At 71.5% G+C, this 56,560-nt stretch carries 49 protein-coding genes and 2 pseudogenes (1 of these 51 cut by a window edge); 20 read left to right on the top strand and 31 right to left on the bottom strand.

The annotated features are described in order from the left end of the window. The 7 genes in view from IEY61_RS25000 to IEY61_RS24970 are tightly spaced (at most 13 nt apart) and all read right to left on the bottom strand, a layout consistent with a single transcriptional unit that may run on beyond the window. Positions 1 to 1,348, bottom strand: partial view of a complex I subunit 5 family protein gene (locus IEY61_RS25000; protein WP_229706425.1) — the 5' portion only. The gene continues 473 nt to the left of window position 1, outside the view; the window shows 1,348 of its 1,821 coding nt (coding positions 1–1,348); it begins with the start codon at positions 1,346 to 1,348; its stop codon lies beyond the left edge, outside the window. Positions 1,349 to 1,361: 13 nt separating this feature from the next. Next, positions 1,362 to 1,709: a sodium:proton antiporter gene (locus tag IEY61_RS24995; RefSeq protein ID WP_189048511.1), complete on the bottom strand. Its 348-nt coding sequence runs from the start codon at positions 1,707 to 1,709 to the stop codon at positions 1,362 to 1,364. Between the two features lie 11 nt (positions 1,710 to 1,720). Continuing rightward, positions 1,721 to 2,473 (bottom strand): MnhB domain-containing protein, encoded by a 753-nt coding sequence (locus IEY61_RS24990; protein ID WP_189048508.1) that lies wholly within the window; start codon positions 2,471 to 2,473, stop codon positions 1,721 to 1,723. Continuing rightward, entirely contained in the window at positions 2,470 to 2,712 is a 243-nt protein-coding gene (locus IEY61_RS24985) for a Na(+)/H(+) antiporter subunit B (protein ID WP_189048506.1), read from the bottom strand. Before IEY61_RS24985 ends, IEY61_RS24990 begins: the two co-directional genes overlap by 4 nt. Continuing rightward, positions 2,709 to 3,017 carry a monovalent cation/H(+) antiporter subunit G gene (locus IEY61_RS24980; protein WP_189048503.1) on the bottom strand — a complete coding sequence of 103 codons (309 nt, stop codon included), beginning with the start codon at positions 3,015 to 3,017 and terminating at the stop codon, positions 2,709 to 2,711. Before IEY61_RS24980 ends, IEY61_RS24985 begins: the two co-directional genes overlap by 4 nt. After that, positions 3,014 to 3,268, bottom strand: a complete 255-nt coding sequence (locus tag IEY61_RS24975) for a monovalent cation/H+ antiporter complex subunit F (RefSeq protein WP_229706424.1) — start codon at positions 3,266 to 3,268, stop codon at positions 3,014 to 3,016. Before IEY61_RS24975 ends, IEY61_RS24980 begins: the two co-directional genes overlap by 4 nt. Beyond that, positions 3,265 to 3,741 (bottom strand): hypothetical protein, encoded by a 477-nt coding sequence (locus tag IEY61_RS24970; RefSeq protein WP_189048501.1) that lies wholly within the window; start codon positions 3,739 to 3,741, stop codon positions 3,265 to 3,267. The genes IEY61_RS24975 and IEY61_RS24970 overlap by 4 nt, the downstream gene beginning before the upstream one ends. A gap of 234 nt (positions 3,742 to 3,975) precedes the next feature. On the opposite strand from IEY61_RS24970, the gene IEY61_RS24965 reads away from it, so the two are divergent. Then, positions 3,976 to 4,200 (top strand): hypothetical protein, encoded by a 225-nt coding sequence (locus IEY61_RS24965; protein WP_189048499.1) that lies wholly within the window; start codon positions 3,976 to 3,978, stop codon positions 4,198 to 4,200. An 83-nt stretch (positions 4,201 to 4,283) separates the two neighbouring features. Here IEY61_RS24965 and IEY61_RS24960 read toward each other — a convergent pair whose 3' ends face one another. The 5 genes from IEY61_RS24960 to IEY61_RS24940 all read right to left on the bottom strand — a co-directional run bounded on the left by IEY61_RS24960 (position 4,284) and on the right by IEY61_RS24940 (position 10,288). Next, positions 4,284 to 6,470, bottom strand: a complete 2,187-nt coding sequence (locus IEY61_RS24960; protein WP_229706428.1) for a transglycosylase domain-containing protein — start codon at positions 6,468 to 6,470, stop codon at positions 4,284 to 4,286. 288 nt (positions 6,471 to 6,758) lie between these two features. Next, entirely contained in the window at positions 6,759 to 7,574 is an 816-nt protein-coding gene (locus IEY61_RS24955) for a hypothetical protein (RefSeq protein ID WP_189048497.1), read from the bottom strand. Between the two features lie 122 nt (positions 7,575 to 7,696). Continuing rightward, the gene (locus IEY61_RS24950) at positions 7,697 to 8,809 is read right to left on the bottom strand and encodes an SPFH domain-containing protein (RefSeq protein ID WP_189048495.1); all 1,113 of its coding nucleotides are present in this window, start codon (positions 8,807 to 8,809) and stop codon (positions 7,697 to 7,699) included. A gap of 4 nt (positions 8,810 to 8,813) precedes the next feature. Further along, positions 8,814 to 9,284 (bottom strand): NfeD family protein, encoded by a 471-nt coding sequence (locus IEY61_RS24945; RefSeq protein WP_189048493.1) that lies wholly within the window; start codon positions 9,282 to 9,284, stop codon positions 8,814 to 8,816. 191 nt (positions 9,285 to 9,475) lie between these two features. After that, positions 9,476 to 10,288 carry a DUF3097 domain-containing protein gene (locus IEY61_RS24940; RefSeq protein ID WP_189048491.1) on the bottom strand — a complete coding sequence of 271 codons (813 nt, stop codon included), beginning with the start codon at positions 10,286 to 10,288 and terminating at the stop codon, positions 9,476 to 9,478. Between the two features lie 183 nt (positions 10,289 to 10,471). Between IEY61_RS24940 and IEY61_RS24935 the strand changes: the two genes are divergently transcribed. Beyond that, positions 10,472 to 11,266 (top strand): Rv1486c family protein, encoded by a 795-nt coding sequence (locus tag IEY61_RS24935; protein WP_189048489.1) that lies wholly within the window; start codon positions 10,472 to 10,474, stop codon positions 11,264 to 11,266. Positions 11,267 to 11,475: 209 nt separating this feature from the next. On the opposite strand, the gene IEY61_RS24930 is transcribed toward IEY61_RS24935, so the two are convergent. The 4 genes from IEY61_RS24930 to IEY61_RS24915 all read right to left on the bottom strand — a co-directional run bounded on the left by IEY61_RS24930 (position 11,476) and on the right by IEY61_RS24915 (position 15,013). Then, positions 11,476 to 12,255, bottom strand: coding sequence for an HAD-IIA family hydrolase (locus IEY61_RS24930; protein WP_189048487.1), 780 nt, complete (start codon positions 12,253 to 12,255; stop codon positions 11,476 to 11,478). A 39-nt stretch (positions 12,256 to 12,294) separates the two neighbouring features. Further along, positions 12,295 to 13,326 carry a ferrochelatase gene (locus tag IEY61_RS24925; protein WP_189048485.1) on the bottom strand — a complete coding sequence of 344 codons (1,032 nt, stop codon included), beginning with the start codon at positions 13,324 to 13,326 and terminating at the stop codon, positions 12,295 to 12,297. A 188-nt stretch (positions 13,327 to 13,514) separates the two neighbouring features. Then, complete coding sequence (gene fabI, locus IEY61_RS24920; RefSeq protein WP_189048483.1) at positions 13,515 to 14,282, bottom strand: enoyl-ACP reductase FabI; 768 nt, start codon at positions 14,280 to 14,282, stop codon at positions 13,515 to 13,517. 26 nt (positions 14,283 to 14,308) lie between these two features. Then, positions 14,309 to 15,013 (bottom strand): beta-ketoacyl-ACP reductase, encoded by a 705-nt coding sequence (locus IEY61_RS24915; protein WP_189048481.1) that lies wholly within the window; start codon positions 15,011 to 15,013, stop codon positions 14,309 to 14,311. Positions 15,014 to 15,164: 151 nt separating this feature from the next. On the opposite strand from IEY61_RS24915, the gene IEY61_RS24910 reads away from it, so the two are divergent. The 5 genes from IEY61_RS24910 to IEY61_RS24890 all read left to right on the top strand — a co-directional run bounded on the left by IEY61_RS24910 (position 15,165) and on the right by IEY61_RS24890 (position 19,663). Beyond that, complete coding sequence (locus IEY61_RS24910; RefSeq protein WP_189048479.1) at positions 15,165 to 16,403, top strand: sensor histidine kinase; 1,239 nt, start codon at positions 15,165 to 15,167, stop codon at positions 16,401 to 16,403. Then, complete coding sequence (locus IEY61_RS24905) at positions 16,400 to 17,062, top strand: response regulator (protein ID WP_189048477.1); 663 nt, start codon at positions 16,400 to 16,402, stop codon at positions 17,060 to 17,062. Before IEY61_RS24910 ends, IEY61_RS24905 begins: the two co-directional genes overlap by 4 nt. A 129-nt stretch (positions 17,063 to 17,191) precedes the next feature. Continuing rightward, positions 17,192 to 18,070, top strand: coding sequence for an alpha/beta hydrolase (locus IEY61_RS24900; RefSeq protein WP_189048475.1), 879 nt, complete (start codon positions 17,192 to 17,194; stop codon positions 18,068 to 18,070). Then, complete coding sequence (locus tag IEY61_RS24895; protein ID WP_189048473.1) at positions 18,067 to 19,272, top strand: acyltransferase family protein; 1,206 nt, start codon at positions 18,067 to 18,069, stop codon at positions 19,270 to 19,272. Before IEY61_RS24900 ends, IEY61_RS24895 begins: the two co-directional genes overlap by 4 nt. Positions 19,273 to 19,507: 235 nt before the next feature. After that, the gene (locus tag IEY61_RS24890) at positions 19,508 to 19,663 is read left to right on the top strand and encodes a hypothetical protein (RefSeq protein ID WP_189048471.1); all 156 of its coding nucleotides are present in this window, start codon (positions 19,508 to 19,510) and stop codon (positions 19,661 to 19,663) included. An 86-nt stretch (positions 19,664 to 19,749) separates the two neighbouring features. Here IEY61_RS24890 and IEY61_RS24885 read toward each other — a convergent pair whose 3' ends face one another. Genes IEY61_RS24885 through IEY61_RS24875 form a run of 3 tightly spaced genes read right to left on the bottom strand, consistent with a single transcriptional unit; the run spans position 19,750 to position 22,801 of the window. After that, the gene (locus IEY61_RS24885; RefSeq protein ID WP_189048469.1) at positions 19,750 to 20,700 is read right to left on the bottom strand and encodes a VWA domain-containing protein; all 951 of its coding nucleotides are present in this window, start codon (positions 20,698 to 20,700) and stop codon (positions 19,750 to 19,752) included. Then, a complete protein-coding gene (locus IEY61_RS24880; protein ID WP_189048467.1) occupies positions 20,697 to 21,719 on the bottom strand; it encodes a DUF58 domain-containing protein in 1,023 nt (340 codons plus the stop codon). The genes IEY61_RS24885 and IEY61_RS24880 overlap by 4 nt, the downstream gene beginning before the upstream one ends. After that, positions 21,698 to 22,801, bottom strand: a complete 1,104-nt coding sequence (locus tag IEY61_RS24875) for an AAA family ATPase (protein WP_189048465.1) — start codon at positions 22,799 to 22,801, stop codon at positions 21,698 to 21,700. The genes IEY61_RS24880 and IEY61_RS24875 overlap by 22 nt, the downstream gene beginning before the upstream one ends. Before the next feature lie 240 nt (positions 22,802 to 23,041). Here IEY61_RS24875 and IEY61_RS24870 point away from each other — a divergent pair, with 240 nt between their 5' ends. The 3 genes from IEY61_RS24870 (at position 23,042) to IEY61_RS24860 (ending at position 25,418) form a co-directional block, all read left to right on the top strand. Further along, a complete protein-coding gene (locus tag IEY61_RS24870) occupies positions 23,042 to 23,314 on the top strand; it encodes a hypothetical protein (RefSeq protein WP_189048462.1) in 273 nt (90 codons plus the stop codon). A 5-nt stretch (positions 23,315 to 23,319) separates the two neighbouring features. Next, positions 23,320 to 23,859, top strand: coding sequence for a PH domain-containing protein (locus IEY61_RS24865; RefSeq protein ID WP_189048460.1), 540 nt, complete (start codon positions 23,320 to 23,322; stop codon positions 23,857 to 23,859). Positions 23,860 to 23,975: 116 nt separating this feature from the next. After that, a complete protein-coding gene (locus IEY61_RS24860; protein ID WP_189048458.1) occupies positions 23,976 to 25,418 on the top strand; it encodes a PH domain-containing protein in 1,443 nt (480 codons plus the stop codon). 214 nt (positions 25,419 to 25,632) lie between these two features. Here the strand turns inward: IEY61_RS24860 and IEY61_RS24855 are convergent, their stop codons facing one another. Continuing rightward, positions 25,633 to 26,670: a phosphatase PAP2 family protein gene (locus tag IEY61_RS24855; protein WP_189048456.1), complete on the bottom strand. Its 1,038-nt coding sequence runs from the start codon at positions 26,668 to 26,670 to the stop codon at positions 25,633 to 25,635. A 143-nt stretch (positions 26,671 to 26,813) separates the two neighbouring features. Between IEY61_RS24855 and IEY61_RS24850 the strand changes: the two genes are divergently transcribed. Both IEY61_RS24850 and IEY61_RS24845 read left to right on the top strand, forming a co-directional pair. After that, a complete protein-coding gene (locus IEY61_RS24850; protein ID WP_189048454.1) occupies positions 26,814 to 27,218 on the top strand; it encodes a thioesterase family protein in 405 nt (134 codons plus the stop codon). After that, positions 27,215 to 28,048 (top strand): MBL fold metallo-hydrolase, encoded by an 834-nt coding sequence (locus IEY61_RS24845; protein ID WP_189048452.1) that lies wholly within the window; start codon positions 27,215 to 27,217, stop codon positions 28,046 to 28,048. The genes IEY61_RS24850 and IEY61_RS24845 overlap by 4 nt, the downstream gene beginning before the upstream one ends. Before the next feature lie 97 nt (positions 28,049 to 28,145). Here the strand turns inward: IEY61_RS24845 and IEY61_RS24840 are convergent, their stop codons facing one another. Beyond that, complete coding sequence (locus IEY61_RS24840) at positions 28,146 to 29,084, bottom strand: PfkB family carbohydrate kinase (RefSeq protein WP_189048450.1); 939 nt, start codon at positions 29,082 to 29,084, stop codon at positions 28,146 to 28,148. 383 nt (positions 29,085 to 29,467) lie between these two features. Between IEY61_RS24840 and IEY61_RS24835 the strand changes: the two genes are divergently transcribed. Then, positions 29,468 to 30,577: a lytic polysaccharide monooxygenase auxiliary activity family 9 protein gene (locus IEY61_RS24835; RefSeq protein WP_373293213.1), complete on the top strand. Its 1,110-nt coding sequence runs from the start codon at positions 29,468 to 29,470 to the stop codon at positions 30,575 to 30,577. A 70-nt stretch (positions 30,578 to 30,647) separates the two neighbouring features. Here the strand turns inward: IEY61_RS24835 and asnB are convergent, their stop codons facing one another. Next, complete coding sequence (asnB, locus tag IEY61_RS24830) at positions 30,648 to 32,609, bottom strand: asparagine synthase (glutamine-hydrolyzing) (protein ID WP_189048446.1); 1,962 nt, start codon at positions 32,607 to 32,609, stop codon at positions 30,648 to 30,650. A gap of 188 nt (positions 32,610 to 32,797) precedes the next feature. Between asnB and IEY61_RS24825 the strand changes: the two genes are divergently transcribed. From IEY61_RS24825 to IEY61_RS24810, 4 genes are all read left to right on the top strand, one after another. Beyond that, positions 32,798 to 34,279, top strand: a complete 1,482-nt coding sequence (locus IEY61_RS24825) for an aminopeptidase P family protein (protein ID WP_189048444.1) — start codon at positions 32,798 to 32,800, stop codon at positions 34,277 to 34,279. A 287-nt stretch (positions 34,280 to 34,566) separates the two neighbouring features. Beyond that, complete coding sequence (locus IEY61_RS24820; RefSeq protein ID WP_189048442.1) at positions 34,567 to 36,135, top strand: right-handed parallel beta-helix repeat-containing protein; 1,569 nt, start codon at positions 34,567 to 34,569, stop codon at positions 36,133 to 36,135. 323 nt (positions 36,136 to 36,458) lie between these two features. Further along, a complete protein-coding gene (locus IEY61_RS24815; protein WP_189048440.1) occupies positions 36,459 to 38,141 on the top strand; it encodes a hypothetical protein in 1,683 nt (560 codons plus the stop codon). 436 nt (positions 38,142 to 38,577) lie between these two features. Then, the gene (locus tag IEY61_RS24810; RefSeq protein WP_189048437.1) at positions 38,578 to 41,880 is read left to right on the top strand and encodes a glycosyl hydrolase family 95 catalytic domain-containing protein; all 3,303 of its coding nucleotides are present in this window, start codon (positions 38,578 to 38,580) and stop codon (positions 41,878 to 41,880) included. A 52-nt stretch (positions 41,881 to 41,932) separates the two neighbouring features. Here the strand turns inward: IEY61_RS24810 and pulA are convergent, their stop codons facing one another. The 3 genes from pulA to IEY61_RS24795 all read right to left on the bottom strand — a co-directional run bounded on the left by pulA (position 41,933) and on the right by IEY61_RS24795 (position 49,124). After that, positions 41,933 to 47,419, bottom strand: coding sequence for a pullulanase-type alpha-1,6-glucosidase (gene pulA, locus IEY61_RS24805; RefSeq protein WP_189048434.1), 5,487 nt, complete (start codon positions 47,417 to 47,419; stop codon positions 41,933 to 41,935). Positions 47,420 to 47,789: 370 nt separating this feature from the next. Further along, positions 47,790 to 47,945, bottom strand: a complete 156-nt coding sequence (locus IEY61_RS24800; RefSeq protein WP_189048432.1) for a hypothetical protein — start codon at positions 47,943 to 47,945, stop codon at positions 47,790 to 47,792. 216 nt (positions 47,946 to 48,161) lie between these two features. Next, on the bottom strand, positions 48,162 to 49,124 hold the full coding sequence (locus IEY61_RS24795; protein WP_189048430.1) for a DUF4261 domain-containing protein: 963 nt from the start codon (positions 49,122 to 49,124) through the stop codon (positions 48,162 to 48,164). 193 nt (positions 49,125 to 49,317) lie between these two features. Here IEY61_RS24795 and IEY61_RS24790 point away from each other — a divergent pair, with 193 nt between their 5' ends. Further along, on the top strand, positions 49,318 to 50,052 hold the full coding sequence (locus IEY61_RS24790) for a Stf0 family sulfotransferase (protein WP_189048428.1): 735 nt from the start codon (positions 49,318 to 49,320) through the stop codon (positions 50,050 to 50,052). A 44-nt stretch (positions 50,053 to 50,096) separates the two neighbouring features. Here IEY61_RS24790 and IEY61_RS24785 read toward each other — a convergent pair. The 5 genes and pseudogenes from IEY61_RS24785 to IEY61_RS24765 form a co-directional block, all read right to left on the bottom strand. Continuing rightward, positions 50,097 to 50,393 (bottom strand): annotated as a pseudogene (locus IEY61_RS24785) (nucleoside/nucleotide kinase family protein); the annotation flags it as partial. 104 nt (positions 50,394 to 50,497) lie between these two features. Then, the gene (locus tag IEY61_RS24780) at positions 50,498 to 51,448 is read right to left on the bottom strand and encodes a DUF4184 family protein (protein ID WP_189048426.1); all 951 of its coding nucleotides are present in this window, start codon (positions 51,446 to 51,448) and stop codon (positions 50,498 to 50,500) included. A gap of 253 nt (positions 51,449 to 51,701) precedes the next feature. Then, positions 51,702 to 52,409 carry a cellulose binding domain-containing protein gene (locus IEY61_RS24775; protein WP_229706423.1) on the bottom strand — a complete coding sequence of 236 codons (708 nt, stop codon included), beginning with the start codon at positions 52,407 to 52,409 and terminating at the stop codon, positions 51,702 to 51,704. A 92-nt stretch (positions 52,410 to 52,501) separates the two neighbouring features. Continuing rightward, on the bottom strand, positions 52,502 to 53,248 hold the full coding sequence (locus tag IEY61_RS24770; RefSeq protein ID WP_189048424.1) for a hypothetical protein: 747 nt from the start codon (positions 53,246 to 53,248) through the stop codon (positions 52,502 to 52,504). 118 nt (positions 53,249 to 53,366) lie between these two features. Next, entirely contained in the window at positions 53,367 to 54,026 is a 660-nt protein-coding gene (locus tag IEY61_RS24765) for a hypothetical protein (protein WP_189048422.1), read from the bottom strand. Positions 54,027 to 54,045: 19 nt separating this feature from the next. Between IEY61_RS24765 and IEY61_RS24760 the strand changes: the two genes are divergently transcribed. Further along, on the top strand, positions 54,046 to 54,225 hold the full coding sequence (locus IEY61_RS24760) for a hypothetical protein (protein WP_189048566.1): 180 nt from the start codon (positions 54,046 to 54,048) through the stop codon (positions 54,223 to 54,225). 10 nt (positions 54,226 to 54,235) lie between these two features. On the opposite strand, the gene IEY61_RS24755 is transcribed toward IEY61_RS24760, so the two are convergent. Continuing rightward, positions 54,236 to 55,909 carry a right-handed parallel beta-helix repeat-containing protein gene (locus IEY61_RS24755; RefSeq protein WP_189048420.1) on the bottom strand — a complete coding sequence of 558 codons (1,674 nt, stop codon included), beginning with the start codon at positions 55,907 to 55,909 and terminating at the stop codon, positions 54,236 to 54,238. Between the two features lie 408 nt (positions 55,910 to 56,317). On the opposite strand from IEY61_RS24755, the pseudogene IEY61_RS24750 reads away from it, so the two are divergent. Further along, a pseudogene (locus tag IEY61_RS24750) lies at positions 56,318 to 56,560 on the top strand (C39 family peptidase); the annotation flags it as partial.

The following is a 56,560-nucleotide window of genomic DNA, read 5'->3' as shown; positions in this document are numbered from 1 at the left end:
CCGGTTCGATCGGTCCGGGCCGGTGTCCTCGACCGAGGAAGACACGGAGCCCGGCGCGGAGCACCGCCGCGCCGGTGACGGCCGAGACGAGGACGAACACCACGCTGAGCCACGGATAACCGGCGGCCGAGGCGGCCTCCTCCGTGATCGCCTTGCCCAGCCCGGGGCCGGACGGCGGCAGGCCGGCCAGGGCCAGCGCGGCAAGCAGGAACATCCAGCAGGCGGGATGACGCCCACCGACCCGCCCGAACAGTTTCCCTTCGTCCAGGCTCTGGAAGCGATCCAGGAGCAGGCCCACGAGGAGGAACAGCGCCCCTTTGACGCCCGCGTGGCCCACCACGTACAGGGCGACGCCCGCCAGCCCGTCCGGGCTCAGCAGGGCGAACCCGATCAGGAACAGTCCGACGTGCGCGATCGTCGAGTAGGCCAGCAGGCGTTTGAGGTGACGTTGGGCGAAGCACATCAGGCTGCCGACCGCGGCGGTCAGCAGGCCCATGGTGAGAAAGGCGCGCTGCACCACCGGGGCCGGGATGCTGGTGGCGAAGACGGTCAGGTACACCCGGGCCAGCGCGTAGACGCCCATCTCGACCATGACGCCGGACATCAGTACGCACACCGGTGTGGGCGCGACCGCGTGCGCGTCGGCCAGCCAGAAGTGCATGGGCGCCATGGCCGCCTTGACCAGGAAGCCGATGGTGACGAGCACGAACGCGCCGACGATCAGCCCGTCGGCCGGGTGGCCGGCGAGCTTCGCGCCGAGCTGGGCGAAGCCGAGCTGCCCGGTACGCGCGTACAGCAGCCCGATCCCCATCAGCGACAGGTACGCCCCGAGGGAGTTGATCAGAGCGAAGTTGAGGCTGCCCTGCACGGAGTCCGGCTCCTCGATGTGCAGTCCGGTCAGCGCGAAGGCCGAGACGCCCATCAGTTCGAAGAACACGAACATGTTGAACAGGTCGCCGGTGAGGACGAATCCGATCATCCCGGCCAGGAACAGCAGCATCAGGGCGTGGTAGTGGCCGTGGGCGGCTTCCAGGTACCGCCAGCTGTACAGCAACGCGCAGCAGGTCAGGCCGGCGGCGAGGCAGGCGAAACCGGCGCTCAACTGGTCGACCACCAGCACGATGCCCACGGACCGGCCGTCCCGGGGCTCCCACCCACCCGACCAGGTGACCACCCGCCCGTCCTTCGTGGCGGCCACCAGCGCCGCCGAGAGGCCGAGCGCGGCGACCGCCGCCACCATGGCGAGCAGATCCGCCAACCGGCGTGACGCCCACCTCTGGACGACCAGGACCGCGCAGGCCATCACGATGGGCAGCGCGACCGCGAGTGGCGCGAGATCGCTGGCCAACCCCCGGTACACCTCAGCCCTTCAGTTGCTGCAACTTGTCCGGATCGACCGTGTGGTGGGTCTTCTCGATCTGGATGGTGAGCGCAAGCAACAGCGCCGTGACCGTCGCCGACACCACGATGTCGGTGAGCGCCATGGCCTGCACGACCGGATCCACCACATCACTGGTCGGCGTCGAGCCCGGGCTGAACACGGGGGCGGCCCCTTCCCACTGGTATCCGACGGCCAGCAGGAGCACGTACGTGCCCGACTGCGCGACCGACAGGGACACCGTCGCCTGGATGAGGTTCCGACTGCGAAGGATGCCCATCGCGCCGACCAGGACCAACCACCCGGCCACGGCGTACGCGAAGATCCGCACTGCCGCCGACCTCAGCTCGTGGACCTGCGTGTCGGCGGCCGGGTCGTTCCGATGGCCTGCCCGAAGAACTGCGCCAGCAGCACCACCCCGCCGCCGGCCACCGCAGCGCCGGTCACCACGTTGAGAATCGGCACGGTCCCGGCGGACAGCAGGCTCTGGAACGAGCCGAGTGGCGCGACGTTGGCCAGGAAGCCGCTCCCCTGCGCGAGACCGACGAGCCCGATCACAGCGAAGGACGCGGCGCTGAGACCTTCCGTCCACACGTACCAGGTGAGCGGGCGGAGACGCTCCAGGCTCTCGTACCGCCCGGCCAAATACAGCAGATGCACGGCGGTTGCCAGCACGACACCGCCCTGGAAGCCGCCGCCGGGTGTCAGGTGGCCGTGTGCCACGACGTCCAACCCGATCAACACGGTCACCGGGAGGAGCAGGTAGGACACCAGGGTGGTGCTGTCCGACACGTGGCCACCCCGCGTCGTGGGGCGACGGACCTCGCCTCTGGTCGGGCGCAGGAGCGCCGCGGTACCGATGACCGAACTCAGCAGGATCACCTCTTCACCGAGGGTGTCCAGGGCCCGCTGGTCGAAGTTGACCGACGACACCACGTTCGCGGTGCGGTGCTGCAGCGCGGCCGGTACCGCCAGATCCCGGTAGAGGTGTTCGGATGTGCCGAAGGGTGGCATGCCGGCGACCGCGAACGCGAACATCACCGCCAGGCCCGCGGCGCCGAGGCCGAACACGAGCAGCCGCGCCCGGCGGCTCATCGATGCCTCCGGTTGATTTTGTGTACGGTGAGCATGACCATGAGCGGCACCAACGCGGTGCCGACGACGAGTTGCGACAGCGCCACGTCTGGCGCCTGCAGCACGAAGAACAGCAACGTGAGCAGGATGCCGAAGACCGACAGGGTGACCGCCTGACGGGCCGGCTCGGGGGTGAAGACGACGGCGGCCGCGCCGATGGCCACCAGCGTCAGGGCCACCACGATCAGGACGGCGCTCATTCCGGGGACTCCGCAGGGACCAGCTTCTGCCGTTGGGCGGCGACGCGGGCGGTCGCCGCGGCCAGCACCGGCCCCGTCACGACCAGAACGACCGTGGTGAACAGGATCAACGCGGTGGACAGGTGCAGTCCGCTGTCGACGGCCAGGCCGACGCCGACGAGCGGCGCGCCGAGGGAGGTCACCGGGGTCAGGAAGTGGATCCGGCGGAGCACGCTGTGCGGCAGCAGGACCCCCAGCGCCGATGCCACGCAGACCAGCACCCCCGCCGTGACGAGGATGGCGGCGAGCGGTCCGGCGCTCGTCATGGCTGGGGTTCCAGGAGCCGGGTGAAGACCAGGATGCCGGCGAACGACAACACGGCCAACACCAGGGGCGCGATCAGGTAGGACGACTGATCGAAGCCGCGCGCCAGCAGGAGAAGGATCAGCACGGTGAGGGTGCTGGACAGTTCGAGGCCGATGAGTCGCTGCAGCGCGTCGCCGCGTGCGCCCAGGTACAACGCCGGGCCCAAACCCGCGACCATCAGCGCCAGGCCGGCCGCCAGCCAGAGATTCACCTGACGACCGTCTTTCCCATCGACGTCCGACCCGGCCCGAGCAGATGCAGCACGACCGGTGCCCCGTCCGGGGGCCAGTCGAGCACGACACTGCTGGGCGTGGCGGAGAGCACGAAGGTGCCCCACGCCCGGCGGAACGCCGCCCGGGCCGGAGCCTCGTCCGCTGGTGGGCGGAGCCGGGACAACCGACCGGGTACGTCCCTGCCGGGCAGCATCCGCGGCGTGACCTGCACCAGCAGGCGAACCGTGTCGACGGGTACCGCCACGGCCAACCGCCCCGACCAGGCCAGCCACCGCACGTCCGGCCGCCAGCAGTGCCCGAGCGCCCGCCGGCTGCCCACCGCGACGACCGCGCCGACGAGTGCGCAGGCGGCGCCGACCAGCAGCTCGGCGAGGGTCAGCTGGGAGACGGTCGCGGCCCATGCGGCGGTCAACGCGACCCACCAGATGACGAACTCCACCGACAGTGACAACGGGCTTCCTCTCCGCGAACCAACCGGGCCCCGGCGGATCCGCGGACCAACCGGGCCGCGGCGGACTTCCCGTTACTTTCCCCGCCAAACACCCAGCCCGCGTCGTCATCACCGGTCGGGGCCGGTGGGGCCTGCGGACCCCACCCACCGTGTGTAGTTCGCAGTTCGTGGGGTAACCCCGGCAAACCCCATGGTGGTTGTCATCTCTCAAACGCCAGATGAGGAGTCAGGCCGATGTTGAAGAAGTTGCACGATTCGGGACTGCGGGCGGAACACTGCTACATGGCCGGCATGGCGAGTGTCGCGCTGGCGTTCACGAGCTGGCTGCTTTCCAAGCGATTCGAGCGCGCCGGCATCGAACGCGCGGACCGGTGGGGAATTTTCATCGGCGAATGGGCGCCGACCTTCTTCGCCATCGGCAATGGGCTCCAGATGTACGAGAAGTCACCACGCGGTTGATCATGAGGTTAGCGGCGAACTTGATCTCAAAAACTGCCGCTAACCTCATGATCAACGCGGAGGGGTGGGGTGTGGGTGGGGGGTTAGCTGCGGTTTTGGAGCCAGCGGCGGAGGTCGGACAGGCGGTCGTCGGGTGAGCGGCGCTCGGTGGCGGGGGTGCGTTCGACCGGGCGGCGGGGGTCGCCGACCAGGGCTCGGCTGGGTGCGGTGAACGACTCCGCCGGCTGGCCGTCGACCGCGGTGACGATGGTCCTCGCGACCGCCTCGATCACCCGGGCCCCCACCGCGCCGACCGGGTCGGTCGGGTCATCCGGGTTGGCGGCGATACCGGCCACCGCGACCTGCGGGGTGAACCCGACGAAGCTCGAGGTGACGCCCTGGTCGGCGCTGCCGGTCTTGCCGGCCACCGGCCGGCCGTCGAGGATCCGGTCCACGGCGGTGGCGGTGCCCCCGTTGCACTGCCCGAACGCGGACTGCTGGCCCACCGGGCAGCGCGCCGCGTCGGTGGCGGCCCGGGCCACGTCGGGGTCGAGCACCTGCCGGCAGGACGGGTCGCCGACCGGCAGCCGCTGGCCGTCCGACGCGGTCACCGACAGCACCGGCACCGGCGAGCAGTACGTCCCCTCCGCCGCCACGGTCGCGTACGCGTTGGCCAGGTCGAGCGGGGTGGTGGCGGCCACACCGAGGCCGAACGCCCCCCAGTTGGCCGCGTCGTTCTCGGCGAACCGAGCGTCGGCCTCGGCCCGGAAGGTGATGCCGAGCCGCTGCGCCATCTCGACCACCTTGTCCTGGCCGACCTGCTCGGCCAGCCAGACGAAGTACGTGTTCACCGAGCGGCCGAAGCCGTCCCACATCATCCGGTAGCCGTCCATCCACTGCGGGTTGGCGTTGGCCGGGCACCACCGGCCGTCGCAGCTGCTGTCGTCGTCGCCGGCCGCGTACCGGGTGGGCAGTCGGCTGGGCGCGTCGAAGCCGGTCGCGAGGGGCCGCCCGGACTCCAGCGCGGCGAGCAGGGTGAACAGCTTGAACGTCGAGCCCGCCTGGTATCCGGCGGCGCTGCCGCCGCCGGAGATCAACGGGTTGACCGTGTTCGGGTAGTTGACCTGCCCGTCGGGGTTGGCGTCGAGGCTGTAGTGCCGGTTGACCGCCATCGCGAGGATCCGGCCGGTGCCGGGCTCGACCGCGGCGATCGGCAGGGCGCGTGGGTTGTCGTACCCGTACACGTCGGTGGCCTGCCGCTGCGCGGTGGCCTGGACCTGCGGGTCAAGCGTGGTGACCACGGTGTAGCCGCCCCGACGCAGCGCCTGCTCGCGTTCGGCGACGGTGTCGCCGAACTCCGGCTGGGCCAGCCACCACCGGTGCAGGTAGTCGCAGAAGAACCCCGCCCCGTCCTGGACGTTGGCGGCGACGCACCCGTTGGCCTGCGCGCTCGGGTTCAGCACCAGTTCCTCGGCCTTGGCCCGGGCCGCCTGCTCGGCGGTGATCGCCCCGGTGGCGGCCATCGAGTCCAGCACGTACGCCCGCCGGACCAACGCCGCGTCGGCGTCACCGTCGATCGGGCTGTACGCCTCCGGGGCCTGCACCAGACCGGCGAGCAGCGCCGCCTCGGTGAGGGTCAGTTCCGCCGGCGGCTTGGAGAAGTAGCGCTGGCTCGCGGCCGCGATGCCGTACGCCCCGGAGCCGAAGTACGCGATGTTGAGGTAGCGGTTGAGGATCTCGTCCTTGCTGAGCCGCTGCTCCAGGGCGTTGGCGTACCGGATCTCCTGGAGCTTGCGCCCGATGGTCGTCTCGGTCGCCGCGGCCCGTTGCTCGGCGGTGCGGCTCGGGTCGGTCTTGAGCACGTTGCGCACGTACTGCATGGTCAGCGTCGAGCCACCCTGCTCGGCGTCGCCGGAGGTGACGTTGGTGACCACGGCCCGCAGCATGCCGCGCAGGTCGACCCCGCCGTGGTCGTAGAAGCGTCGGTCCTCGGCGGCCACGATCGCCTGCCGCATCACCGGCGCGATCTCGGCCAGCGTCACGTCGCTGCGGTTGACGTCGTAGAACGTGGTGATCAACGTCTTGCCGTCGTTGGCGTAGAGGTACGACCGCTGCGGGGTGGCCGGGGTGCGCAGCGCGTCCGGCAGCGCGGCGTACTCGCCGAGTGCCGCCTTGGCGGCGAAGCCGAGCAGCAGGTTGCCCGGCAGTGCGGCGACCGCCAGCACGAGGCCGGCGAGAACGCCGGCCAGCAGGACGGTGAACAGCCGCGACAGCGGCGTACGGGTGGCCATGGTCACCAGGATTGCCGCGAAAGCCACGATCCGGCCACCCTCGCCGGCCGGTTGTCAGCCAACTCACCGCGCGCTGCCAGCTGCCTTTACGCTGCTCAGAGCCCAGGCGGCAGCGCCAGCTCGGACAAACCGCCCACCGGGGGCGGTCGAGGCGCTGCGAGCGGCCAGCTCCGAACCGGCCGCCGCCGACCTGGTGCCCTTCGACGAGGTCGCCGACGCGCCCAACGGCCCGCGCCGCCCGGGCGCCGGCGCGCCGGGGCTGTCGGTGAGGACTCGCCGATGGCGCGATCAGGCTGCCCCCAACGGGCCCGTGCCGCCCGGTCCCGCCGGACCCGGGCCCGCCGGACCCGCGGTGGCGACGCTGGCGCTGGCCGCATCGTTGAGGATCTCGCGGGGCAACAGGCGACCGGAGCGATAGCTGATGCCGATGCCGGCGATCAGCACGAAGATGGCCCCGAAGGTCTGCAACGAGCCGATCAACGCCCCACCGATGCCCAGCAACGGGCTGGCGATCATCAGCATCGTTCCGTCGCCGATGCTGAACATCCCCGAGCGGGCCACCGCCCAGCCGGTGCACAGCCAGCCCGCGCTGTAGCAGGTCGCACCGACCAGCACCAGCGTCCGGGCGGTGGTGCCGAAGACCGGCGTCTGCTCGGCCAACCCCGCGAAGGGCAGCATCAGCACCGTACCGGCGATGCTGACCAACAGCCCGGCGACGGCCGAGTGGCGGCTGCGGGTGGCGGCGAGCAGGCCCGTCAAGCCGAGCAGGGCCAGCAGGCCGAGCCAGATCGCGAGCACCCAACCGAGCAGGTAGAGCGGCCGACCGTCGGCCGGGTACGGGTCGTTGCCGACCCCGCCGTCGCTGGCCATCGCCACCACGCCGTAGAGGATCGCGTACGCCGGCAGCAGCCAGACCGCGGCTCGGGCCAGCCGACGCAGCGACCAGGCCCAACTCGCATTGGTGGCCGCTCCCGGCGGAGCCGGCTCGTCGACGAAGGGCAGTACGCCGAATCCCCCGCCGGTCCGCCGGGTGCCGAGCGGCCCCTTCGGGTCGTGTGCTCCGGGCACCTCCGGCGCGGACCACAGACGCTTGAGCGGTTCCATCCGTCACCTCGCTCACCCACGAGCGGTGCCGGGACACGCCGAGGCGCCCCGATGCCTGGTCACCACCCGCACTAGGACCGATGGTGGCAGGCGCCGAGGCGCCTCATGAGTTTTTCTCGGGATCAGCCGCGCTCGCGCTGGTCCGAGGTGTCGTTGAGCAGGCTCGCCGGGGAGACCGGCTCCGGGGCGGGCAGCCCCTGCGGCTTGTTGCCGCTGCCGGCGGCCTGCGCCTCCGCCACGCGTACCTCGTCGTGTATCTCCTGGGCCGCCGCCGCGGCGGCCTGCGCCGCTTCCGCGGCCTCCCGCTCCACGGCGCTGGCGTCGTCGGAGACCTGTGGGCTCGGCGCGTCGCCGACCATCTGGCTGAGCCCGCCGAGCGCCCCGCCCATGCCTTCCAGGGCCTTGGTCAGCTCGGCCGGCACGATCCACACCTTGTTCGCCGTGCCGTTGGCGATCTGCGGCAGCGCCTGGAGGTACTGGTAGGCGAGCACCTTCTGGCTCGGGTTGGCCTGGTGGATGGCGTCGAACACGGTCCGGATCGCCTTCGCCTGGCCTTCGGCCTGAAGGATCCGGGCCTGCCGGTCACCGTCGGCCCGCAGCACCGCTGCCTGCTTCTCACCCTCGGCCGAGAGGATCTGCGACTGCTTGTGCCCCTCGGCGTTCAGGATCGCGGCACGGCGGTCCCGCTCGGCGCGCATCTGCTTCTCCATCGAGTCGCGGATGCTCGGCGGCGGCTCGATCGCCTTGATTTCGACCCGGGTCACCTTGATGCCCCACCGGCCGGTGGTCTCGTCCAGCACACCGGAGAGGTGCCGGTTGATCTCCTCGCGGCTGGTCAGCGCACGCTCCAGGTCCAGCGAGCCGATCACGTTGCGCAGGGTGGTGACGGTGAGCTGCTCGATGGCCTGGAGGAAGTTGGAGATCTCGTAGGTGGCCCGGACCGAGTCCACCACCTTGAAATAGAGGACGGTGTCGATCGACACGACCAGGTTGTCCGAGGTGATCACCGGCTGCGGCGGGAAGCTGACCACCTGCTCGCGCATGTCGACCTTGGTACGCACCGCGTCGACGAAGGGCACCAGGACGTTCAGCCCCGGGTTCAGGGTGCGCTTGTAACGACCCAGCCGCTCGACCACATCCTGGCGCTGCTGCGGCACGATCCGCACCGACTTGGCCAGGGTGATCACCGCGATCAGGGCAATACCTATCAATAGGACGGGGAACACGACTTCCATCCGTTCACCTTTCCGCTTCGGGTAGCTCACCGGGCGTCGCAACGTCCCGCCAGACCAGGGCTACCGCTCCCTTGACCTGGATAACCTGCACCCGTTCGCCGGGTGCCAAAATTTGGGTGGCATCGTAGGCGCGGGCGCTCCACGTCTCGCCATCGATCTTGACTATGCCCTGGTCGGCGTCGACCTGCTCCAGCACCAGGGCGGTGGAGCCCTCGATCGCCTCGATGCCGAAGACCGCGTCGCGGCTCTCCGAGGAGGTCTGCTGGTGCCGCTGGATGACCGGCCGCGCGGCGAGCACGGTCAGCGCCGACACGGCGGCGAAGACCACCGCCTGCACCGGCACCGAGGCACCGAGCGCGGCGGCGCCGGCGGCGGCGAACGCACCGACCGAAAACATGATCAGAAACAGGGTCGCCGTGAAGATCTCAGCGACCGCCAGCAACACGCCCAGCACGATCCACAGCACGGCCTCCATGTAACGATCGTGACACGGCCATGCACGTGTCGACGAACTGTCATGATCGAGCTTGGCGGACGACCGTCGTCACGGGTGGTTTTCGTACCCTATGTCCGGGCCTGGCCACCCCGACGCCCGGGCCTGGCAGGCCCCGCACCCGGGCCTGGCCACCCCGACGCCCGGGCCTGGCAGGCCCCGACCGCAACCGCTCAGGACGGCTCGGCGACGAAGTCGATCAACCGCTCCATGGCGTTGATCAGCGGTGTCTCCACGTCGGCGAAGGTGTTCACCCGGGACAGGATCCGCCGCCACATGTCGGCCGGCTCGGCCACCCCGAGCGCCGCGCAGACGCCCTCCTTCCACGGCCGTCCCGGCGGCACCACCGGCCACGCCGCGATGCCCAGCGCCGCCGGCTTCACCGCCTGCCACACGTCGACGTACGGGTGCCCGGTCACGAGCACGTACGGCGAGTTCACCCGGGCCACGATCCGGCTCTCCTTGGAGCCGGGCACCAGATGGTCGACCAGCACACCGAGTCGCCGCTGCGGCCCGGGGCCGAACTCGCGCACCCGGGCGTCGAGCGCGTCGACCCCCTCCAGCGGCTCCACCACCACGCCCTCGATCCGCAGGTCGTCGCCCCAGATCCGCTCGACCAGCGCGGCGTCGTGCACGCCCTCCACCCAGATCCGGCTGGCCCGGGCAACCCGCGCGCGCACCCCGTCCACCGCGACGGAGCCCGAGGCGGTGCGACGGCGGGCGGCCGGCACCGGGGCACGGGTGGGCCGGCGCAGGGTGACCGGAGCGCCGTCCAACAGGAACGCGGCCGGGCGCAGCGGGAAGTTTCGTCGCCGGCCGTGCCGGTCCTCCAGCACGACCGCGCCGGAGTCGAACCCGACCACCGCGCCGCAGAAGCCCGAGTCGGCGTCCTCGACCACCAGATCCGGTTCGGCGTCGACCTCCGGGGTCACCTTCCGTCGACGCCAGTCCCCCGCCAACACGTCGTCGCCATACCGCCGCCCCATGACACTCACGGTAATCCCGCGCTCGCCCGCTCACATCTCGACCCGCCGTCGGCGGAGTCACCGCACCTCACAAAAGCCGTGAACATCGACGAACCACTCAATGGCACAGCAGGGTCGGCGGCGCGGGCAGGCGGTGGCGCGGCAGCCGAGACACAGGTGGGCGTCAGCACGTACTCTTTCGGCATGTCCACCCCCGCTGCGGGTGCGGCCATCCTCGCGCCGCGCCGGTCAAGCCGGTTCGTTGCCTGGGTGCGCGCGTGGCGCGCCGGCCTGGTGCCCTTCGACGAGGTCGCCGACGCGGTCGCGGGCGACGAGGAGCATCTGGTCGCCGACGCGCCCGGCACCTGGACGGACGTGCCGCTGCGGGAGGCGCTGCCCACCCTGGCCAAACTCTCGCCCGACGAGATCCGGCTGGTGCTCCCCGCGCCGGGCGACCCCCGCGGCCTGCCCGGTCCGGGTGACTTCGCCGGTGCCGCGCTGCTCGCCGGCGAGGCGGTGATCGCCGGTGCGCTGGGGCTGATCCCCGAGGTACGCGTGCACACCTCGGGCTCCGGGGACACGTTCGAGACGTTGCTCTGGCGGGTCTACCCGCTGCCGGCGAACGCCCCGGCCGCGTCGCTCACCCTGCCCGGCGCCGCCGAGGCGGAGGCGGTGCTGGCCGCCGCGCTGGCTGACACCACCGCCGCGCTCACCCGGCTCGACGTGGCCCAGTGGCGACCCGAGCTGGCTGGCGCCCTGGAGGCGCTACGCCGCCCGGACGGCACCACCGACCTGCCCCCCGGCTTCGACCCGCGGGCCCGCCGACTGTTCGCCCGTGCCGCCGTGCTCGACCGGGTGCTCGCCCTGGCCGGGCACGCCGCACCCGGCGGCGCGATCAACAACTACGAGGCCCAGCAGCGCGACGCCGCGCTGCGCCCACTCACCGCCGCCTGCCGCCAGGCCCTCGTCGCCGCCTGCAACGCCCCCCTCCGCCCCTGACCCACCCCCGCCCCCTCGCGCCTCGCGCCTCGCGCCTCGCGCCCCGCGCGCCCTCGCCCCGCGCGCCCTCGCCCCGCGCGCCCTCGCCTCGCCTCGCCTCGCCTCGCCTCGGCGATCTTGCACTTTGTGTCGCCCATTTGCCCATTGTGACCAAATATGCGGCGACAGGAACTGCAAGATCGGCGAGGCAGGCGCGGAACGGAACGGGATCAGATCTCGTCGATCAGGTCGGCGACCGAGTTGACGATGCGCGACGGACGGTACGGGTAGCGCTCGGCCTCCGCCCGGGTGCTGATGCCGGTGAGCACCAGGATGGTCTCCAGCCCGGCCTCCAGACCGCAGAGGATGTCGGTGTCCATCCGGTCGCCGATCATCGCCGTACTCTCCGAGTGCGCGTCGATGGTGTTCAACGCCGAGCGCATCATCATCGGGTTGGGTTTGCCGACGAAGTACGGCTCGACCCCGGTCGCCTTCGAGATCATCGCGGCGACGGAGCCGGCGGCCGGTAGCGCCCCTTCCACCGATGGGCCGGTGGCGTCGGGGTTGGTGCAGATGAACCGGGCCCCGTCGTTGATCAACCGGATCGCCTTGGTGATCGCCTCGAAGCTGTAGGTCCGGGTCTCCCCCAGCACCACGTAGTCGGGCGCGAAGTCGCTGAGCACGTAGCCCACCGCGTGCAGGGCCGTGGTCAGCCCGGCCTCCCCGATCACGTACGCCGTGCCGCCCGGCCGCTGATCGGCCAGGAACTGGGCGGTGGCCAGGGCGGACGACCAGATCGCCTGCTCCGGCACGTCCAGGCCCATCCTGGCCAGGCGGGCCTGAAGGTCGCGCGGCGTGTAGATCGAGTTGTTGGTCAGCACCAGGAACGGCTTTCCGGAAGCACGCAGGCGCTTGACGAACTCCGGGGCACCCGGCACCGGCTGGCCCTCGTGCACCAGCACGCCGTCCATGTCGGTGAGCCAACTCTCGACGGGCTTACGGTCATGCATGATCGTCATTCCCTGGGGGTGTCGGGTTCGTCGGACCGGTCAGGACGGGCGGCGGGGCGGGACGCAGCAGACCGAGGGGCAGGCATCCCACATCGGCAGCTCGCCGAGGCGACGGCGCAGGTTCGTCCCGTCCGGGTCGATCCGCTCCCGCACCAACTCCCGCACCATGGACACGAAACGCGGGTCGACGCCCGGCGTGGCGGCCCGGACGAAGTCCAGGCCGAGCTGCTTGGCCGTCTCCAGCGCCTCGGTGTCGAGGTCCCAGATCACCTCCAGGTGATCGGAGACGAAGCCGATGGGGCTGACCACCACCCCGGTGACCCCCTGGCCGGCCAGCGTGGCCAGGTGGTCGTTGATGTCCGGCTCCAGCCACGGTACGTGCGGCGGCCCGGAGCGGCTCTGCCAGACCAGGTCGTACGGCAGATCCGGGGCGGCCGCCGCGTGCACCAGCCGGGCCGTCTCGGCGAGCTGCGCGGTGTACCGGCCGCCGTGCGGACCGGCGCTGTCGGCCGCGGAGATCGGTACGGAGTGCGCGACGAAGACGATCCGGGTGCTGTCCCGCTGCGTCGGGTCGAGCCGGGCCAGTGCCGCGCGTACCGCGTCGACGTTCGGCTCGACGAAGCCGGGATGGTCCCAGAACTGGCGCAGCTTCTCGATCACCGGCGCGTCCGGACCGACCGCCGCCCGGGCGGCGACGATGTCCTCCTGGTACTGCCGGCAGGAGGAGTACCCGCCGTAGGCGCTGGTGACGAAGGCCAACGCCCGCCGTACGCCGTCGTCGCGCATCTGCGCCACGGTGTCGGCGAGCATCGGCTTCCAGTTCCGGTTGCCCCAGTACACCGGCAGGTCGAGGCCGTGCTCGGCGAAGTCCGCCCGGATCGCCGCGAGCAGTTCCCGGCACTGCTGGTTGATCGGCGAGACGCCCCCGAAGTGCTGGTAGTGCTCGGCGACCTCGGCCAGCCGCTCCGGCGGGACGCCCCGCCCTCGGGTCACGTTCTGCAGGAAGGGCAGCACGTCGTCCGGCCCCTCCGGGCCGCCGAAGGAAACCAGCACCACCGCGTCGTACGCCATGGCCCCATTCTTGCCGGTGGCCCGCAGCGCCTCGGCAAGGCCCCCGGGTCCCGGGCTTTCCGGGCGCCCCTGGCCGTCGCGTCCGCGTCCGGGGCGTCCGTCGGCATCCTGGGCGTCCGGGGTGTCCCGGGTGTTAAGAAGGGGCCCCTGCTATACCGCAGGCGTTAACAGGGGGCCCTTCCTTGCACCTAGGCGCCGAGGGCGTGGTAGCCGCCGTCGACGTGGACGATCTCGCCGGTGGTGGCCGGGAACCAGTCCGACAGCAGCGCCAGGCAGGCGCGGGCGGCCGGCTCCTGGTCGGTCAGGTTCCAGCCCAGTGGGGCGCGCTCGGACCAGGCGTCCTCGAACTGCTCGAAGCCGGGGATCGACCTGGCGGCCATCGTGCGCAGCGGCCCGGCGGAGACCAGGTTGCTGCGGATGCCCTGTTTGCCCAGGTGCAGGGCGAGGTAGCGGGAGGCCGACTCCAGCCCCGCCTTGGCCACACCCATCCAGTCGTAGACCGGCCACGCCTTGGTGGCGTCGAAGGTCAGCCCGACCACCGCGCCGCCCGGCGACATCAGCGGCAGCGCCGCGACCGCGAGGGACTTGTAGGAGTACGTCGAGACGTGCAGCGCGGTCGCCACGTCCTCCCAGGAGGCGTCGAGGAAGCCGCCGCCGAGGCAGCTCTGCGGGGCGAAGCCGATCGAGTGCACCACCCCGTCGAGGCCGTCGACGTGCTCGCGAACCTTGTCGGCCAGCCCGGCCAGGTGCTCGGGGTTGGTCACGTCCAGCTCGATGACCGGGGCCGCCTCGGGCAGCCGCTTGGCGATCCGCTCCACCAACGAGAGCCGTCCGTACCCGGTGAGCACGACCTGAGCGCCGTTCTCCTGGGCGAGTTTGGCCACCGAGAAGGCGATGGAGGCGTCGGTGATGACGCCGGTGACGAGCAGCCGCTTACCGGCCAGCAGTCCGGACATTACGCTCATTCCTCCCGTGCTCAGGGTCAGTGGCCCATGCCGAGGCCGCCGTCGACCGGAATGACCGCGCCGGAGACGTAGCCGGCGCTGTCGGCGGCCAGCCAGGTGACCACTGCGGCGACCTCGTCCGGGCTGGCCATCCGGCCCGCCGGGATCGACTTGAGGATCTCCGCCTTGCGCTCGTCGGGCAGCACCGCGGTCATGTCGGTCTCGATGAAGCCCGGCGCGACGACGTTGGCGGTGATGTTGCGGCTGCCCAGCTCCCGGGTGATCGAGCGGGCCACCCCGACCAGGCCGGCCTTGCTGGCCGCGTAGTTCACCTGGCCGGCGCCGCCGGAGAGGCCGATCACCGAGGAAATGAAGATCATCCGCCCCCACCTGGCCCGCAGCATCTTCGCCGAGGCCCGCTTGGCGCAGCGGTACGCGCCGGTCAGGTTGGTGTCCAGCACCCGGGTGAACTGTTCCTCGGACATCCGCAGCAGCAGGGTGTCGTCGGTGATGCCGGCGTTGGCGACCAGCACCTCGACCGGGCCGAGTTCGGCCTCCACCGCCGTGAAGGCCGCGTCCACCGACTCGGCGTCGGTGATGTCGCACCGCACGCCGAACAGCCCCTCGGGTGCCCCGCTGCCCCGGTGGGTGACGGCCACCCGGTCGCCCTGCTTGGCGAAGGCCTGCGCGATGGCCAGACCGATGCCGCGGTTGCCGCCGGTAACCAGCACAGTTCGAGACACGGTGCGTCCTCTCCAAAGATCGCTGCGGGTTGGAGACTAGGCGTTACCGCGCGGTAATCCCTAACCCGCCCCGCGTCGTACCGAGGTATGACACGGCGGATCACCCTGCGGGTGCACGACCCGGCCGCCCGGTCTGACTACTGTGCCGGGGATGGACCGCCGTCAAGTCCGTGCTGCCCTGGCGGCGCTGCGCCGCACGTTCACCGGGCCCGACTACCCGCCGGTCCGGCTACCGCTGCGCCGGCTACGACACCGGCCCCGCACGGCCGCCGTCCTCCGGAGCATCGGACTGCTCGCCCTGATCGGGCTGGCGCTGGTCGGCGCGGAGTACCTGACCGACACGCGCCGGCTGCCCGGCGCCAGCGCCCTGCTGCTCGCCGTACTCGCCGTCGCACCACTGCCGATCCTGCTGACCCGGCCGCTCTGGGCCTGGCGGATCACGCTCGTCGGGCTATTCTTCGGCACCTTCAACCGGTCATCGACGGCCGACTGGCCGTGGAGCCCGGTCCAGATCGTGGTCAGCCTCGCCGTGCTGTTCGCGGTGGCGGCCCGGGTCGATCGACTCGTGCTCGGCTGGATCGGCCTGCTCAGCCTGCTGCCGGTCTGGATGTTCGTGCCGACGCGCAACCAGGTCGGCGTCAGCCTGCTGTTCGTGGCGGTGCTCCTGATCGGCGATCTGGTGCGGCACAACCTGCGCACCCGGCGGGCGTTGGTGGAGCAGTCCGAGGTGAGCGAGTTGGAGAAGGCCCGCCGGGCGGTGCTGGAGGAACGCACCCGGATCGCGCGGGAGATGCATGACGTGGTCGCGCACCACATGTCGATGATCGCCGTGCAGGCGGAGACCGCGCCGTACCGGCTCAGCGACGTACCCGAACCGGCCCGGGCCGAGTTCGCCGCCATCGCCGACTCCGCCCGGGCGGCGCTGACCGACATGCGTCGGCTGCTCGGCGTGCTGCGCAGCGAGGCAGAGGATCCGCAGACCGCACCCCAGCCCGGCCTGGCCGACCTGCCCGAGCTGGTGGCCGCCGCCCACCGGGCCGGCATGGCGGTGACCCTGGACGCCGACGTCGGCGCCGAGCCGTCGGCACCGGTCGGGCTGGCCGCGTACCGGATCGTCCAGGAGGGACTGGCCAACGCGGCGCGACACGCGGCCGGGGCCGAGGTACGCGTCACGGTGCGTGATGGCGCCCGGGGACTGACCGTACGGGTGGCGAACGGCGGTGGCGGTGTCCCGGCCGGTCCGGACGCCCGCGGCGGCGGGCAGGGACTGCCCGGCATGCGGGAACGGGCCGTCTCACTGGGGGGCAGCTTCATCGCCAACCCGACCGGCGACGGCGGCTATGTTGTGGACGCCCTGCTGCCCGACGAACCGGAGGACGCCCAGCGATGATCCGCGTGCTGATCGCCGACGACCAGGCCATGGTCCGGCAGGGCTTCGGCGCGTTGTTGGCCGCCCAGCCGGACCTGCTCGTGGTCGGCGACGCCGCCGACGGCGCGCAGGCCGTCACCGAGGCCCGCCGGCTCGACCCGGACGTGGTGCTGATGGACGTACGGATGCCGGTGCTCGACGGCCTCGCCGCGACCCGCAAGCTGCTCGGCGACCGGCCGACCGACCGGCCCCGGGTGCTCATCCTCACCACCTTCGACCTGGACGACTACGTCTACGAGGCGCTGCGCGCCGGCGCCAGCGGATTCCTGCTCAAGGACGCCCCAGCCGCCGACCTGGTGCACGCGGTGCGGGTGGTCGCCGCCGGTGACGCGCTGCTCGCCCCGACCGTCACCCGCCGGCTGATCGCCGAATTCGCCGCCCGACCGCGGCGGCAGCAACCCCGCCCGACGAGCCTCGCCGCGCTCACCCCCCGGGAGACCGACGTGCTGCGGCTGATCGCCCGGGGCCGGTCCAACACCGAGATCGCCGCCGACCTGATCGTCGCCGAGCAGACCGTCAAGACCCACGTCGGCCGGATCCTGGCCAAGCTCCAGTTGCGCGACCGGGCGCAGGCCGTCGTGCTCGCCTACGAGACCGGCCTCGTAGCCGCCGGAGAGTAGTCCCCGGGTACCGGACGCGGACCGGAAGACGCCTCCCCGGGTTGACGTCCACCACCCGGCCGCTGACGCACGCTGCGCTTCACGACAACGTGAAGGGGGCGCGGCATGGTGCGCAGGAACGTTCTCCGGATGGGACTCGCGACGGTGCTCGGGGCCGGGCTGGTGGCTCCACCGGCAGCATCGGCGGGCGGGGTGCCGGCCGGGTTCGTCGAGGCGTACCCGGCGACGGCGGCGGCGATGCAGGCGGCCGGGCCGCCGTACGCCGGTTGGGCCGCCGAGGGGCGACGCTTTCTGGTCTTCGACCCGCGCGGCGACGGTCGCGCCGTCGAGGTCGTCGGCGACCTGGCCACCGCGGACCGGATCGCCGTGCTGATCCCCGGCGTGGGCACCCGGCTGCCCGACTTCGACCGCGGGCTGGGCGGAGTCACCCGGCGCGCCCTCGCCCGGCAGGCCCGCGACCTGTACGCCGCGCTGCGCGCGGCCGCGCCGCACACCCGGGTCGCGGTGCTGGCCTGGCTCGGCTACGACCCGCCCGACGGGTTCGTGGCGGCGGCCACCCCGGTCAGCGCCCGCCGGGGCGCGCTCGCGCTCGGCGAGCAGTTGCGGACGCTCGCCGAGCAGCGTCCCGCCGCCCGGGTCACGCTCATCGGTCACAGCTACGGCGCGCTGGTCGCCGGACTGGCCGCCGTCGACGCCCCGGCACAGGTGACGGATCTGGTGAGCCTCGGCGGTGTCGGGGCCGGGGTGGACCGCGCCGACCAACTCGGCGGGATCCGGATCTGGGCGGCCGAGGCAACGGACGACTGGATCCGCCACCTGCCGCAGGTACGGCTACCCGGAATCGGGCACGGAGTCCGCCCGGGCGACTCGTCGTTCGACGCCCGGCCGCTGCCGGCCGCCGCGGCGATCGGGCACGACGGATACCTGCTGCCCGGCGGGCCGACGCTCGACGCACTCGCCGACATCGTGCTGCACGGCGCCACCGAGGCGGCGGGAGCACGGCGGTGACCGCGCCAGCCGGAACCGGCGGGAACCGAACCACGACCGCGTCGGCCGACGCCAACGGGAACCCGGCGGCAACCGCGCGGGACGAAGGGGGGACGCACCGCGACCCGGCCGTCGACGGGCTGCGGGCGTACGCGGTCGCCGGAGTGGTGCTCGGCCACTGGCTGGTCACCGGCCTGGTGCTCGACGTCGAGGGCAGCCTCACCCAGGCCAGTCCGCTGGCCGCCATGCCGGCCCTGGCCCCGGTCAGTTGGGTCCTCCAGACGCTCGGGTTGTTCTTCTTCACCGCCGGGTACGCCTCGGCCCGCTCCCTGAGCCGGCGGCCGGGACCGGGCTGGCTCACCCGCCGGCTGCGACGCCTGATCCTGCCGGCGGTGGCGCTGCTCGGCACGAGCGCGGCCATGCTGTTGGCCGCCACCCTGGCAGGTGTGCCGGACGGCACCCTGTCGGTCGCGCTGACCCTGGCGACCAGTCCACTGTGGTTCCTGGCCTCGCTGCTGGCCCTGGTGCTGCTCACCGGCCCGCTGCGCGCCGCCGTACGACGGTGGGGTGCACTGCGCTGCGCGGTCGCGGCGGCGGCCGTGGTGGCCGTGGTCGATCTGGCCAGCCGACTGCTGCCCGCCGGCACCTGGACGCCGCCGGTGACCGTGCTGGCCGCCTGGGCCGTACCGTACCTGCTCGGCCTGGCCCACGCCGACGGCCGGCTGACCGGGCGGCGCGCCGCGCTGTGGTTGCTCGGCGTCGGGACGGTCGGGCTCGCCGTCGTGCTCACGCTCGGCTACCCGGTCAGCGCGGTCGGGGTGCCCGGCGACGGCAGGTCCAATCTGAACCCGCCGACCCTTTTCGCGGTGGCGCTCGCGGTCACCCAGGTCGGGCTCGCCCTGTCGGCCCGACCCGCGCTGGAGCGGCTGCTGCGCCGCCCGCGACCCCGCCGGCTGGCCGACGAGGTCAACCGGCACGCGGTACGTATCTACCTCTGGCACCAGCCGGTGCTGGTCGGGGTGGCCCTGCTCACGGCCCGCGCCGGCGCCGACCTGCCGGGACTGCACACCAGCCCCGACGGCCCGGCCTGGCTGCTGGCCCGGATCGCCTGGCTGCCGGTCCTGGTGATCGTGCTGGCGATCCTGGTCCACCGGCGACCGTCGGCGGCGCCGGGCAACCGCGTTGGCCCGGTGCGTTCGGGATCCACACCGGGTGTACGATGATCCGCGTTTGCGGGCCGCTCGGCGGTCCGTCTCGCCCCGGCATCCGACCGCAGGAGGTGATCGCTGTGCGAGATAGCGATCCTCCCAGTCGTGGCCGGGCCGAACGCCAGCCACGCTGAGCCACCCCGCTCCGCCTGAGCTGGCCCCGCTCCCCGCACCCGCCCCGCCGCCCGGCGCAACGACGCCGGCCCGGTCCACGGGTGCAACCGGAAGCCGTCCGGTCACGACTTCGTGTGTGCGCGTCCCGATCCACCCCTCGCGGCCCGCCCTGCCCCGGGCCGTCGTCGCCACTCCGGAGCATGTCATGAGCCGCTACGTCGCCCCGCTGGGCTTCACCCTCGCCGCCGTCTGGGTGGCCGTCCTCTTCGTCCTCGCCAGCAGCACCAACTGACCTGCCCACCTCGCTCCACCCCTTCGGCGGATCTTGGACCGGAGCGGCCCCGCCGCTGAGGGCCGGAAGCGTCCAAGATCCGGCGCTCAGAGCAGGCGGGAGGACCAGAGCAGGCTGAGTGCGCCGGTGCAGAGAGCCAGCAGCAGGGCGAGGCCGGCATACCACTGGGTGATCTCGCGGGGTTCGGTACGGAACCCGATCGAGCTGCCCATGTCCTGGTACACCTGCTTCAGCTCGCTGACCGTGGCCGCCTCGTAGAAGTAGCCCTCGGTGTTCTCGGCCAGCTCGGCCAGGGCGAGCCGATCCACCGGCACCCGCTGCAACTGGCCGCCGATGTCCACATGACCGGTGTCGGTGCCGAAGGCGATGGTGGAGACCGGCACGTTCGCCGCCTGCGCTGCCGCCGCCGCCTCCTCGACCGACCGGCCGGCCGTGCGGTACCCGTCGGAGAGCAGCACGACGCGCGCCGGCGGGATACCCGCCGCGCCATCGGCCGGCACCGACCGGATCGCCTCCAGACAGGTGAACACCGCCTCGCCGGTCGCGGTCGCCTCGGCCAGCACCAGCCCGTCGATGGCGCTGGTCACCGCCGGCCGGTCCTTGGTCGGCGGCACCAGCACGTTGGCCGACTTGGCGAACGAGACCAGCCCCACGTTGTACGTCTCCGGCAGCTCCGCCACGAACTGCTTGGCCGCCTCCTGGGCCGCCTCCAACCGGTTCGGCGGCACGTCGTCGGCCTGCATGGAGAGCGACACGTCGATGGCCAGCATGATGGTGGCCCGCTCCAGCGGCTCCCGGGTGTCGATCGCCGGCCGGGCCAGCGCACCGGCCAGCACCAGCAGGGCGAGCAGGAACGCGGTCGCCGGTACGTGTCGTCGCCAGCCCAGCCCCTTCGGCGCCACGGTACGCAGCAGGTCCACGTTGGTGAACCGCAGCGCGTACTCCCGGCGGCGCAGCTGCCGCCAGACGTACAGGGCGGCCAGGGCGAGCACCGGCAGCACGGCCAGCAGCCACCACGGTTGCAGCAGTCGGATCATCGTGTCGTCCCCCGGGTGCGGGCGTGCCGTTGCGCGGCCACGAAACGCACCATGTCCAGTAGCCAGTCTCGATCCGTACGCAGTCGCAGATGCCCGGCACCGGCGGCGCGCAACGCGGCGGATATCTCCGCGCGCTGGGCCGCGGCCGCCGCCGCGTAGCGGTGCCGCAGGCTCGGGTCGGCGGTCTGCACCTCGTGCAGCTCGCCGGTTTCCGGGTCGACCACCGGGAGCACCCCCACGTCGGGCAGTTCCAGTTCCCGCGGGTCGACCACCTCGACCGCCAGCACGTCGTGCCGGACCCGCAGCTTGCGCAGCGGCCGGGTCCACTGGGCCGGCGGGGCGAGGAAGTCGGAGATGACCACGGCCACGCCGCGTCGCCGGGGCGGACGGTTGAGCATGTCGATGAGCGCGCCGAGATCACCGCGGCCGGGTCGGATCTCGGTGGCGGCAATGGCGCGCAGCATGCCCTGCGCCTCCCTGCGCCCGGATCGGGCCGGCAGCCGGACCAGCCGGCCCGGACCCGCCGGGACGGGCGCCGCCCGGCGGCCCCACCGGCGTGGGGGGAGGTCGCCGCCGCTGCCCACGACCGCACCGATCCGGTTCCCGCCACGCACGGTCAGGTGCGTGAGGGCCGCCGCCGCCGCGATCACCACGTCCCGCTTGAGCCACCGGCCGGTGCCGAAGTCCAGGCTCGCCGACAGGTCCACCGCCAGCCACGTCTCCAGCTCACGGTCCGCCACCGTACGCCGCACGTGCGGCGTGGTGGTGCGGGCGGTGACCGGCCAGTCCATCCGGCGTACGTCGTCGCCGGGGCGGTACTCCCGCGATTCGCCCGCCTCACTGCCCGGCCCGGGCAACAGGCCGGCGTAGTCGCCCTGCAACAGCCCGTCGAGCTTACGGGTGACCAGCAGTTGCAGCCGGGACAGCACCGCGCCGGAGCGGTTGGTGGCCGCGTCCGGCGTGCCGTCCCGGTCACCGGGTCGAGGGGTGGTCGAGGTCACGGCCGCTGCCCGGGCCACCCCGAGGTCGGCGCCACCGCACCCGGCGGTGTCGCCTGCTGCCGGGGCGCCACCGAGGGCAGCGGGATGGTCGACAACACCCGGTGCACCACGTGGTCGGCCGGCACGTCGTCGGCGAGCGCGTCGTAACTGAGCACCAGGCGGTGCCGCAGGATGTCCGGGGCGATGTCCTGCACGTCCTGCGGCAGGGCGTAGTCCCGTCCGCGCAGCAGCGCCAGGGCCCGGGTCGCCCGGACCAGACCGAGGGAGGCGCGCGGGCTGGCACCGTACTGGATCATTTGCGCGACGTCGGGCATGCCGTGCTCGGCGGGGGTACGCGTGGCCAGCACCAGCCGGACCGCGTAGTCGATCAACGCGTTGTGTACGAACACCTGGTCGGCCTTGTGTTGTAGGGCGATCAGGTCGTCGGCGGCGAACACCGGGGCGGGCTCGGGTGCGGTCACGCCCATCCGGTAGACGATCTCCCGCTCCTCGGCGTCCGTCGGGTACCCCACAATGATCTTCATCAGGAATCGGTCCCGCTGCGCCTCCGGCAGCGGATAGACCCCCTCCTGCTCGATCGGGTTCTGCGTCGCCATCACCAGGAACGGGTCCGGCACCCGGTGACTCTCGCCACCGATGGAGACCTGCCGCTCGCTCATCACCTCGAGCAGCGCCGACTGCACCTTGGCCGGCGCACGGTTGATCTCGTCAGCGAGCAGGAAGTTCACGAAGACGGGCCCCAGCTCCACGTCGAACTTCTCGCTGGACTGCCGGTAGATCCGGGTGCCCATGATGTCGGCCGGCACCAGGTCCGGGGTGAACTGCACCCGGGCGAACGACCCGCCGACGACCTTGGCGAGGGTCTCCACCGCGAGGGTCTTGGCGACTCCCGGTACGCCCTCCAGCAGGCAGTGCCCCCGGGCGAGCAGCGCCACGAACATCCGCTCCACCATCCGGTCCTGCCCGACGATCACCTTCTTGATCTCGAACAGCGCCCGCTCCAGCAGGGTGGCGTCCTGAGCCGGGGTGGTCGGCGGGGTGGGTGCCTGCGGCTGCGTCCCGTTGGGCGTCGGGGCGTCGGGCGTGGTCGGCTGTGCCACCGGTCCTCCACAGCATGATTCGGTCGTCGTGGCGTGTGCGTTACCAAGCCTCGCATGCCCGGCTGAGTACGGACGTGGGGAGCGACCGATTTTCGCCACGCCGTCCCGCCCCGGGCGAATCGCCCATCATGAGTGGACAGAAGCCGCCCCGGCGTGTGTACGATTCATTCGTCGCCGGGCGGCTTCCCCCGTGGTCGCCCGGCGCTCTCTTCTCTTTCCCGCCGACCTAGACTGGCTGGGATGAGCGACGCCGACACCCCCACCCAGGCCCTGATCTGTTCGGCCCGCGGGTGTCGCGCCCCGGCAGGCTGGTCACTGCGTTGGAACAACCCTCGTATCCACCAGCCCGAGCGCCGCAAGACATGGCTCGCCTGCGACGCGCACCGCTCGCAGCTCGGCGACTTCCTCACCGCGCGGGGCTTCCTGCGCGAGGTCGCCCCGCTGGCCGGATCGCCTACGCTCGACGGGTGGACGCCAACAACGGAGCCCCAGCTCGGTGAGCGCGAGGAGTGAAGCTGGTGAGCGGTGACGAATCGGTCGGCCCAGCGTCGGCGCCGCCGGTGGCGCAGGCCGGACCGCTCGAACCGTGGCCGGACACGGTCCGCTGGCAGTCGATCTCGACCGACCTGATCTGGGTGGAGTTGCTGCGGCTGTCCGTCACGGTGGCCGTCGTCTCGCTGGCGCTCGGTGTCGGCTGGGCCGTCACCGGTACCTGGCTCTTCGGCGTGGCGCTCGGTGCCCTCCTGCTGCTCGCCGGGTGGCGCGCGGTGGCCATCGTCCGGGCGGTTCGTGCCTGGGGCTACGCGGAACGCGAAAACGACCTGCTGGTGCGACACGGGTTGCTGGTGCGCCGGCTGTCCATCGTGCCGTACTCCCGGATGCAGTTCGTCGACGTCAGCGCCGGTCCGCTGGAGCGGGCGTTCGACCTGGCCACCGTGCAGCTGCACACGGCCGCCGCAGCGAGCGACGCCCGGGTGCCGGGGCTGCGGCCCGCAGAGGCGTCCCGGCTGCGTGACCGGCTCACCGCACTCGGCGAGGACCAGGCGGAAGGGCTTTGAGCGGCCCGACCGGCCGGGGCCAGGAGCCGCCCAGGCCATCCCCCGCCGACACACCACCACAACCGGAGGCCCCACCACCCGGACCGGACGCACCCCCACCCGGCCATCCGCACGGCATGCCTCCACCCGCATACCCGCTGGGCTATCCGTCCGGCGGGCCGTACCCGCCCGGACCACCGCCGTACCCACCGGGATCGCCGCCGTACCCGCCGGGGTCACTGCCGTACCCGCCGGGGTCGCTGCCGGACCCGCTGCACGCCCGGCAGCGGCTGCACCCGTTGAGCCCTGCCCTGCACGGCGCCAAGTCACTGGTCGTGGTCATCGCCGGGCTGTCCTGGTCGACCCTGTCCCGGGTCGGGTTCGGCTGGTTCGTGGCGATGGTGATCGTGATCGCCCTCGGCGCCACCGTGCTGTCGGTGGTCAGCTGGTACAACACCGGCTACCAGGTGGTCGGCCGAGAGTTGCGGATCCACGAAGGGCTGCTCTGGCGCCGGACCCGGGCCATTCCGCTGGAACGGCTCCAGGCGGTCGAGGTGGTACGTCCACTGCTCGCCCAACTCACCGGCCTGGCGGAGCTGCGTTTGGAGGTCGTCGGCGGCGGCAAGACCGAGGCGCCGCTGGCCTTCCTCGGGGTCGCCGAGGCGTCCGCCCTGCGGCGACGTCTACTGTCCCTGGCGGGGCCCCGGACCGTCAGCGCGCCGGGTCCGCAGCTGGCGGCGGCGCCGGCAGCGGAGCCGCCCGTGCCACCCGGTCGGCCGCTGCACGCGGTGGACAACCGGGACCTGTTGATCAGCCAACTGCTCACCCCGCAGGCGTTCCTGCTGCCCTTCGGCGTGGTGTTCGTGGCCGGGCAGTTCCTGTCCGAGGGTTCGTGGTCGTTCGTCGCGGTGGCGAGCACGCTGACCGCGATGGCCGGCATCCTGCTGCAACCCGTCCGCCGGGTGCTCGACGACTGGCGGTTCCAACTCGCTCGCGACGAGGACCGGCTGCGGATCCGCAACGGCCTGCTGGAGACCAGGGTGCAGACCGTGCCGCTGCACCGGGTACAGACCGTGGGCGTGACCTGGCCGCTGCTGTGGCGGGTCAAGGGCTGGCTACGGCTACGCCTGGAGGTGGCCGGCTACGCCGCCGGGGAGGCGGACCAGCGCAACCGGCCCGATCGCCTGCTCCCGGTCGGTGACCTGGCCACCGGCGAGGCGATCGTGGCCGAGGTGCTGCCCGGCGTCGCCCTCTCGTCGTTGCCGCTGAGCCCGCCGCCGTTGCGGGCCCGCTGGGTCAACCCGCTGAGCCGTGAGGTGCTCGGCGCCGGTCTGGCCGAGGAGGTCTTCGTCGTACGCTCGGGCCTGCTCACCCGTCAACTGACGATCGTGCCGTACGCCCGGTTGCAGAGTGTGCGGGTGGTTCAGGGACCGGTGCAGCGCCTGCTGGGGCTGGCCACCGTGCACGCCGACACCGCCGGCGGAGCCGGCGCCGCAGCGGTGGACCGTGATCTCGCCGAGGCCTGGGCTCTGGCGGCGGAGTTGTCCCACCGCGGCCACACCGCCCGCCGCACCCCATAACCCCACCCCCCGCTGCCCTCCCCCACCCCACCCCCGCCGCCCTCCTCCACCCCCATCCCGCCGATCTTGCACTTTTGGTCGCCGGAACGCCCTTTTGATGGGCTTCTGTCCCGACGGAAAGTGCATGATCGACGCGGAGATCGAGGGGCGCAGTGGGGGTGGGGCGGGGATCGAGGGGTGGGGTGGGGGGTGGGAGGGGTGACGGGGGTGGGGGTCAGCGGGGGGTGGGGAGGGCGGGGGGTGCTGCGGGGGCGTCCTGCTGGGGCAGGGGGGTGGTCGCCTGGGGGTGGCCGGGGCGGCGGGGGCGGCGGCGGGCCCACCAGCGCTCGGCGAGGCCGACCACCAGGAAGGCCACCCCGACGTACGCCCAACCGACCAGCACGTCGATCACGTAGTGCTCGCCGCTGTAGACCAGCGTGAAGGTCATCGCCAGCGGATACGACAGCAGCAGCGGCCACCAGCGGCGCCGCACGTTGCGCAGGAAGAACAGCACCACGAACAGCGCGAACGCGGTGTGCAACGACGGCATCGCGGCCACGGGGTTCGCGGCCAACTGTCCAGCGTTGAGCAGGTTGCCGGCGCCGTGCATGCCGAACGCCTTCCACCCCCGGGTGGAGATCCGCGCGACCTCCTCCAGCAGACCGTTCTGCGCCGCCCACCAGGGCGGCGCGGCCGGGTAGAGGAAGTAGGTGACCAGGCCGGTGGCGCAGAGGAAGAACCAACGGCGCATGAAGGCCGCCCACCGGCTGCGCTCGCGCATCCAGAGCACCGCCGCGGCGGCCAGCGCCGCCACGAAGTGCGAGAAGTACACCCAGCTCGCCAGCACGTCCCACCAGCGCACCTCGGGCTGGTAGAAGTGCTGCTGCAACCAGACCGTCGGGACCTGGCCGTCCGTGGCCCAGCCGAACATCAACCGGTCCGCCACGATCAACTCGTACGCGTGCGGGACCGTCCCGTCGTGGTAGGCGAAGCCACGGGAGAGGTTGTAGAGGACCAGCAGCAGCACCACCGGCACCCAGTCCCGGGCGAAGCGCAGGTGGCTGCGCCACGGGCGGGCGGAGTTCCAGGCGACGGTCCCCGCCCAGATCCAGACGAAGGCGTAGATCGGGTCGGTGGGCAGACCGATCCCGAGCCAGCCCGCCACGAAGGCGACGCTCCACAGCGACATCGCGATCAGGCGACGGCGACCGCCGTCGGACGAAACGGGCGGCTCGGTCGGAGCGGCAGGCTGGGGGTCGATCACGGCAGACATCGCGGACAAGGTTAACGGCGAACCCCGCGCCGCCCCACACAGGTGCAAGGAAAGGCCCCTCGTCAACGCCTCGCGTACAGGAAGGGTTCCTTCCTGACCCGGCCTACCTCGCCCGCAGCCCGGCGACCACCTACGCTGTGGCCATGCAGGAGCAGCCAGATCATGCCCTGGTGCCCGGTCTGACCGCCCGGGTCGAGTTGACCGTCACCGACGCCGACACCGCCCAGGCGGTCGGCTCCGGCGACGTGCCGGTGCTCGGCACCCCTCGGGTGCTCGCGCTGGCCGAGGCCGCGACCGTGGCAGCCACCACCCGGCACCTGCCCGTCGGATCGACCACCGTGGGTACCCGGGTCGAGCTGCACCACCTGGCCGCGACGCCGATCGGTCGGACCGTCGCGGCGCTGGCCCGGCTGACCACGGTCGACCAGCGGCGGCTGGTGTTCGAGGTCGCCGTGACCGAGGACGGCCGGACCGTGGCCACCGGCGAGGTGGAGCGGATCCTGGTCGACCGGCACCGGTTCATCGAACGTGCCGGACACACGTCATGAGCGGCGGCTTCGTCGAGGTCGCCGACCGGGTGCTCGTACTGCGGGAGCCGCTGCTCGAGGTCAACGTGACGCTGGTGCTCGGCGACGGCGAGGCCCTGCTGGTCGACACGCTCTCCACCGCCCGGCAGGCCGCCGACCTGGCCACCGCCGTCCGCGCGGTCACCGGCGACCCGCTGACCCTGGTCAACACGCACCACCACTTCGATCATTGCTTCGGCAACGCCACCTTCGCCGCCGATCCGCCCCGCCCGATCTGGGCCCACGAGCTGGCCGCGGCGGCGTTGCGCGACGAACCGGACCGGCTTCGCCGGGAGGCGTACGCGGAACTACGCGCCGGCCAGCCCGAGCTGGCCGCCGAATTGCCGGACACCACGCTGCTGGCACCCACCCACACCGTGCGTACCGAGGCGACGCTCGACATCGGTGGTCGGCGGGTGCTGCTGCGTCACCCCGGCCGGGGGCACACCGACGCCGACCTCGTGGTGCACGTGCCCGACGCCGATCTGCTGGTCGCCGGTGACCTGGTCGAGCAGTCCGGCCCGCCGGCGTTCGAGGACTCGTACCCGTTGCAGTGGCCCGACACCCTGGCCGAGTTGCTGCGCTGGTGCACCGCCGACACGGTGGTGGTGCCCGGCCACGGCGAGGCGGTGGACGCCGAGTTCGTCCGGGCCCAGCACGCCCGACTGGTCGAGCTGGCCTGGCTGATCCGGGCCGGGCACACCGGCAGCGCCCCGCCGGAGCGGATCGCCGCCGACGCACCGTTCCCGGCCCGTCCCGCCCTGATCGCCGCCCGGCGCGGCTACGCCGAACTGGACGGCACCGCCGGCTGACGCCCGCGATCAGCACGCCCGCGATCAGCACGCCGGCAATCAGCACGCCCGCGAGGCGGGCATTCACCCGGGCACGGTGCACCCGGTCCGGTTCGCCTCAGGCGGTGAAGCGTTCGAGCACCTCGGCCCGGGTGGGCATGGCGACGGCGCCGCCGGGCCGCTCACAGACCAGCCCGGCGACCCGCAGCGCGAAGGCGACCCGCTCGTTCCAGCCGCCCGGGTCGGCCGGCGCACCGTCGACCAGCAGGTCGGCGACGAGCGCCGCCAGCACCGAGTCGCCCGCGCCGGTGGCATCGATGGCGGCCACCTTCGGTGCGGCGGGTACGCGTACCGGATCGGCATCGGCGGCGGCGACCACCGCACCAGCGGCGCCCAGGGTGACCACGACGGTGCCGGCGCCCAGTTCCCGCAGGTACGCCGCCACCCCCTCGACCGGCTCATTCGGGTAGAGCAGCCCGGCGTCGGCGGCGCTCAGCTTGACCAGGTGTGCCCCGGCGGCGAACTCGGCGACCACCGCCCGCAGCCCGGCCAGCGCCCCCGGACCGTCGAGCAGCCGGGGACGGACGTTGGGGTCGAACACCCGCAGTCCCGGCGCCAGCGACCAGGCCCGCCGGGCGGCGGCCAACGCCGCCGGCGCCAGCAGCACGATCGAGCCGCAGTAGAGCACGTCCGCGCCCTCGACCAGGGCGACGTCGAGGTCCTCCGGTGTGAGCAGTGCGTAGGACGGTGGATCGCCGTAGAACCGGAAATCCGGCTCGGCGCCCGAGAAGGTGGCCACCGCCAGCGTGGTCGGCACGGCCACGGTGACCGCCCCGGCCAGGCCGACGCCGTCGGCGGCGAGGAAGGCCCGGATCCGGTCGGCGAGTACGTCGTCACCGAGGGACCCGACGAACTGCACCGCGCCGCCGAGCCGGGCGACGCCGACCGCGACGTTCAGCGGCGCACCTCCGATGGCCTGCCGGTAGACGGGCACGCCGTCACACTCGGTGTCGAGCAGGTCGACGAGTGCCTCGCCGAGCACCACCGCGTATCCCATCTGGAGTCCTCTCCGTTTGGCCGGTTGTGATGCTTCAGGCTGGCACAGCCGTTGCCGGTCGGGCGTGGAAGCCACGGTTTCGATGGGGGACGGCCGACGTGAGAAGGCCCCTCATGCATATCGAGACATGGCTATTGCGCAAACGCCCCGGGCGTGCTGGGATAGGCATGCCGGATGGCGCGGGGCTGCGCGCCACCGGCGCCGGGTTCACCACACGCGAGGGCATTCACAACGCGTCGACAGACACCGGCGGCCGCCCCCTGGGCGAAGTCGCCGCATCGTCGCATCCGTCCACATCAGCGGGGCGGCCTCTCTCGCCACCCGCTCATTCTGGCGGGGCCATCCTCTTCGAGGTGCCCCGCGAGTCAGGAGAACCTGTGCAACTGCACCGTCCTCGTCTGGCCGCGCTGCTGGTCGCGGCCGTCACCCTCGTCGCGAGCGCGGTCGTCGTGATCGCCCGCCCGGACCCGGCCGCCGCGCACGGCGCGGCGATGACGCCGGGTGCCCGTACCTACCTCTGCTGGCGCGACGGCCTCTCCCCCACCGGGGAGATCCGTCCGCAGAACCCGGCCTGTGCCGCCGCGGTCGCCCAGAGCGGGACGAACTCGCTCTACAACTGGTTCAGCGTGCTGCGCTCGGACGCCAACGGGCGGACCACCGGCTTCATCCCCGACGGGCAGCTGTGCAGCGGCGGCGCCACCGGTTTCCGCGGCTACGACCTGGCCCGCAGCGACTGGCCGCTGACCCACCTGACCGCTGGCCGGTCGATGGAGTTCCGGTACAGCAACTGGGCCCACCACCCGGGCACGTTCTACTTCTACGTGACCAAGAACAGCTGGAGCCCGACCCGGGCGCTGGCCTGGAGTGACCTGGAGGAGCAGCCGTTCCTGACGGTGACCAACCCGCCGCAGCGCGGCGCGGTCGGCACCAACGACGGCCACTACTACTTCACCGGTACCCTGCCGTCCAACAAGAGCGGCCGGCACATCATCTACTCGCGGTGGGTCCGCTCGGACAGCCAGGAGAACTTCTTCGGCTGCTCCGACGTGACCTTCGACGGTGGCAACGGTGAGGTGACCGGCATCGGCTCCGGTGGCACCACCCCGCCGCCGAACCCCACCACCCCGCCGCCGAACCCGACCACGCCCCCGCCGAACCCGACCACGCCTCCGCCGAACCCGACGACCCCGCCGCCCGGCAACGGTGCCTGCACGGCCACCATCAAGGTGACCAACAGCTGGTCCGGTGGGTTCCAGGCCGAGGTCGAGGTCAAGAACACCGGCACTGCGGCGTTGAACGGCTGGACCGCGAACTGGACCTGGCCCAGCGGTCAGCAGATCAGCCAGGTCTGGAACGCGACCCACACCACGTCCGGATCGTCGGTGACGGCCCGCAACGTGTCGTACAACGGCAACCTCGGAGCCAACGCCAGTACGACGTTCGGCTTCCTCGCCAGCGGCAACAGCGCAACGCCCACGGTCACCTGCAGCTGACCTGGGTTAGGTGTTAAGAGGGGCCCCCTGCTATACGCGAGGCGTTAACAGGGGGCCCTTCCTTGCACTCTCAGCGGACCATTGAGCCGACGACGGGCTTGGTGAGCAGGGCGGACTGGTTGCGCTGGATGCCCGGGTCCAGCGTCTTGGCAACGAAGATCGCGTGCCAGATGCAGAAGATCAGCACGGTCCACACCTTGCGGGAGTGGTCGGCCTCCTCCCGCTTGTGCTCCTCCAGCAGGCGCAGCGCGTACGACAGGTCGAGCAGTTCACCGGCGCCCGAGGTGGTCAGCACGTGCCGGGCCCACTCGTACATCTCGCCGCGCAGCCAGACCCGCGTCGGAGTCGGGAAGCCCAGCTTCTTGCGGTTCACGATGGCCGGCGGCACCACGCCCTGCAGCGCCTGCCGCATGGCGTACTTGGTGGTGTCCGAGCGCGGTGGCAGCTTCAACTCGACCGGAATCTTCGCCGCCACCTCGAACACCTCCCGGTCGAGGAACGGCACCCGCACCTCCAGCGAGTGCGCCATGGAGATCCGGTCGGCCTTGACCAGGATGTCCCCGCGCAGCCAGGTGTAGAGGTCGACGTACTGCATCTTGGTGACGTCGTCCAACTCGGTGCACTCGGCGTAGATCGGCGCGGTGACGTCGGTGTAGCGCACCGACGGGTCGTAGCGGCGCAGCAGGTGCTGCTTCTCCTCCTCGGTGAACATCCGCGCGTTGCCGTAGTAGCGCTCCTCGATCGGCGTGGTGCCGCGCTCCAGGAAGCTCTTGCCCTTGACCCCCTGCGGGATCGCCTTGGAGACCGCCCGCAGGCCCTTCTGCACCCCGCCGGGCAGCCCGTTGACGCCGCTCAGCGAGAGCGGCTCGCGGTAGATCGTGTACCCGCCGAAGAACTCGTCGGCGCCCTCGCCGGAGAGCACCACCGTGACGTGCTCGGCGGCCTTCTTGGCCACGAAGTAGAGCGGCACCAGCGCCGGGTCGGCCACCGGGTCGTCCAGATGCCACACGATCTTCGGCAACGCCTCGATCATGTCCTGCGGCCCGATCTTGGTCGGGATGGTGGTCACGTCGAGATGGCGGGCCGACTCCTGGGCGACGTCGATCTCCGAGTAGCCCGGCACGTCGTAGCCGACGGTGAAGGTGAGGATGTTCGGGTTGAACTCGCGGGCGAGGGCGACCACCGCCGTGGAGTCGATCCCGCTGGACAGGAACGAGCCCACCGGCACGTCCGAGCGCATGTGCATGCGTACGCTCTCGCGCAGCGTCTCCCGGATCTCGTGGTAGAGCTTCTGCTCGTCGGCGACCGGGGCGGGCCGGAACACCGGGCGGTACCAGCGGCGCACGTCGATCCGCCCGCCCGGGGTCCAGGTGAGGTACTCCCCCGAGCCGATCCGGCTGATCCCCTTGTGCAGGGTGCCCGGCTCGGGCACGTACTGGAGGGTCAGGTAGTGGCTGAGGTTCGCCGTGTCGACCCCGGCGTCCCCGGCGTACGCGGACTGTGCGAAGGGCAGCAGCGCCTTCTTCTCCGAGGCGAGGTAGAGCCCGTCGGTGGTTTCGAGGTAGTGCAGCGGCTTGATGCCGTAGTAGTCCCGGGCACCGAACGCGCGGCGCTCCTGCCGATCCCAGATCACGAAGGCGAACATGCCGCGCAGCCGGGTCAGCACCCGCTCGCCCCAGTAGTGGAAGCCGGCGACGATCACCTCGCCGTCGCCGTTGGTGGCGAACCGGGCGCCGTGCTCGCGGATCAGCTCCTCGCGCAGCTCGATGTAGTTGTAGATCTCACCGTTGAAGGTCAGCAGGTAGCGCCCGTCGGCGTACGGCAGGGGCTCGTGACTGAGCGCGACGTCGATGATGGCCAGCCGCTTGTGGGCGAACACCCCGTCCGCGTACTGGCCGGTGGCGTCCCCGACCACCTCGACACCGGTCTCGTCCGGGCCTCGGTGGTGCAGGCATTCCAACGCTCCGGCGATGTTGTCGCGGTGGGCGGCGGCATTGCCGCGCGCACTGAAGAAGGCCAGGAGTCCGCACATGGTTGTCATCTTTTCACGCGGGGCGATCGGGCGGAGCGGCACCGCCGGCCTCGCCCGGCAGCACCCCGTACCACCTGGTAGGCGGCGCCCACGCTCTGCCGGCTCGGTCGGCCGAGACCAGCCTGGCTCGGGCCTTCCTCGGGTACGCGGTACCGTCGGGACCAGCAGTGAGGGCGAAGGGAGCGGGCATGACCGAGGAACCCACCGACGGCAAGCCGGCTGACGGCACCGAGTCGCACGACCCGGATTTCCCACCGGCGTTCCTGTCGTTCATGCGGGAGGGCTGGCGGGACAGCACGCTCCCGGTCGGCCCGCGACCGGAGGTGCCGAACTACGCCAAGCGCCGGGCCGCCCTCTCGGCGGCCTTCCCGGGAGAGACGCTGGTCATCCCCACCGGCGCGCAGAAGGTACGCGCCAACGACACCGAGTACCGGTTCCGCCCGGGCAGCGACTTCGCGTACCTGACCGGTGATCACGATCCGGACAGCGTCCTGGTGCTGCGACCGAACGGCTCCGGCCACGACGCCACCCTGTACATGCGGGCCCGCTCCTCCCGGCAGACCGACGAGTTCTTCCGCAGCCGGAACGGCGAGCTGTGGGTGGGCCGCCGGCACACCCTGGCGGAGAAGTCGACCGAGCTGGGCCTGCCCACCGCCGACCTGACCGAGCTGGAGGCGGCCCTGGCCGGGCTCGCGCCGGCGCGGACCCGGGTGCTGCGCGGCTTCGACGCGGGCGTGGACACCGCCGTACGCCCGTACGACGGTGCGCGGGAGGAGGGCCAGCCGGCCCGCGACCGCGAGTTGGCGATCACCATCGCCGAGCTGAAGCTGGTCAAGGACGAGTGGGAGATCGGCCAGCTCCAGGAGGCGATCGACGCCACGGTACGCGGTTTCGAGGACGTGGCCCGCGTGCTGCCGGCCGACCGGGGCGTTTCGGAACGGCTGCTGGAGGGGATCTTCGCGCTGCGCGCCCGGCACGACGGCAACGATGTCGGCTACGGCTCGATCGTCGGTGCCGGTGAGCACGCCACGATCCTGCACTGGGTGCACAACCGCGGCGTCACCCGACCGGGTGAGCTGCTGCTGATGGACATGGGCGTGGAGGGACGCAACCTCTACACGGCCGACGTGACCCGGGTGCTGCCGGTGAACGGCCGGTTCACCGCCCTCCAGCGCCAGGTCTACGACATCGTGTACGCCTCGCAGCAGGCCGGCATCGACTTCATCAAGCCGGGCGTGAGCTTCAAGGACGTCCACCTGACCTGCATGCGGGTGCTCGCCGAGGGGCTGGCCGATCTGGGGCTGCTGCCGGTGAGCGTGGACGAGGCGATGGACGAGAAGTCCACCGTCTACCGGCGCTGGACCCTGCACGGCTTCGGGCACATGCTCGGCATCGACGTGCACGACTGCTCGAACGCCCGCAAGGAGGCGTACCGGGAGGGCACCCTGGGCGAGGGATACGTGCTCACCGTCGAGCCGGGGCTGTACTTCCAGCCGGAGGATGAGCTGGTCCCGGAGGAACTGCGTGGCATCGGCATCCGGATCGAGGACGACGTGCTGGTCACCACCGACGGCGCGGTGAACCTGTCGGCGGGCCTGCCGCGCCGGGCCGATGAGGTGGAGACCTGGCTGTCCGAACAGCGCGCCGCCGGCCCACGCCTGCCAGGCTGACCCAGACCGATCCACCACCAGCGGGCCGCCCCGCCGGGTACCACCCCGGCCGGCGGCCCGTCCCCGTCTCCCCACCCCACCCCGATGGGTTGATCAAAAAGGTTCGCGTCTGACATGGTCGGCGAACCCGCCCGATACGGGCGGAATGCGGAGCTTTTTCGCAGAAGTCCTCCTCGTGAGGATCCTTCTCATACGGTGGCAATCGGAGCTGCAAACCATTTGTAGCTACTCGCACCGCTTCGGGCGGTGTGGGCCAGCCTGGTAGCAGGAGAGGGCGGAAGGCTCTGATGCCCAATGACGTAACCACTTCCTACGGTGGGCCGCCTCCGGCTCCACCGGAACCATCGGGACCACGTCGACGCAAACTCTGGGTGGCTGCCGGCGTGGCGGGCCTGACCGGCATCGTCGGCCTCGCCGCGCTGGGCGGGGTGGCCGCCCGTCAGCAGAGGTCCACCGATCAGGACCGCACCTCGGACAAGCAGTCGGCGGCCGCGCCGAGGCAGGACTCAGGTGGCCCGGCCGGCAAGGACCGCTCGGAGGGCGACCGCGACGCCGAGTGGAGCGGTCGCGACGGCCCGCAGGAGCAGCGGGACGGCGGGAAACCGGCGAAGCGGGTGCCCTGCGACAGCGACAAGCTCATCGAGGCCATCACGTACGCCAACGCCAACCACGGCGGTGCGCTGGAGCTGGCGCGGGCGTGCACCTATGAGCTGACCCGCTCCGAGCACGGCAACGGCCTGCCGGTCATCAAGCAGGCAGTCACCCTCATCGGCCGGGACACCCGGATCACGCGGGCGGCGAACGTCGCTCCGTTCCGGATCTTCAACGTCGGCCGCAACGGTCACCTGACCCTCAAGGACGTGACAGTCAGGGGCGGACAGACCTGGCCCGACCTGATCGCCGGCCGGGCCACACCGAAGACGGCAACCGGCCGGGCCGCACCGAAGACGGCAACGGGCCGGGCCGCACCGAAGGCGGCAACGGGTCCGCACGACGGCGCGGGCCTGCTCGTCCAGCGGGGCGGCCGGGCCGACATCGAGCGAAGCGAATTCTCGATCAACCACTCGGGCGGCAACGGCGGGGCGGTGGCCAACTTCGGCACCATCCGGCTCGCCCACACGCTGGTCGAGGGGAACAGCGCCGCCGGCGCCGGCGGCGGTGTCTTCAACGCCGGGGTGTTGCGGGTGGAGGATGCCAGGATCGCCGCAAACAGCGCCCAGTTCGGCGGCGGTGGCATCGGCAACGGCGCACCCCAGGACGGCACTCGCGTGTCGGGCGGCACCACCTGGGTGTGGCGAAGCACCATCAGCCACAACCGTACGGCCGGGGTCGGTGGCGGCATCCTGGACGTGGAGGGCACCACCACGGTGCGCCAGAGCCAGGTCACCGACAACAACGCGAGCGAGAGTGGCGGCGGCATCATCGCCTACAACGGCACCAAGCTCGCGCTGGAACGCGTCCTGGTGGCCGGCAACTCCACCGACGGGGATGCCGGTGGCGTGGCGGTCAGCTTCGAGAGCAGCGCCGTGATCGAGCACAGCGCGATCAAGGAGAACGTCGCCGGCGGCTCGGGTGCCGGCCTCAACGTGTCGCTGAGCGACGTGGTGCTGCGGGACACCGAGGTGGTGGCCAACCAGGCGGTCGGCCACGATTCGGCGGGCGGCGGCATCGTCAACGATCTCGGCCGGGTGCGACTGGAGCGGTCGAAGGTGGCCCACAACGTTTCGGTGCTGCCGCCGGGAGGAATATCCACCAACAACGGTGGCGTCACCATCGATCGGGCGTCCGCCGTCACCGGTAACCGCCCGACCAACTGCACCGGCAGCCTGGTGATTCCGAACCGCTGCTTCGGCTGACCTACGTCGATGGCGGGCAACACGGGAAGCACGACCACATAGAACGGGGCTCCTCCGTACCGGCGACGGCACGGAGGAGTCCCGCCCGTCTCCGCCTCGCCCGCTCGTCACCGGGATCCGGCAGCTCGCGCACTGACCGGTCTGGCACCAGATAGGCACCGCCTGCCCTTCTGCACCCCAAATGCGGGCTTATTTCGGATATGGCCCCGAGGTGAGGATCCTTCTCATACGGTGCATCTGGGAGCTACAACCGATTTGTAGCAGGGGACGTTCACCTGCGCGTGACGACCCTGTCTGGCACGACGAGAGGGCAGAGAGCTCCGATGTCCAACTATGTAGCTAAGAACAACGCCGCCGAGCCGGAGGCGGCGCCCAAGCGGCGCCGCAAGCTCTGGCTCGCCAGCGGTATCGCCGGTCTCACCGGCGTGGTCAGCATCGCCGCCGTCGGCGTCGCCACCGGCGCCGGCGCAGTCGGCTCCGAGGGTCTGCGCTGGTCCACCGCGCAGCAGGTCAGCAAGGACGGCGACCGGGGCGCGGCGGAGCGCGAGGAACACCAGGGCAAGAAGGACGGCGAGGAACACCAGGGCAAGAAAGGCGGCGAGGAACACCAGGGCAAGAAGGGCGGTGAGGAACACCAGGGCAGGGAAGACGAGCGCGAGCACCGCGGGAAGGAGGTGCCCTGCGACTCGGACAAGCTGATCCAGGCGATCATCTTCGCCAACGAGAATCACGGCGGTGTGCTGGAACTGGCCAAGGACTGCACCTACCGGTTGACCCGGTCCGACGAGCACGGCAACGGCCTGCCGGTGATCAAGGAGAACATCGTGCTCAAGGGGCACGAAACCAAGATCGTCCGGGATGCCACCGCCCACCACTTCCGGATCCTCACCGTGGGCCGGGGCGGGCACCTGACCGCAAAGGGCCTGACCATCAAGGGTGGCCAGACCGCACACCACTCTCTGCACGGCGAAGCCGCGGACGCGGTGTGGTCCCGGTTCTCCAACTCGGTCGAGGCGACCAAGGCCGCCCAGGCCGGCCAGGAGTACGTGCCGCTGTTGCAGGCCAAGCCGAAGGGCGAGGTACTCAAGTCCGCGAAGGCCGAGACCGAGGCGGCGACGTTGCTGGACGGGGGATCGCACGCCGGCGGCGGCGTCCTGGTCCACGCGGGTGGAACGGCGAAGTTCGAGGAGACCCACATCCTGGGGAACCAGGCCAGCAGCCTCGGCGGCGGAATCGCCAACTTCGGCCGGACCAGCCTCCACCGCACCACGGTCGCCGACAACACCGCCTTCTTCTTCGGCGGCGGCATCTTCAACGCCGGCGTCCTCCAGGTCAGCGATTCACGGGTGATCAACAACGACGCCATCATCGGCGGCGGTGGCATCGCCAACGGCGCGGCGTTCATCTTCCACCGGGACGTCGACGGCGGCACCACCTGGATCGAGAAGACCGAGATCACCAGAAACGAGACGCTCGGCTTCGGTGGCGGTCTGCTCGACATCGAGGGCACCAGCGCCGTCAAGCACTCCAAGATCGCTGACAACACGGCGGCCCTGGCCGGCGGCGGGGTGGCTTCGGCGGGCGACAGCAACTTCGAGCTGACGCACGTCGAGATCGCCGGCAACTCCACGATCGGCGTGGGTGGCGGCCTCGCCCTGGCGCTCGGCGCGATCGCCAACGTCGAGGAGAGCAAGATCGTCGCCAACAAGGCCGGCTTCTTCGGCGGCGGGGTGTTCACCGCCATCGCCGAGGCCACCTTCCGCAAGAGCGAGATCAGCGGCAACCGGGCCGTCGGCCCGCTGGGAGTCGGCGGTGGGATCTTCACCGTCCTCTCCGAGATCGACCTCGACAAGACGCGGGTCGCGCACAACTTCGCGACTCGCCGCCCGGGTGGCGTGTTCAGCTTCCTGAGCGATGTCGACGTGGATGACAAGTCCGCCATCACGGCCAACAAGCCGACCAACTGCGAGGGCACGCTGACGCGGGTCCCGCGCTGCTTCGGCTGATCGCCTGACGGACGGCCAACGGCCGCACCTAGGGGCTACCCGGCCCCCTTCCCGCACCCGCGGGGAGGGGGCCGCTTCACGTCGGCGCACCGCGGCCGATCGCTCTCCGGACCGGCCGGCCACGCACCGCCGCGATCTCCGAATCGAGAAATCATCTGATGATTACCGAGCGTCAACAAGGGTCGACAACGACGGCGCGTCGCGGCAGCGGCGCGCCAACCGCTACAACAGCGCAGCGCCGGGCACTTTCGTTACAGGCGTTGACGGGATACATCACATGTTTATAGCCTTGCCGTCACCTCACCCAGATGCTCATCACTGCCTCATCCACACCGGATCCCCCGCCGCCGATTCATCGCCGTCGAGCCCGAACCACCATCCCGGAACCGGGGCCGACCTCCCGGCAAGGAAGACCCGCCCCTCGTGGAGGACCGAAATGTCAGATCTGACCCGAAGGCAGCTACTCAGATTCGGTGCAGTCGGCGCCGGAGCCACGCTGATTCCATTGCCGTGGACGGCCGTGGCCCGCGCGTCGTCCGTCGCACCCCCGCAGGTACGCGCCGCCAACGACCTGGCGCTCTGGTACGACCAGGCCGCCGGCACCGACTGGCTGCGGGCGCTACCGATCGGCAACGGCCGGCTCGGCGCGATGGTGTTCGGCAACGTCGACGCCGAGCGGCTGCAGCTCAACGAGGACACCGTCTGGGCCGGCGGCCCGTACGACTCGAGCAACCCCCGGGGTGCCGACGCCCTCCCGGAGATCCAACGCCTCGTCTTCGCCAACCAGTGGGCCCAGGCCCAGAACCTGGTCAACCAGACGATGATGGGTAACCCTCCGGGTCAGCTCGCGTACCAGACCGTCGGCAACCTGCGGTTCACCTTCCCCGGTCCCGGCGGCGTGTCGGAGTACCACCGACAACTGGACCTGACCACGGCGGCCACCTCGGTGACGTTCCTGCGCGACGGCGTGCGGTACCAGCGGGAGGTGATCGCCAGCGCGCCGGACCAGGTGATCGCCATGCGCCTGACCGCCGACCGGCCCGGCTCGATCACGTTCACCGCCCGGTTCGACAGTCCGCAACGGACGACCGTGGCCAGCCCGGACGGCGCCACGATCGCCCTCGACGGGGTCTCCGGCAACCAGGAGGGCGTGGCCGGGCAGGTCAGGTTCCTGGCGCTGGCCCGGGCCGTCGTCGAGGGCGGCAGCGTCGGCAGTTCCGGCGGCACCCTGACGGTGACCGCCGCGGACACCGTGACGCTGCTGATCTCGATCGGTTCGAGCTACGTCAACTTCCAGGACGTCAGCGGCGACCACCAGGGCATCGCGTGGGGTCACCTCACCGCCGCCGAGGGCACCGCCTACGACCAACTCCGCCGCCGGCACGTGGCCGACTACCAGAAGCTGTTCGGGCGTACGGAACTCGACCTGGGCCGCACCGAGGCGGCCGACCAGCCGACCGACGTACGGATCGCGCAGCACAACAGCGTCGAGGACCCGCAGTTCTCGGCGCTGCTGTTCCAGTTCGGCCGGTACCTGCTGATCTCGTCCTCGCGTCCCGGCACCCAGCCGGCGAACCTCCAGGGCATCTGGAACGACTCGCTGACCCCGTCGTGGGACTCGAAGTACACCATCAACGCCAACCTGCCGATGAACTACTGGCCGGCCGACACCACCAACCTGTCGGAGTGCTACGAGCCGGTGTTCGACATGATCAAGGACCTGACGGTCAGTGGGGCCCGCACCGCTGCGGTGCAGTACGGCGCGAGCGGGTGGGTCACCCACCACAACACCGACGCCTGGCGTGGTTCGTCGGTGGTCGACGGCGCGTTCTGGGGCATGTGGCAGACCGGCGGCGCCTGGCTGGCCACCATGATCTGGGACCACTACCTGTTCACCGGCGACCTCGACTTCCTGCGGGCCAACTACCCGGCGATGAGGGGCGCCGCCCAGTTCTTCCTCGACACCCTCGTGGCGGAGCCGAACCTCGGCTACCTGGTCACCAACCCGTCGAACTCCCCGGAGATCGGCCACCACCCCGACGCCAGCATCTGCGCCGGCCCGACGATGGACAACCAGATCCTGGTCGACCTGTTCAACGGCTGCGCCCAGGCGAGCAGGCTGCTCGGGATCGACGCCGACTTCCGCGCCGAGGTCCTGGCCACCCGCGACCGGCTCGCCCCGATGCGGATCGGCTCGCGCGGCAACATCATGGAGTGGCTCTACGACTGGGTCGAGACCGAGCGGACCCACCGCCACGTCTCCCACCTCTACGCTCTGTCGCCCAGCAACCAGATCACCAAACGCGGCACCCCGGAGCTGTTCGAGGCGGCCCGCCGGACGCTGGAGATCCGCGGCGACGACGGCACCGGCTGGTCCCTCGCCTGGAAAATCAACTTCTGGGCCCGCCTCGAAGAAGGCAACCGCGCCCACGACCTCATCCGCTACCTGGCCACCCCCGCCCGCCTCGCCCCCAACATGTTCGACCTGCACCCCCCGTTCCAGATCGACGGCAACTTCGGCGCCACCGCCGGTGTCGCCGAGATGCTGTTGCAGAGCCACACCGGCGAACTGCACCTGCTGCCCGCCCTGCCGGCGGCCTGGCCGGACGGAAAGGTCAAGGGTCTGCGGGGTCGTGGCGGCTACACCGTGGACGTGACGTGGAGCGGCGGCCAGGCGGACGAGGTCCGCATCCGGGCCGACCGGGACGGCAGCGTGCACCTGCGCGGCCACCTGTTCGCCGGCCGCTACACCGTGCGGGACGTCACCCGCGGCAACGGGGTGGTCAAGCCCCGGAAGATCGAGGCCGATCTGGTCGAACTCGCCGGCCGGGCCGGCCACACCTACCGGGCGTACGCCCTGCAGAAGGTCGGCGTGAGCGCGCCGTACGAGGTGGGCGCGGGCGCGGCGGCGAAGGTCGCCGTCACGGTGCGGGCGGTGGACATGCCGATCGCGCCCTCGGCGCGGGTGTCGCTCAAGGTCCCCTCGGGGTGGAGCGTCGCACCGGCGCACCTCGACCTGCGTCCGCTGCCGCCCGACTCCGAGCGCACCGTCGAGTTCACCGTGACCGTCGCCGAGTCCGCACGGACCGGCACCGCGGAGCTGGTCGCCGAGGTCAGCGGCCGGGACTGGACCGCGTCCGCCACCGCCCGGGTCCGGGTCTGGGACGGCCGGGAGGCCCCGATCGAGGAGAACTTCACCAACATCGGCGTCACCGACGACACCGACACCAACGCCGGCAACTTCGACGGCAACGGGGCCACCCTGTCCGCCCAGGCGCTGGCCCAGGTCGGCGTCACCCCGGGTGCCACCGTCAGCGCCGGTGGGGTGGACTTCACCTGGCCCGGTGGCGCCATCGGCGGCCCCGACAACGCGATCGCCTCCGGGCAGTCCGTCAAGGTGACCGGCAAGGGCAGGACGCTCGGCTTCCTGCTGACCGGCACGTACGGCGCGGTGTCCGGACCGGTCACCATCGTCTACGCCGACGGCAGCCGCAAGACCCACACCCTCGGCTGCCCGGACTGGGCCGGCGCGCCCCGGCCCGGCGGCGTCGGGGCGATCGTCGCCCCCTACCAGAACCGGCCGGGCAACCAGCGGGCCAATACCCCGGCGACCATCTACGTCGTCGGGCTGCCCCTGGAGGACAAGGAGGTGGCCCGGGTCGACCTGCCGAACATCAGCGCCCGGGCGGCCGCCGGCGTGGCCACCATGCACATCTTCGCGGTCGCCGTCGGCGGCTGACCGCCGACCGGCACGAAATGGGGCTGGCCCGCGCGGGCCAGCCCCATTTCAGCTATTGCTGCACGAAGACGGCCACGCTGCGGCCCGGCACGGTGAACGTGCCGGTCGCGGAGTCGAACGCCGCCGTACGCAGCACCGGGTCGGCCGAGGAACGCAGCACCGGATGCAGCGTCACGTCCGCCCCGCGCACTCCGGTGACCTGCTGCGTCGCCGGCTTCGGGGTGCCGTTGAAGACCACCGTCACCGACTTCCACGCCCCGCCCAGGCCACGGGCGTCGAGGGTCATGGTGAGCACCCCCGGTGTCTCGTCCGCACCGGAGCGCGGGAAGGCCAGCCGACGCTGCACCTCCTGCGCGGTGGGCAGGCCGAACACCGGCGTGGAGGCGCGGATCCGCAGCAGTTCGGCGTACCGGGCGTCGGTCAGCTCGACCGCCGCGCAGTCCGGCACCAGCCTCGGGTCGGCCAGCAGCGGCCGGGCGTACGGCCACTTGTCCCGGTTGTCCTCGGCGGCCGGCAGCCCGATGCCGAACCCGTTGCCCTGCGCGCAGTCCCAGCGGATCTGGTTGAACCAGTCCCCCGAGTTGTACGAGTTGCGGTCCAGCGACTTCGACCGCAGCCGCTCGGTGCCGGTGGTGACGAAGCCGGCGCCCTGGCCCAGCACCACCGTGCTCAGCGCGAGCACCTGCATCCGGGCCCGGTCCGTGGCCGAGGTGCCCGTCGGCAGCTTGTACGCCAGCGCGTCGTACAGGATCTCGTTGTCGTGCGCGTCGACATAGGTGACCGACTCTCCCGGCGCATCGGTGTAGCCGGCCGGCGAGCCGTTGTAGTCGACCTGGTCGCCGGTGACCGTCCGGCCCGCCGAGTCGGTGAACCGGTAGCCGTGCAGGTTGCCGGCCAACCCGACCCTGATCAGATCGTGCTGGTGCAGCAGCCGGGCCCGCTGCTCGGCGGCGGAACCGTTGACCGGGTCGCCGTTGGGGTCGGTGAACAGCCCGGAGGCGAAGCCCTGCCGGCGCGGGTTGTCGTCGAACGGGCCGCCGCCGCGTACCGCGTCGCGCAGCCGGTCGTTGAAGGTGCCGATCCCGGTGCCGGCCATGTTGGCCTGGGTGGCCTGCACGAACCGGGCGTCGTCGGCGACCTCGCCGAAGTTCCAGCCCTCGCCGTAGAGCAGAATCTTCTTGCCGTCCACGCCGTCGCGGGCCACGGTCAGCCGGTCCAGCGCCTTCCGCACGGCCAGGATGTTCGCCTTCGGGTGGTGGCCCATCAGGTCGAACCGGAACCCGTCCACCTTGTACGCCTTCGCCCAGGTGACCAGCGAGTCGACCACCAGCTTGCCCATCATCGCGTGTTCCGGCGCGGTGTTGGCGCAGCAGGTGGAGGTGGCCACCGTCCCGTCGTCGAGCAGCCGGTGGTAGTAGCCGGGCACGATCTGGTCGAGCACCGACTTGGGGTCGGTGCCGGCGGCCGAGGTGTGGTTGTAGACGACGTCCAGCACCACCCGCAGACCGGCGGCGTTGAGCCCGGCGACCATCTGCCGGAACTCGGTGGTCCGCCGGGCGCCGGCCGGGTCGACGGCGTACCCGCCCTCGGGGACGGTGTAGTGCAGCGGGTCGTACCCCCAGTTGTAGCCGTCGGCGTCCTTCACCGCGGCCACGCACTCCTGCTGGCGGTCCGAGTCGGGCGGCAGGGCGGCCAGGTCGCAGTCCGGCTGCCGCTGGTCGGCCCGTCGCTCGGGGATGGTGGCGAAGTCGAACGCGGGCAGCAGGTGCAGGTGGGTCACGCCGGCGTCGCTGATCGCCTTCAGGTGCCGCATCCCGGCGGTGGCCGGGTCGGTGAAGGCGAGGAAGGTGCCCCGCCGGTCGACCGGCACCGTGGCGTCGGCGATGGAGAAGTCGCGCACCGACAGCTCCGAGATCTGCACCCTGGCGTTCGGCACCGCGGCCGGTTTGCGCAGCGACGCCCAGCCCGTGGGGGCCAGCTTCGGGTCGGTGAGATCGACGATCTGGCTGTGCGTGGAGTCCGCCGCCAGCGCCACCGAGTACGGGTCGGTCACCGAGGCGGTCACCACCTGCTGCGCCGCCGGCTGCCAGGCCTGCACCCGGTAGCGGTAGAACCTGCCGGTCCAGTCGCGCGCCCCGCGTACCGACCAGACGCCGGTGCGGTCGTCGCGGCGCATCGCGACCGTGCGCGGCGTGGCGGTGGGCGAGTCGAACAGCTCCAGCGACACCGTCCGGGCGGTGGGTGCCCAGACCGCGAGGGTGGGCACGCCGCCGGTGAAGGACGCACCGAGGCGCGCGGCGGTGGCCGGGGCGTAGACGTCGTCGAGCACGCCCGGGAGCTGCACGCCGGTGGCGCCGAGCAGGGTGCCGTCGGCGGCCCGCTCGGTCACCAGCAGCTGCCCGCGCAGCGCCGCCGGCACCTTGGCCAGGTCCCGCCGGTGCAGGCTGAAGGCCCGGTGGTCCCACAGGTGCGGGAAGGCCGCGCGCTGGGCCTCGGTGAGCCCGTTGCGCTGCGCGGTCAACGGCAACGAGGTGTACGTCCCGGTCAGCTCGCCGTCGACCACGCGCACCCCGCCGGCCGGGGCGGTCACCAGCGCGTACGCCTTCCCATCAGTGGGACCGGTGCGCCAGGCGACGGTGGACCGGTCGATCCAGTGCGCCCGCTGCCTGCCGATGTCGGTGTCCGTGCCGGTGCCGGTGGCCGTGGTCGGCAGCAGCCGGCCGGGCGTCGCGGCGAGCAACCACACCTCGCGGCCGGCCTCGGCGAAGTCGAGCCGCTGGTCCTGCGGCAGGTCCTTCTCGTCGCCGCGATGGATGAGGTAGCTCAGCCCGGTCGCCCCCTCGGCCAGCGGCACCCGGAACTCGGCGCCGAAGGAGTCGATCCGGGTCGGCGGCATCGGTCGGGACCAGTCGGTGGGGTTGGCCGCGCCGTCCCACAGGTGCAGGCCCCAGCCGTCGTAGTTGCCGTCGGGTCGGCGGTAGTGGATCACTGCCGTGCCGTCCTCGACCGGCGGTGCCGGCTCACCGGCCGCCTCCTCGCGGCTCGGGTAGGTGGCCGGGTCACCTTGCTTGACCCAGACCTCGCCGGTCTGCGTCACGTCCACGGTCCGGTCGTTCTCGACGTCCTTGTTCCCGTCGGCGTCGACCACCAGGAAACCGACCGACTTCGCACCGGGCTTGAGCTTGACCCAGGCGAACCTCCCGTACGCGTCGGTGCCGGCGAACGGTTGGCCCTGCGGCCACTGGGTGGCGTACTCCGGGTCGATGTCACCCCAGGCGTAGAGGCCCCAGTCGGCGTAGTCGCCGTCGGGCCGCTGGTGGTGCACCACCAGCCAGTCGCGGGACGAGCCGGACTGCTCCGGGGTGCCGACGGTGGTGGCGGAGCGGGCGGTGGCGGTGCGGCCCCGGCCGTCGCGGACCACCGCCTGGTACTCGATCCTCGTGCCGGCGGCCAGGCCGGTCAGGTCGTGGTGCACGGTGTACGGCGCTCGGTGGGCGGTGCCGAGCAGGGTCCACCGGCCGTCGGCGACCCGGGCGGCCATCGTGACGGTGGCCAGCGGGTCTCCGGTGACCCGGGCGGTGACCTCGGCCCGGGTGGCCGGCGCGTCCGGGGCGGTGAGCGCGATGGCCGGTTTGGCGGTGGGCAGGGCGACCGACTTGCCGCCCCGGTGCACCACCGCCGACAGCGGCGGCACGGTCAGGGTCAGCCTGCCGTCGGCGGCGGCCACCGGCCGGCCGGTGGCGCCGTGGATGCCGGTGAAGGTGACGCCGGGCGACCAGGTGTCCACGGTGACAGTCTGCGCGGTCGTGGCGTTGTTGACCGCCACCAGGTACTCGGTGCGGTTGTCCGGGTCGAACCGGGAGAAGGCGAAGACGCCGGGACCGTCGGCCGCGTACCGGCTCACCTGCCCGCCGTCGCGCAACGCCGGGTGGGCCCGGCGCAGCTCGCCCAGCCCGGCGATGGTCCGGTACAGCGGGTGGGTGTGGTCGAACTGGTCCTGGGCGTGGGTGCGGTCGGTGCCGAGCAGGTCGTCGTCGAGGTAGTCCGGGGTCTGCGAGGCGAACATCGGCTGGCGGGCGTCCTTGTCCCCGCCGGCGCCGGTGAAGCCCTGCTCGTCACCGGAGTAGATCACCGGCTGGCCTCGGGTGAGGAACATCAGCTCGTGGGCGAGCTGGGCGCGGCGCAGGTGGGTGGCCGGGTCGGTGGGGCCGCCGGCGATGAAGGAGCCGATCCGGCCCATGTCGTGGTTGCCGAGGAAGGTGGTCAGCCGGCCGGCGTGGGTGTTCCGGGCGGCGTACAGGTCGTCGCGGGCGTACAGCTCGGCCAGCGCCTTCGCCGAACCGTCGCCTGCGGTGTAGCCGCGCGCCGCCTCCTGGAAGCCGAAGTCCAGCGTGGCGTCCAGCCCGCCCTGGCGTACGTAGTCGGAGCTGATCTCCGGGTCGGCGCTGTAGACCTCGCCGAACATGAAGAAGTCCTTCTTGCCGGCGCGTGCGGCGGCCTGGTTGACGCCCTGGCTGAACTGCGGCCAGAAGTCCATGTTGACGTGCTTGACGGTGTCCAGCCGGAAGCCGTCGACGCCGGTGTCCCGCACCCAGTCGGCGTAGATCTTCGTCATCCCGCGGACCACCTCGGGGCGCTCGGTCCACAGGTCGTCCAGGCCGAAGAAGTCGCCGTACTCGCTGTTCTCCCCGGCGAAGGTGGAGTCACCACGGTTGTGGTACATGGTCGGGTCGTTCAGCCACGCCGGGACCTTGACCTTCGCGTCGGCCGGGGTCTCGAAGGTCGGGGTGTACGGGAAGGACCGCGTGTTCACCGTCGGGAAGGTGCGGCTGCCGTCGGCGTGGTTGCGGTCCTCGAACGGCCGGCCCTGCGCGTCACGGTAAGGCGTGGTCGCCTTGTCGACGTAGTCGTGCCGGTCCTCGGCGTAGCTGATGACGTCGGCGGTGTGGTTGACGATGACGTCGAGGTAGACCTTGATGCCGCGCCGGTGCGCGAGCTGGACCAGCTTCTTCAGGTCCGCGGTGCTGCCGAAGTGGGGGTCGACCTGGGTGAAGTCGGTGATCCAGTAGCCGTGGTAGCCGGCGGAGACGTCCTCGCCCCGACCCTGTACGGGCCGGTTGGTGAACACCGGGGCGAGCCAGATGGCGGTGCTGCCCAGTCCCTCGATGTAGTCGAGCCGGTCGATCAGTCCCTTGAGGTCGCCGCCCTGGTAGAACCCCTTGTCGGTGGGGTCGTAGCCGGTGCGCAGCCGGTCTCCGGTCTCCCCGCCCCGGTCGTTGCGCGGGTCGCCGTTGGCGAAGCGGTCCGGCAGGACGAAGTAGAACTGCTCGGCCCGCGCCCGGTTGGTGCCGGCCGTGTGCAGGGCGGCGGCGGACGGTTCGGTGGACCAGGTGACGGCCCCGGTGGCGCTGGGCGCGGCCGATCCGGCGGCCTGGGCGGGGGCGGCCGGATGCACCGCGACCGGCGTACCGACCAGGGTGAGGGTGAGCAGGAAGACGAGAGCGAGCGCGGCCTTGCGGGATATCGGCGGGGGTTTCATCGACGGCCTTCCTCTGGTCGCTGACTGGCCCGCACGCTAACTCTTGCCGAAACATTCTGCAATACCTTGCAAGCAAGGCCGCAACGATGCGGTTTCCTTGCGCAAGATCCGCCACGCCGCGGCGTTCCTGCCGGCGCTCCCGGTAGTTCCGCCGTGTCGTGTGGCACGAAGAGAGACCGGCATCAGGGCGATGGGGCCGAGGAGGAGCCAGAGGATAGGGCCGTGCCGGTGTGGCCTGGCCGACGACGACAGCGCTGGCCTCCGCAGCCAGTTGATCGACTCCGTTTCGTCGGTACGGCGGTGTCCGATCGGTCGGGACACCGCCGTTACGGCGAAACGGCGATCGGCGATGATCAGGTGCGTGGGCCGATCAGTCCTCGTCGGTCGGGCTGGGGCGGTTCTCGGCGATCCAAGCCCGGACGGCCTTGCCATCCCAGACGCGGCCCATCCTCAACGTGACGAGCGGGTCAGGGAATCCCTTGCGGCCCACGATGAACGCGGTGGACCGCCGGTCCATCTTCGTCATGAAGGCCGGACTGCGCGTTCCCGCCGTCGGTGAAACGCGGCAACAGAGGCGTTTGAGGTCGTCGGTCTGCGCCCGGGGTGCCTGGCCCCCGGGCCCAACGGTGATCCAAGTCGGTGACTTTGCGTGACGGATGATGCCGAGTCCGGCTGTTCTCTCGGCGTGCGGGTCTGCCGATGACAGGACGTTCGATCTGGTATGTGCTGGATCGCTGCGATGTCAGCCTCGGGACTCGCGCAGGACCTGCCACTGCCTCCAGGCGAGCTCGGGCTCGAGGTCTGCGTATCCGCGGCTGCGTTCGAACTTCTGCGCATCAGCGTGGGTCATCATCATGCACATGCCTTCGCTGGTGAGGCGTTCCACCTCTTCGCGGCGGAGGCGCCGTCCGGCGTTCTCCTCGGCGGCGGTGAGCAGGGCCACCAGCGCAGGAATGAACACGGGTCGAAGTTCGCTCCGCGAATCCGCCTCACCTCCCTCGGCGCCCAGACGCCAGATGCCGAAGGAGTTGTGGCAAGCGTGGCCCGGCGGATACCCGTCATCGGGCCAGCGCTCGAGGCGGCGGCGAGGGGTGTTCAAGTCGGGCCTGAAGGTGTCGCCGCTGACCAGCACAGGATCCTCCGCCAATCGATACACGTTGAACACGCCAAGGATCTGGTTGGCCTCGGACGGTGACGCTTCGACCTGCGCGTCCGGCAACCCGAACGCGTGCATGCCGCAGGACCGCGACACACCGCGGTCCTGCAGCACCGCGACGGCACAGCGGTAGAGCATCCATGGGTCGCCGCCCTCAAGAGCCCGAGTCCATTCTGTGACCGGCCAGCCCAGCTTCGACTGCTCAAGTCGCACTCCCAGCGCTCCGGCGTCGCCCAGCGCGGCGATCAGCATCGCCACTTCTCCCGCTGCCGCACCGAGGTACACCGGCAGATCCAGGACCAAGGCGCTGCCGGCCGCGGCGACGGCGAATTGCTCCTCCTCCGACATCGTGCCGTGACCGAACGCCTGGCTGAACGAGCCGTCGTTCTCCACCCACTCCGCCAGCGCGCGAAAGCCGAGGTTCTGCGATGCGAGCGAGTGGCCGTCCAGCGTCAGACCGGAACGCCCGAGCGAGCCCTGCCACTGAGCCATCGTCGCCGCAGCCCCTGGGACAAAGAGCCGCACACCGTACACGTGATCGTCAGACACGCAGCGGAGGGTAGTACCACTCTGCGGGGCCGCTGAAGCCACGTGTCCAGTTGCGGCCTCCCGCAGGACGGGCCCAAGCTGCACGCGAAACGCTCACACCGCGCGCTCATGCCGCAGAGCGCGCGCTGCGCGGGCCGCCGGCGTTCGGTAATTCGGTTTGCTCTAGATCCGCGCGTGCTTAGTGTCTGCCGCTATGGGGCGCCTGGAGGTCGACTCTTACCTGATCTGCGCGACGCCCCGCACGGGAAGTACCTTGCTGTGCGGTCTACTGGAGTCGTCCGGGGTCGCTGGCCACCCAGCCTCCTATTTCAATCGAAAGACGCTGACTACGTACGCCGATGCCTGGCACATCGCCCGACCACATGCCGGACGGATCGACGAAGGGTTCGTGCGGGCGGCGCTGACGGTCGGTAGAACGTCGAACAATGTCTTCGGTGGGCGGCTCATGGCAGAGACGCTGCCGGAGCTGATCGCTGGTCTTGCTGCCTCCGCACCAAGACCAGCGGACACTGACCTGGGCCTGTTGACCGCCCAGTTCGGTCGACTTCGATTCATCCACCTGCGGCGACGCGATGTCATTGCCCAGGCCGTGTCGTGGGCGAAGGCACTACAGACCCACTTCTGGCATCCCCACGAGGCCGTCGCTCCGAGAGGCCAAGATCCTCGATACGACGAGGTGCTCATCGGCCAGCTCGTCGCCATGATCGAGAGTTCCGAGGCGGACTGGGCAACCTGGTTCAACGCCCACGGCATCGTGCCTCACGAGGTGACGTACGAGGAGCTGGCGGCGGATCCACGATCCGCTGCACAAGGGGTCCTCGACTACCTCGGCCTAACGGTTCCACCCGGCCGGCAGCTGATCGTTCGACACCATCGGCAGGCCGACCAGGTCAATGCCGATTGGATTACGAGGTTCAAGTCTCGCTGACGGTCCGACCCAGCTGGCTGCGTGTCGGCTCACCAACCGAGACAGCGCCGTTCGACTTCGGCCCGAGGTGACACCCGGCCCTCTCGGATCACGGCACGATCCACGGTCGTCTCTAGCGCTGTCGACACGAAGATGCGCAGGTCCCAGCGGTCAATCAGTTCCGGGCGCATGAGGAAGACGCCGTCGAAGACCAGCACGGCGTCGGCGGGGGCAGTGCAGACCGGCGGGGACAGCACAGTATCCGTGGTGCGGTCGTAGGCCGCGTGTTGGAAGCGTCGATCTCCGCCGAGGCCGAGCGGATCGAGCAGGACCCGGTTCAGCGCGTCGTGGTCGTGGGTGTCGCATTCACCGTCACGTCCTGGACGACGTGCGCCGAGCGGCACCCAGAAGACGGCAGCGCGCGGTCACGGACGGGCAGCGCGATCCGGACGGGCGCCGTTGTGGATCACGGATCGTTCGGCCGTTGCGGGTGCACGGGCGTCGGTCGGGTGGTGTCGTGGTTGGCCTTGGTCGGCTCGGAGTCACCTGTGATTGTGCTCCGGCGGGGGCCAGACGACTCCAGGATGGAGTTGCCGAACGGTTGCGGCGGGCGGGTGGTTGGGGCGCGACATGTTTTCCACATCGTCCGGCCCGCCGACAGTTGCCAAAGCACGCCGTAGACCAGCACCCCCACACCGACCCCGGACATCGCGCTGGTCACAACCAGACGCAGCACAGCCATCGAGTGAACAGCGCCGAGCACGCCGTAGCCGTTCCGCGCCAGTTGCAGGACGGCTGCGATGACGCCGGCCACCGCCATCGCCGCGAGTGTCCACCAGCGCGCGGCCGGGCTCAGCGTCACCCGCGGCCCGACCGGGTAGCCGGGCTGACGGCGCCACCAGCGGTAGATCCAGCTGACCAGTGCCAGCGCCCCGACGAGGGTGCTTGCCCACCACAGGCCCTCGGTCACCTTTTGTGTGTCCGGCAGCGGCGACCACGAAGCGGAGCCGTTCTCGTGGACCAGCGCGTCCCAGACCAAGTGACTGAGTACTCCGATCATCGCCGACAGGATGATCCAGGCGACCTGCCGCACCCCCGACCAGCGGAACTGCGCCGCGGGCCCGGTCAGTCGCCCCGCCGCAGCAGCCGGGAGCAGGGCGATCAGCGGGCGCTTGAGCACCTGGTGGAACAGCGCGACCAGGAGCAGCGCTCCGACCGTCCCGGCGACCATCCCGGTGCCGAACTCGTGCGTGTAGGTGAGGTTGTAGTCGCTGTACGGTCCCCACGCTGCCGAGGTGGCTTGCGGGAGGACATAAGGAAGATCCGGGGCGACCGCACCGGCGACCAGGGCCGAGGCAACGAGCGGGCGGCGGCTCAGCGGCAGGATCAAAGCCGGGTGGCTCAGCGTAAAGGGCATCAAGTTCCTCCCCCAGGAGCTCATAGCCCCAGTCCTTGTCGATCAAGGTCAGGATACGTGCATCACGCCAAGGGCTGCCAAGTACGAGCCGACAACGGACGCCTCCTATGGGGCAGCGATCGCTCGATGACCGAGGCGAGGATGTCCCCTTCCAGGTGTCGTCCCGATCGATCCACACTGCGCGCAGTTCGGTGCCGGGCGGCAGGCTGGTGTGGACGCGCGCATGAGATGCAACGCGACGTCGCGGGCGTGCTCAGACTCCGGCGCAGCTACGCCCGGAGACCGTGCAGCCGGCCGGACGCGGGTGGGCGGATTCGATGTGGAAGCGCAGCAACACCGTCGACCCGGCCGCCAGATCCGGGCCACTGCGGTAGGTCAGGGTGCCGCGCCGGTCGCGGAACGTCCCCTGTGGAACATCTTCCAGCCAGGCCGTGACCACCCGGCCGCCCGGGTACTCCACCCGCGCCACCCAGCCCAGGTCGCCACGCGAGGCGTTACGGATCGATACCTCCCCGATGAAGCCGTTCGGGAAGGTCTGCAACACCTGGTACCGCGCCTCCAACGGCGGCGGGGCGGCAGGCGGAGCAGACGGCGGGGCCGGAGGCGGGGCGGTGGTGTGCGGCGGCGGCATCGCGGCCGGCGGCTCCGGCGTGCGGGACGCGGAACTCGACGGGCTCGGCAGGTCGGTCCGGCGTAGGGACAGCCCGGGCACTGCCGGCGGCGGCGGTTCCGTACCCGCCTGCCCCGCCGACGAGGCCCGCTCCGCCGGTATCGGTACGGCCACCGCCGGCGGTCCCGGCGGCACCGGGTCGAACCCCGGACCGGGAGCCCGGTACGCGCCGGCCGCGATCACGAGCAGCACCATCATCGCGACGCCCCCGATCGACACCAGGATCCAGGGCGAGGAAACCACGGCCGAGCCGTGGCAGGATTCTCGGGGGGCGCGGCGCATACCGGACATGTCTCTCCTCAGCAGGCGGCCCGGCCAGCGTAACGATCAAGAGCAGCGCCCGGAAGTACCGGACGAAACACCCAGGACTCCTAACAGTACGCTCAGCCCGCAGCGCAGGCAGCCCCGTTGATCGTGCACCGTGTCGGCTGCTCTCCACCCCCGGTGCGGCTGACCCGTAGCTGCACCGTCTGCTGTGCCCCGGCGGCCAGCGACCGGCTGCCGCTGAGCAGGTAGCGTCCACCGCCCTTGATGCTCACCGACACGCCCGGCCCGCTGGAGGCCCGGATCCCGACGACCTCGGGGGTGAAGGCCAGGTCGACCTGCCAGTCGACCGGATGACCGGTGCCGTTGCGTACCACCAACTCGGCCCGGAAGGAATCCCCGTCGACACTCTGCAGCCGGTAGCTGGCGAGCAGCACTCCCGGGCTGCTCGCCGACGGCGTCGGCGCGGGTGGACTGGCGGCGGGTGCCCGACTGACGGCCGCCGTGGGCGATCCGGCGCCGGCGGACGGCGACGGCACGCCCGACGTGGTCGCCACGGTCGGTGTGGCCGAGGGGCTACCCGTCGGTGCGGCCGGGTCCGGCGGCGCGGCCTCGTCCGTCGATCCGGCGGGCTTCGTCGATTCGGGCGGCACCGGAAGGACCACCGGCGGCTCGGGTGCCCGCGCCGCCTGCTCCTCGGGGCCACGGAACGACAGCGCCGCCACCACGAGCAGTACCGCCAACACCGCGACACCCACCAGGAACACCACCCAGGGCGCGCCGGCGATCATCCTGGGCAGCGCCGGCCGGCGGGTACTCGCGCTGGTCTCTTCACCGGTCTGGTCATCGGCCGGCCGCACGGACATAGGCCCCCCTGTCGTCACCGACGCGCCAGCCTAGTGGACGGGCGGATCTTGCAGCTGCTCGATGTCGGCGGATGCGGCGAGCAACCTCCGCCCGCCCTGGTCCGGCCGCGGCCCAACCTCAGCGCGGGGGAATCCGCACCTCAATCTCGCTGCCCAGCCGCGCCCCGCCGTGCAGACCGAGGTCGTCGCCGCTCCAGAAGCGCCCCGGGTCGTACCAGTTCGGCCGCCGGCCGGCGGGCAGCAGTCCCATCGCCTCGTAGGTGACCGCGACGACCTCGGCGCAGTACGCCGTCTCCAGGGTCCGCTCGGGCACAACCGCGGGGCGCTGCCGTGCCCCCGGCACCGGCAGCCGCGGGGCCGGCACCCGCCCGCGCAGCCACCGCCAGGCGAGTTGGGCGGTGGACGGAAATGGGGTGCCGTCCAGCCGCGCGATGGTGCGCAACACCGAGCCCTCCATCTCCGCGTCCGCCGGCGGGTCGAGCTGGCGCAGCCAGGCCCGCTGGCCGTACCGGTTGGCCCACACGCAGACCGCGTCCCGCAGGTCGTGCAGCTGCACACCGCGCTGGTGGGTGCCGGTCCACAGGTCCGGCAGCGACCTGCCCAGCTCGGCGTGCCACATCAGCGGCGGCATGTCGTCCAGCACCATCGCCATGCCCACGTGGTTGACCGGGCTGTTGGTGGTCAACTGGATGGCCCGGTCGGGTACGCTGCGCCCCCGGAAGACCCACACGTCGCCGGTACGGGTCAGCTCCACCGCCTCGTCCAGGCTGATACTCATGAAGGACTACCCTAGGCGGATGCGGCAACGGATGCGGTGGTGGAAGCTCCTCGGGCTGGCCGGGTTGGCCGGTGTCGCGGCGTCCGGCGTGGTCATCGCGCGGGCCGAGCGGCGGCGGCGCGCGTATACCCCGGAGGAGATCCGGGCCCGGTTGCGTGACCGGCACGCGGAGGCGAGCGCGGCCGACGACGCCCGCTGACGGCGCCCCCTCAGTCCACTTCGGTGTGGTTGCGGTCCCAGCGACCGCCCTCCGGTCGACGGTCCAGCCGCAGCGCTCCCTCGGCGTTGCCGGCGAGGTCGTTGTCCTCGACCCGGCAGGAGACGCAGGTGCCCCGCTCGGTGACCCACATCCCGTAGCTCTGGGTCGACTCCGGGCGGTTGTCCCAGATCCGGTTGCCGCGTACCGTCGCCGATTCGAGGCGCGCGTTGACGGTGATGCCGGCCCGGATCGGTGCCGCGGCGGAGATCTCGTACGCCGCGCCGGGCGACGGAATGTCCTCGTTCCAGGCGTTGCTCGCGTCCGGGCGCGCGTCGGCCAGGGCCAGGTCGGTATCGGTGTTGCCGACCACGACCGCCCGCCGGGAGCCCACCCGCAGCACCTTTCCCCGGTGTCCGTCGGTCCGCCAGGACGCGGTCCGGTCCGTCATCGAGCGGCGGGCGTACCAGACCGAATCGCCGGACCCGGTGGCCGCCGCCTCGCACTGTCGGCCATTGTTGCGGATCCGGTTGTCGACCAGCATCGCGTCGACCATCGGCCGGTCGATCCGGATCGCGTCCAGGCCGTTGTCCCAGAAGTCGTTGCCGTCCACGACGATCTCCGACGCCGCACCCCGAAAGCCGTCGCCCAGGTCGTGCTGGTGGTAGCCGTGTCCGCCGTTGCCACTGATCCGGTTGCCTCGGACGATGTACGGGCCGGGCGTGTTTCCCACGCTGATCCCGTCCCGGACGTTGCGGTCGATCACGCAGTCGGTGAGGATGCCGCCCCGACCGGCGACGCCCGCGGTGCCGTTGCCGGAGACGTCGAAGCCGGCTTCCAGATTGCCGATGAGGGTGCATCCGGAGACGATCAGTCCGTCGGCTCCCCAGTCGGAGATGCCGAACCGGTTGGCCTGGCTGTGGCAGCCGATGATGCGGTACCCGCGTGGCGGCTTCCAGTACGACTTCTGCAGCTCCAGGAAGATGCCGTTGGTGCCGTTGCCGAGAGTGGTGCAGTTGGTGACGGTGCAGCGCTCGACGTCGCCCCAGCCGCCGATGCCGATGCCGATGCCCGCGCCGCCCATCTGCTCGCCGTTGTCCAGCCGGCCGCAGCCGACCACGACCACCCCGTCGATGAGGCAGTCCTGGAGGAAGTCGCAGCCCAACCCGGTCGCGCCGGTGTGGTGGATGTAGAGGTTGCGGAAGACGCCCCGGACGACGTATTGCAGGCCCAGCCCCTTGGCGAGGTAGTTGTACTGCGTCAGGGCCACGCCCGAGCCGTCGATCTCGAAGTCGGCGAAGGTGCAGTCGGCGATGTGCCGGTCGCGGTCGGCGCCATGCTGCACCGTGGTCCAGAAGGCCAGCGGCGTCGGCTCAGCCCGGTTGCCCTCGTTGCTCAGGGCGAACCGGGTCGCTCCGGATCCCGCGCCGAGCAGGGAGACTCCGCTGCGCCAGACCGTGCCCGCGTCCCGGATCGAGTAGATCCCCGGCGGGCAGTAGATGACCCGGGCCCGGCCGTCGGCCGCGTACCCCTCGCCGAGGCGGGCCACCAGGGCCGACAACGCCGGCTGATCGTTGGTGACCCCGTCGCCCTGAAGGCCGAAATCCCGCGCGTTGCACCACAGCGGCGCCCCGGCGACCGGGGACAGTTGCTGCTGGCTGACCCCGCCCCTGTTGTGCTGCCACACAACATCCTCCTCCGCGTCAACCCTCCACCTCCCTTCCCCTCAAAACGGCCTTGCACCACGGATCTTGGTGCGAAAGTGCCCCCAGGAGGGCGCTCCCGCACCAAGATCTACGGAACTTGGGCACTAGATGTCGGGTTTTGGCCGATTCGTCCTGTAATCGGGGCCACCCGGGCGTCGGAATGATGGCCGGGGCCGGGTCGTTGTACATGGCTGACCGCAGGCGCTCCCCCGCGCCGCAGCGCCCCCGGGAACCCGGGACCCCTGGAATGTGGGGCCGGCCCGGATCGTTACACCCCCCGGACGCCCGAGCACTCCCCGCCGGGCGTTCCTCTATCCCCCGCAGCACCGCGAGCCCCGGTACGGGTTGATCCGTGCTGCGTACCCCCGAATGGAAGGTGTGACTCAATCATGCGTACCACCATCCTGCGTAAGACCGCCCTGACCATCGCCGCTGCCGCCGCCACCGCCGGTGGCATCGCCGGCCCCGCCATCACCGCCCACGCCGCCCCCACCCCAGCCACCGTCCAGGTGCAGGCCGACCGCAAGACCGGCGGCGAACGCCAACTCCCCGTGCGCTACCAGGCCCAGGAAACCTTCTACTACTGCGGCCCCGCCGCCGCCAGCAACGCCCTCTCCGTCCAGGGCAAGCAC

Origin of the sequence: Micromonospora sonchi (genome assembly GCF_014646235.1) — a bacterium.
GTDB lineage: Bacteria > Actinomycetota > Actinomycetes > Mycobacteriales > Micromonosporaceae > Micromonospora > Micromonospora sonchi.
This window is presented reverse-complemented; position numbering and strand designations above follow the sequence as displayed.

What these genes read in the sequence shown, in the direction of transcription:
- IEY61_RS24990 (WP_189048508.1), bottom strand. Translation starts at nt 2,473, where the DNA reads ATGAGCCGCCGGGCGCGGCTGCTCGTGTTCGGCCTCGGCGCCGCGGGC.
- IEY61_RS24985 (WP_189048506.1), bottom strand. Translation starts at nt 2,712, where the DNA reads ATGAGCGCCGTCCTGATCGTGGTGGCCCTGACGCTGGTGGCCATCGGC.
- IEY61_RS24980 (WP_189048503.1), bottom strand. Translation starts at nt 3,017, where the DNA reads ATGACGAGCGCCGGACCGCTCGCCGCCATCCTCGTCACGGCGGGGGTG.
- IEY61_RS24965 (WP_189048499.1), top strand. Translation starts at nt 3,976, where the DNA reads ATGTTGAAGAAGTTGCACGATTCGGGACTGCGGGCGGAACACTGCTAC.
- IEY61_RS24960 (WP_229706428.1), bottom strand. Translation starts at nt 6,470, where the DNA reads ATGGCCACCCGTACGCCGCTGTCGCGGCTGTTCACCGTCCTGCTGGCC.
- IEY61_RS24955 (WP_189048497.1), bottom strand. Translation starts at nt 7,574, where the DNA reads ATGGAACCGCTCAAGCGTCTGTGGTCCGCGCCGGAGGTGCCCGGAGCA.
- IEY61_RS24950 (WP_189048495.1), bottom strand. Translation starts at nt 8,809, where the DNA reads ATGGAAGTCGTGTTCCCCGTCCTATTGATAGGTATTGCCCTGATCGCG.
- IEY61_RS24945 (WP_189048493.1), bottom strand. Translation starts at nt 9,284, where the DNA reads ATGGAGGCCGTGCTGTGGATCGTGCTGGGCGTGTTGCTGGCGGTCGCT.
- IEY61_RS24940 (WP_189048491.1), bottom strand. Translation starts at nt 10,288, where the DNA reads ATGGGGCGGCGGTATGGCGACGACGTGTTGGCGGGGGACTGGCGTCGA.
- IEY61_RS24935 (WP_189048489.1), top strand. Translation starts at nt 10,472, where the DNA reads ATGTCCACCCCCGCTGCGGGTGCGGCCATCCTCGCGCCGCGCCGGTCA.
- IEY61_RS24930 (WP_189048487.1), bottom strand. Translation starts at nt 12,255, where the DNA reads ATGCATGACCGTAAGCCCGTCGAGAGTTGGCTCACCGACATGGACGGC.
- IEY61_RS24925 (WP_189048485.1), bottom strand. Translation starts at nt 13,326, where the DNA reads ATGGCGTACGACGCGGTGGTGCTGGTTTCCTTCGGCGGCCCGGAGGGG.
- fabI (WP_189048483.1), bottom strand. Translation starts at nt 14,282, where the DNA reads ATGTCCGGACTGCTGGCCGGTAAGCGGCTGCTCGTCACCGGCGTCATC.
- IEY61_RS24910 (WP_189048479.1), top strand. Translation starts at nt 15,165, where the DNA reads ATGGACCGCCGTCAAGTCCGTGCTGCCCTGGCGGCGCTGCGCCGCACG.
- IEY61_RS24905 (WP_189048477.1), top strand. Translation starts at nt 16,400, where the DNA reads ATGATCCGCGTGCTGATCGCCGACGACCAGGCCATGGTCCGGCAGGGC.
- IEY61_RS24900 (WP_189048475.1), top strand. Translation starts at nt 17,192, where the DNA reads ATGGGACTCGCGACGGTGCTCGGGGCCGGGCTGGTGGCTCCACCGGCA.
- IEY61_RS24885 (WP_189048469.1), bottom strand. Translation starts at nt 20,700, where the DNA reads ATGATCCGACTGCTGCAACCGTGGTGGCTGCTGGCCGTGCTGCCGGTG.
- IEY61_RS24870 (WP_189048462.1), top strand. Translation starts at nt 23,042, where the DNA reads ATGAGCGACGCCGACACCCCCACCCAGGCCCTGATCTGTTCGGCCCGC.
- IEY61_RS24860 (WP_189048458.1), top strand. Translation starts at nt 23,976, where the DNA reads ATGCCTCCACCCGCATACCCGCTGGGCTATCCGTCCGGCGGGCCGTAC.
- IEY61_RS24855 (WP_189048456.1), bottom strand. Translation starts at nt 26,670, where the DNA reads ATGTCTGCCGTGATCGACCCCCAGCCTGCCGCTCCGACCGAGCCGCCC.
- IEY61_RS24850 (WP_189048454.1), top strand. Translation starts at nt 26,814, where the DNA reads ATGCAGGAGCAGCCAGATCATGCCCTGGTGCCCGGTCTGACCGCCCGG.
- IEY61_RS24845 (WP_189048452.1), top strand. Translation starts at nt 27,215, where the DNA reads ATGAGCGGCGGCTTCGTCGAGGTCGCCGACCGGGTGCTCGTACTGCGG.
- IEY61_RS24840 (WP_189048450.1), bottom strand. Translation starts at nt 29,084, where the DNA reads ATGGGATACGCGGTGGTGCTCGGCGAGGCACTCGTCGACCTGCTCGAC.
- asnB (WP_189048446.1), bottom strand. Translation starts at nt 32,609, where the DNA reads ATGTGCGGACTCCTGGCCTTCTTCAGTGCGCGCGGCAATGCCGCCGCC.
- IEY61_RS24825 (WP_189048444.1), top strand. Translation starts at nt 32,798, where the DNA reads ATGACCGAGGAACCCACCGACGGCAAGCCGGCTGACGGCACCGAGTCG.
- IEY61_RS24820 (WP_189048442.1), top strand. Translation starts at nt 34,567, where the DNA reads ATGCCCAATGACGTAACCACTTCCTACGGTGGGCCGCCTCCGGCTCCA.
- IEY61_RS24815 (WP_189048440.1), top strand. Translation starts at nt 36,459, where the DNA reads ATGTCCAACTATGTAGCTAAGAACAACGCCGCCGAGCCGGAGGCGGCG.
- IEY61_RS24810 (WP_189048437.1), top strand. Translation starts at nt 38,578, where the DNA reads ATGTCAGATCTGACCCGAAGGCAGCTACTCAGATTCGGTGCAGTCGGC.
- pulA (WP_189048434.1), bottom strand. Translation starts at nt 47,419, where the DNA reads ATGAAACCCCCGCCGATATCCCGCAAGGCCGCGCTCGCTCTCGTCTTC.
- IEY61_RS24800 (WP_189048432.1), bottom strand. Translation starts at nt 47,945, where the DNA reads ATGACGAAGATGGACCGGCGGTCCACCGCGTTCATCGTGGGCCGCAAG.
- IEY61_RS24790 (WP_189048428.1), top strand. Translation starts at nt 49,318, where the DNA reads ATGGGGCGCCTGGAGGTCGACTCTTACCTGATCTGCGCGACGCCCCGC.
- IEY61_RS24780 (WP_189048426.1), bottom strand. Translation starts at nt 51,448, where the DNA reads ATGCCCTTTACGCTGAGCCACCCGGCTTTGATCCTGCCGCTGAGCCGC.
- IEY61_RS24775 (WP_229706423.1), bottom strand. Translation starts at nt 52,409, where the DNA reads ATGTCCGGTATGCGCCGCGCCCCCCGAGAATCCTGCCACGGCTCGGCC.
- IEY61_RS24770 (WP_189048424.1), bottom strand. Translation starts at nt 53,248, where the DNA reads ATGTCCGTGCGGCCGGCCGATGACCAGACCGGTGAAGAGACCAGCGCG.
- IEY61_RS24765 (WP_189048422.1), bottom strand. Translation starts at nt 54,026, where the DNA reads ATGAGTATCAGCCTGGACGAGGCGGTGGAGCTGACCCGTACCGGCGAC.
- IEY61_RS24760 (WP_189048566.1), top strand. Translation starts at nt 54,046, where the DNA reads ATGCGGCAACGGATGCGGTGGTGGAAGCTCCTCGGGCTGGCCGGGTTG.